The following is a 51,477-nucleotide window of genomic DNA, read 5'->3' on the forward strand; positions in this document are numbered from 1 at the left end:
GGCGCGGCGGCGCTCCGCGCATGACCTGCGGCACCCGCGGCCCCCACGGCGCCCGGCCGCGCTGCCGCGCCCGTATCGCGCGGCGCGGCAACCGTCATGGCGAGTTCGAAAAGACCGTCCCAGGCATCGGGCGGCAGCGCATTGCGCCATTCGCCGCGTGCCTGCGCGGAAAGCCCCTTCACCTGGCGGTCGAGGCGCGCCGCCAGCGTCAGCCCTCGCTCCAGCGTCGCTTCGGTGAGGCGCGCCAGCGCCGGGCCGATGAGCCGCTCGCGCGGCCCCCAGACGCGGTTCTCGCGCAACAGCACGGCAAGCGGCTTGCCCGCGCCGACGCCGCGCTTGACGCGCAGCAGCGTGCGGATTTCCTCGACCACGGCCCACAACACCAGCACCGAAGCCTCGCCCTCGCCGCGCAGCCCGTCGAGCATGCGCGCGAGCCGTCCGACATCGCCGGTCAGCATCGCTTCGTTGAGCTTGAAAACGTCGTAGCGGGCCACGTTGAGCACGGCATCGTGAATCTGCTCGAAGCTCAACACGCCCTGCGGATACAGCAGGCCGAGTTTCTGGATTTCCTGATGCGCCGCGAGCAGATTGCCTTCCACCCGCTCCGCCACGAACTGCAGCGCACGCCGGCCGTCTTCGCCGGGCGCCACGCGCTGCCCCTGCTGCGCGAGACGCTGGCCGATCCAGTTGGGCAGTTGCGCGCGCTCGACCGGATCGACCTTCAGCGCAACGCCGCTTTCCGCGAGCGCCGTGAACCAGGCCGACTTCTGCGTGGCCGCGTCGAGCCGCGGCAGCGTGACGAGCGTGAGCACGTCGGGGTTCGCCGCGGCGGCCGATCCGGCAAGCGTCTTGAGCGCCTCCGCGCCTTCCTTGCCGGGCTTGCCCGAGGGAATGCGCAGCTCGACCAGTTGGCGATCGCCGAAGAGCGACATCGACTGGCTCGCGCCGAGGAGCGAGCTCCAGTCGAAGCCCCGCTCCACCGTGAACACCGAGCGGTCGGTATAGCCTGCCGCGCGCGCAGCCGCACGAATGCGGTCGCACGCCTCCTGGGCGAGCAGATGCTCGTCGCCGTAGACGACGTAGAGGCCGGCAAGGCCCTTCGCGAGGTGCGGTTCGAGTGCGTCGAGTCGCAGTTGCATGGAGGAATGGCGCCCGTTCGGGAATGCTGCGGATCAGAGCGGCGGCGGCGGCAGCGGCGCGCGCGGCGCGACGCCCGGCACCACCTGGTCCGGCGTGGGATGCAGGGTCTTCACGACCGCCAGCCGGCGCGTGAGCTGATCGACTGCGTCGTTCTGCATGTCCGCGAACAGCAGGTCGGATTCGGTCACCTTCGCCGTGGAGTACTGGTCGCTATAGGTCATGGCGCGATTGAGCGCGATCGTGCTCGGGCGGATCAGCACCGAACCGTCCTGCGCAGTCAGCGTGTAGTTCAACGAGTAGTTGACCTGGTATTCCTCGACCACGCCCAGGTAATTGAGCGTGAGCGTGCTGAAGCCGCGCGCTTCCGAAACGTGCAGCACCGCGTCGGCATTGGACGGCGATTGAACGACAACCGAGTCGCTGCCGCCCTCGATCATGCGCGTGAGGCGCGCGGCAACAGGCGCCGCCGCGCCGACGATGGCAAGGCGCTTGAACGCGTAGTTCTGCTCGCCGCGCAGCTGGAATCCGCACGCGGAGAGCACCAGCGCACTGCCTGCCAGTAACAGAAACGATCTGCGAATCACATGAGCTCCCGGGTTCGCGACAGGTTCGTGGCGAGAGCGGGCCGCCGTGGAGGCCGCCCTCGCCGCATCGGATCACACCGCGTCAGACCACCACGTTCACGAGACGGCCCGGCACGACGATGATCTTCTTCGGCGCACGGCCTTCGGCAAACTTCGCGACCATCTCGTGCGCGAGCGCAGCCGCTTCGATCGCGGCCTTGTCCGCCTCCTTCGCGACCGTCACGGCGCCGCGCACCTTGCCGTTCACCTGCAGCACGAGTTCGATCTCGGCCTGCTCCAGCGCCTTTTCGTCGACCTTCGGCCAGGGCGCGTCGAGCAGCGTGCCGAATTCGTCCGCATAGCCGAGTTCCTGCCAGAGCTGGAACGTGAGGTGCGGCACCACCGGATACAGCGCGCGCAGCAGCACGCCAAAGGTTTCGCGCTGCACGCCTGCGCCGGCTCCCCTGGCGTTTTCGATCGCGTTGAGCATCTTCATGGCCGCCGAAACGACGGTGTTGTACTGCAGACGCTGATAGTCGAAGTCGGCCTGCTTGAGCACGCTATAGACTTCGCGGCGCAGCGCCTTTTCGACGTCCGTGAGCGTGGCCGCGTCAAACGAGGCGCGCGACTGGATCGCCCCGGCGTTCGCGTAGCCGAAGGCCCACACGCGGCGCAGGAAGCGGCTCGCGCCTTCCACGCCCGCGCCCGACCATTCGAGCTGCTGCTCGGGCGGCGCCGCGAACATCGTGAACAGACGCGCGGTGTCCGCGCCGTACTGATCGATCAGCACCTGCGGATCGACGCCGTTGTTCTTCGACTTCGACATCTTTTCGATGCCGCCCAGCACCACGGGCTGGCCGTCGCCATTGAGCGTGGCGCCGACCGGGCGGCCCTTGTCGTCGTGCGTGACGCTCACGTCGGCCGGGTTGTACCAGGTCTTCTTGCCCGACGCGTCTTCGCGATAGAACGTTTCGTTGAGCACCATGCCCTGGGTAAGCAGGTTCTTCGCCGGCTCGCCGAACTTCACGAGGCCGAGGTCGCGCGAGACCTTCGCCCAGAAGCGCGAATACAAGAGGTGAAGAATGGCGTGCTCGATACCGCCGATGTACTGGTCCATCGGCATCCAGTAGTCGGTGCGCGCGTCCACCATGGTCGCAGCGTCGGGCGCCGCGTAGCGGTAGAAGTACCACGACGAATCGACGAAGGTGTCCATCGTGTCGGTTTCGCGCTTCGCGTCGGCGCCGCATTTCGGGCACTTGCAGTTCAGGAACGCCTCGGACTTCGCGAGCGGGTTGCCCGTGCCGTCCGGCACGAGGTCTTCCGGCAGCACCACGGGCAGATCCTGCTCGGGCACCGGCACGTCGCCGCAGCTCGGGCAATGGATGATGGGGATCGGCGTGCCCCAGTAGCGCTGGCGCGAGATGCCCCAGTCGCGCAGGCGCCACGTGACCTGCTTGTCGCCGAAGCCGTGCGCCTTCAAGTCCGCCGCGACCGCGTCCACGGCCTGCTGGTAGTGCAGGCCGTCGAACTTGCCGCTATTGATGCAGACCGCGCGCTCCTTGTCGCCGTACCACTCCTGCCAGCCGTCGAGCGAGTAGGTCTCGCCTTCCACCGCGATCACCTGTTTGATCGGCAGGTCGTACTTCTTCGCGAACGCGAAGTCGCGCTCGTCGTGGCCCGGCACGCCCATCACGGCGCCTTCGCCGTAGCTCATGAGCACGTAGTTGCCGATCCACACCGGCACGGCTTCGTTCGTGATCGGGTGCGTCACGGTGAAGCCCGTGGCGACGCCCTTTTTCTCCATCGTCGCGACGTCGGCTTCGGCCACGCCGCCGCGCTTGCATTCGTCGATGAACGCCTGCAGTTCCGGCCGGCCCTCTGCGAGACGCGTGGCGAGCGGATGCTCGGCGGCGATCGCGGCGAAGGTCACGCCCATGATGGTATCGGCGCGCGTGGTGAACACGCGCAGCAGCTTCTGCTCGCCGTCGAGCTCATACGGGAAGCCGAAGTTCACGCCGAAGCTCTTGCCGATCCAGTTCTGCTGCATGATCTTCACGCGCTCGGGCCAGCCGAGGCCGCCGAGGTCGTTCAGCAGTTCGTCGGCGTACTGCGTGATGCGCAGGTAGTACATCGGGATTTCGCGCTTTTCCACGAGCGCGCCCGAGCGCCAGCCGCGGCCGTCGATCACCTGCTCGTTGGCGAGCACGGTCTGGTCGACGGGGTCCCAGTTCACCGTGCCGGTCTTCTTGTAGGCGATGCCCTTCTCCAGCATCTTCAGGAAGAACCACTGGTTCCACTTGTAGTAGTCGGGCTTGCAGGTGGCGATTTCGCGCGACCAGTCGATCGCGAGACCCATCGCCTTCATCTGGCCCTTCATGTACTCGATGTTGTCGTAGGTCCAGCGGGCCGGCGGCACGCCGTTGGCCATCGCGGCGTTTTCGGCGGGCATGCCGAACGCGTCCCAGCCCATCGGCATGAGCGTGTTGTAGCCGTTCATGCGCAAATAACGGTACATCACGTCGTTGATCGTGTAGTTCCGCACGTGGCCCATGTGCAGCTTGCCCGACGGGTACGGCAGCATCGAGACGCAATAGAACTTGGGCTTGTCGGCCTTCTCGGCCGTCCGGTAGGCGTCAGTGGCGCGCCATTCGCCTTGCGCGGCGGATTCGACGTCGGAGGGAACGTATTTTTCGAGCATGGTGTGGATGGGGAATCGCAAATTCGGGCGGATTCGGCGCCGGACGCACCGGACGGCGATTCGTGGAACCGGCTGGTGGCAGTGGCCTTTCTGGGCCCTTTTTACAGGGAAACGCTGATTATACCGTTGAGTACCGTTGAGTCGGCCGTGCTTTCCGCCTGGCGGGATTCGGGCGCGGCTCAAGGCGCCATGCGGCACGGCGCGGGGCCCGCGGCGCCGCTCAAGGCTTGCCCGCGGCGGGCGGCTCGGTCACGAAGCCGATGCGCTCGAGTCCCGCCTGCTGGGCCGCCCCCATGACCTGGGCGATCACCTCGTAGCGCGTTTCGCGCGCGGCGCGCAACTGCAGATCGGGCTGGGCGTCTTCGGCGGCTTTGCCGGCCGCCGCGAAGCGCGCGCGCATCTCGTCGAGCGAGATCGGCTGGGCGTTCCAGTAGAGCTTGCCGGCGGCGTCGATGGAAAGCGTGACGGTTTGCGGCGTCTGCCGCGCCGGCTCGGCGGCCACCTGCGGCAGATCGAGACGGATGGCGTGCGTGAAGAGCGGCGCGGTGATGATGAAGATGACGAGCAGCACCAGCATGACGTCGATGAGCGGCGTCATGTTGATCTCGGCCATGGGTGCCGAGTCGCGCTTCCTTTCGAGTCCGCCGAATGCCATCGGATGCTCCTTCGCGTGACTGCCGTGCCGCGTTCAGTCGGGGTCCGACTCGAGCGCGGCCTCGCGGCGCGGCGCGGCGCCGGCGGCCGGGCAGACGTAGGCGTGCAGATCGTGCGCGAAGCCGTCGAGGTCGTCGCCGAGCTGGCGCGCAAGCCGGCCGAGCACGTTGTAGGCGAGCACCGCCGGAATCGCCACGACGAGGCCGAAGGCCGTCATGATGAGCGCCTCGCCCACGGGGCCGGCCACGTTCTCGATCTGCGCCTGGCCGCTCGCCGCGATGCTGCCGAGCGCGTGATAGATGCCCCAGACGGTGCCGAGCAGCCCCACGAACGGCGCCGTGCTGCCCACCGAGGCAAGCAGCACCTGGCCGAATTCGAGGCGCCGCTGCGAGGCCTGAAGCGCGCCGCGCAGCGCGCGCAGCACGCGCTCGCCGCGCTCGACCTTCGCGAGCATCGCACCGGACGGATCGGCCTCGGCGGCCGCAAGCGCCGCTTCGGCGAGCGGCAGGAACACGCGCTCCCGGTCGGCGCGGCGCATGAGCGCCACGCCGTCGGCGAGCGTGCGGGCCTGCCAGAACTGCGCGAGCGCGCGCGGCCCCTGGCGCTTCGCCCGCGCGAGCACCCAGCTCTTGACGATCAGGAAGCACCAGCTCGCGATCGACATCGCCAGCAACACCCACGCAACCGCGTGCGTGACGGCGTCGCTCGATTGCAGATAGTGGATGACTCCGGTACCCGCTGCCATCGGACCTCGCTATCCGGTTTTCCGGCTGTTGTGCCTGAATGCCGCCCGAGCCGGCCTGAGCCCGCTCGGGCGCCGGGCTCAGCGCAGGCCGAGCACGTCCTGCATATCGTACAGCCCGCGCGGCTTGTCTTCGAGAAAGCGCGCGGCGCGCACGCTGCCTTGCGCGTAGGAGAGGCGGCTCGACGACTTGTGCGTGATCTCGATGCGCTCGCCCGTGCCGGCGAACAGAACCGTATGGTCGCCGACGATGTCGCCGCCGCGAATCGCCGAAAACCCGATCGTCGAGGGATCGCGCTCGCCCGTCACGCCGTGGCGGCCGTACACGGCGCAATCGTCGAGGCTGCGGCCGAGCGCGTGCGCCACGGCTTCGCCCATCGCGAGCGCCGTGCCCGAAGGCGCATCGACCTTGTGGCGATGGTGCGCCTCGATGATCTCGATGTCGTAGCCGGTTTCGAAGAAGCGCGCCGCGTATTCGAGCAGCTTGAGCGTGACATTCACGCCTACGCTCATGTTGGCCGCAAAAACGATGCCGATCTGCTCCGCGGCGGTGGCGAGCTGGGCCTTCTGCGGCGCGTCGAAGCCCGTCGTGCCGATCACCATCTTCACGCCGTGCCGCCGTGCCGCTTCCAGATGGACGAGCGTGGCTTCGGGGCGCGTGAAGTCGATGAGGCAATCGCTTTGCGCGAACACCGCTTCGATGTCGTCGGTGATCCGCACGCCCGCGTCCTTGCCGAGGAACGCGCCCGCGTCCTGCCCGACGGCCGCCGAGCCCTTGCGCACCAGCGCGCCGGACAGTGTCGCATCGGGCGAGTTCAGGACGGTTTCGATGAGCATGCGGCCCATGCGGCCCGACGCTCCGGCGATTGCGATTTTCATGGATCTTCCCGAAACGAAAGCGCGGCCCCGGCAAAACCGGCGCTGCGAAAAAAATACGGCGGCCCGAAGCCGCCGGCGAGGCGCGCAGCGGGAGCCGGACTTCAGGCGGCTCGCGCGTTGCGCGACAGGCTTAATCGATGGACAGCCGGATCAGCTGCCCATTCCCGCGGCACCCGAGGCGGGCACGGTCGGCGGCGCGGTGAGCGGCGAGTTCAGCGAGGGCGACGGCGGCGCCGCGTTGGTGTCGCCGGTGCCCTGCGCGCCCGGCGCCGGGCCGACCGGGTTCGACTGCACGCCCTGGATCTGCGGCGGCGGCGGACGGCGCAGCTGGACCTGCGACGGCATCGAGCCCACGTTCGGCGGCAGTGCCGTCGAAGGCGGCGTGTTGGCGCGCACCGAAGGCGTCACGCTGGACGGCATCTGCACGGCTTCCGTGGCGCGGTTGGCCGCCGCGGCGGCCTGCACGTTCGGATCCTGCGGGAGCGCGGCCGTGGCGGCGCCCAGTTCGGACGTGGGCGTGCGCGCCGTGTCGGGAACGGCCGGGCGGGTTGCCGTGGTGGCGGCGGTAGCTCCCGACGCTGCGGCAGCCGATGCTGCGGCAGTCGCAGAGGCGGCGGCGGCCGCCTCCGCAGCGGCCTTCTTCCTGCTGCCGCGGTCGCCGTCGATTTCGGCCAGCAGCTCGAGGTTCGACGGCAGATCTTCGCCGCCCGACCAGCTCGCCACGGTATCGCCCTCGAACAGCACGACGAAGTCGCGCTGCTGAACCACGGCCGTCGAGCCGCGCTTGAAGTAGAAAACGTAGTCCCAGCGGTTGGTGTGGAACATGTCGGCGAGGAGCGGCGTGCCGAGCAGCTGGCGCACCTCGGCGCGCGACATGCCCACACGCATCTGCGCCGCGGCTTCCTTCGAAACGAAGTTGCCCTGCACGATCGTGATCCGGTACGGCGTAATGCTTTGTGCGATGCGCTGCGTCAGGCTGTCGTAAGTCGAGCAGCCGGAAAGCCCCGAAAGTGCTGCTGCGGCCAGCAGGGTGCAAGCCAGGGCGCTCGAAAGACGGCCGCCCCGGCCGATCGTTTTGGATTCTGGAATCATTTCCCTCACCGTGCGGGCTAGTCTCGAAGCCGCGCTAGTTTTCCGTCGAAGTTCTGTCAAAGATGACCGGAACAGCAAACCGCATTAACATTAGAACCCAGCATTGTACTCCAGGGACTTATAGTCATGACCAATCCAGCCGATCTCAAGAACATCGGACTCAAGGCGACGCTGCCTCGCCTCAAGATCCTGGAGATTTTTCAGCACAGCCCAGTACGCCATCTCACGGCCGAAGACGTGTATCGCAACCTGCTGAACGAGGATCTCGATATCGGGCTCGCCACCGTGTATCGCGTGCTCACGCAGTTCGAGCAGGCGGGGCTCCTCACGCGCAGCAACTTCGAATCGGGCAAGGCGGTGTTCGAGCTGAACGAGGGCAGCCACCACGACCACCTGGTCTGCCTCGACTGCGGGCTCGTGGAGGAATTCTTCGACCCCGAAATCGAAAAACGCCAGCAGATGATCGCCAACGAGCGCGGCTTCAAGCTCCAGGAGCACGCTCTGGCGCTGTACGGCGCCTGCACGAAGGAAAACTGCCCGCACCGCAAGCACTGAGCGCGGCGCGGCTTTTCCCGCACGAAAAACGCAAGACGCCACGGCCATGCCGTGGCGTCTTGCTATGGGAAACCGCTGGACTAGCTGCGCGGGGCTTCGATCACCGCTTCGGCCATCGTTTCGGCCATCGTTTCGGCCATCGTTTCGGCCATCGTTTCGGCCATCGTTTCGGGCATCGTTTCGGGCATCTTTTCGGGCATAGCGTCGGCCACTGCATCGGCCGCCCCCGCGGGTTCGAGCCGCCAAAACTCATCCAGAGCGATCTCGTCGCAATTGTGACCGGCGCCGCCGCGGTCGATCACGACAAAGTCGCTCACCCCGCCAAAGGCGAGCAGCGGATGGTGCCAGACCCCGCGCGCGTAGTTCACCCCCTGCCCCGCCTCGGCCCAGAACGCCCGCAGGCGCGCCGGATCGAATTCGCCCGCGGGCGCGACCACTACGGCGTAGCCCGCGCCGGCCAGCGGCACGAACGCCTGGCTGCCCAGCGGATGGCGCTCCATCATGGCGATCTCCACCGGCCACGCGCGCGGCTGGGCGCGGAACACGTTCACGATGGGCCGGCCGCCCGACTCGCTCACGTCGATCGTGGCCAGGTCGTGATAGCGCTCGGTCGTGCCGCCGTTGATCGGATAGTGGCGCGCGCCGGCTGTCTCGATCACGTCGCCGAACGGTGCAAATGCCGCGCGCGTAAGCGGCTCAAGACACAGAATCTTCATCGCCGTCTCCTTTGTATCAGCGCGAAATCCATCCGGGATCAGTGCGCGTGCGCCGGGTTGCCGCCGGCGGCGAAGCCGTCGGCCTCCGCATCGCCTTCGCCCGCGGGCACGTAGCGGAAACCCTCGTCGAAGTCGAGCACGCGTTTCGCGCGGACCCGGTCGATGTCGTGCTCCCACACCGCCACCACCACGGTCGCGACGCAGTTGCCGATCAGATTGGTCAGCGCGCGGGCAATGCCGACGAACCAGTCCACCGGCAGGATCAGCACGAGACCCAGCACGGGGATGGCGGGAATGGCGGAAAGCGTCGCCGCGAGAATCACGATGGCCGAGCCGGGAATGCCGTGCGCGCCCTTCGAAGTCACCAGCGAGACGAGCACGACCACGATGAGGTCATGGAGCGACAGCGGCGTATTCGTGGCCTGGGCGATGAAGATCACCGCGAGCGTGAGGTAGATCGAGAAGCCGTCGAGGTTGAACGAATAGCCGGTGGGGATCACGAGGCCCACCGTGGAATCCTTCACGCCCATCCATTCGAGCTTGCGCATGACCTGGGGCAGCACCGCATCCGACGAAGCCGTGCCGAGCACGATGGAAAGCTCCTCGCGCAGATAGCGGATCAGCTTGAACACGTTGAAGCCCGCCAGCCGCATCACGATGCCGAGCACGACGGCAACGAACACGATACAGCTTGCATAGAACACCACCACCAGCAGGCCGAGCTGCTTGAGCGAGGCGACGCCGTAGGTGCCCGTGGTAAAAGCAATCGCGCCGAGCACGCCGAGCGGCGCCAGCTTGATGATGAAGCCCATCACGCGGAAGAACACCTGCGCGAGTTCGTCGATGAGGTTGTTTACGCGCTGCGCCTTCGGGCCGAGCAGCGAAAGCGCGCTGCCGAAGAGCACCGAGAACACGAGAATCTGCAGGATGTCGCCCTTCGCGAAGGCGTCGATCGCCGTGTCCGGAATGATCTTGAGCAGGAAGCCGGCGGTGTCCTTGAGGTTCTTCGCATGCTCCGTGTAGGTGGCGAGCGAGGCGGCATCGAGCGAGTGCAGGTTGACGTTCATGCCCGCGCCCGGACGCGTGGCGTAGGCGAGCACGGCGCCGATCACGAGCGCAACGGTCGTCATCGCTTCGAAGTAGACCACCGACTTCAGGCCGACGCGCCCCACCTTGCGCAGGTCGCCCGCGTGAGCCATGCCGCTCACCACCACGCAGAACACGATCGGCCCGATGACCATCTTGATGAGTTTCAGGAAGCCATCGCCAAGCGGCCGCAGCGCCTGCCCAAAATGGGGAAATATCGCGCCGACCGCGATACCGACCACCAGCGCGATCATCACGCGCCCGAACAACGAATTGAAGAACTTCGACACGTCTTTCTCCCGGTTGCAGGCTAACTGTTCATACTGGTCTGACCAGTGATGTTATGGTGGATAGTAGGAAGCCGATATACCGGCGTCAAGAAAGTCCAATTACTTGTTTACCCGCAGATCCGGCCCCATCGGACCAGTCGCCCGATGCATCCCCGCTGCCGCGGACTACAATACCGGTCAGACCACGGGAGCCAGCTCGCTCTCACGAGCCCTCATGAAGAACGTTCCGCACACCGTTACCGACGCCGCCGTTGCCACGATCCGCGAGCGGATCGAAGGCGGCCTGTACCCGGTCGGCAGCCTGCTGCCCGCCCAGCGCCAGCTATCCGAAGAACTGGCGATCAGCCGCGCGTCGCTGCGCGAGGCGCTCTCCACGCTCGAAGCGTTAGGCATGCTGACGATCCGCGCGGGCAAGGGCGTTTATGTGACGAGCGCCGAGGCGTCGAGCCCGCACCCGTGGCGCTTCGCCGACCAGTCCTCGCCGCCCGACACGTATCAGATGCGCTATGCGCTCGAAGGGTTCGCCGCGCGCATGGCGGCGCTCGCGATCGGCGACAGCGACATCGTGTGGCTCGAGCAGAATCTCGACACGCTGCACGAGGCTCTCGCCTGCGACGAACTGGACGAAGCCGCGCAACTCGACTTCGACTTCCACATGCGGATCGTGAACATTGCCGGCAACGCGGCCATCGAATCGATTCTGCGCAGCAGCGCCGACATCATGAAGGAGAGCCAGCGCATGCCGTTCTACCGGCGCGAACTGGTGCTCTCTACGCATCGCGAGCATGGGCTCATCGTCGCGGCGCTGAAGGCGCGCGACTGCGCGGCGGCTGGCGAGGCGATCGAACGGCATATTGCCAACGCGGCGCAGCGTGCGGGGGTGTATTTTCCTACGCCGCCGCTGGCCGGTTCGCGAAGTCTCCATCCTTGATGCAGCCTGGCGAAACACCCTCAAATTAGACGCTTTCATTAAAATTTAGTTATGCTATCAATTGATGAAGCGACCTGGGCGAATGGTGTTCAGCGCGCGCAGTTCCGATTGCATCCGGGAGGTATCACCTGGCTAGCAACACTTGCCCGTATCGTGAAGCTATGGCCGCGGTATCGCGCGAAGTAGACAGAAGCCCAGGCGACGGGCCAATACTGTTCAGCAAAGCCCTTTCCGAAGATATCGAACGGCATAGCAGGTGAGATGCCAACCCCAAAAACAAAAATGCCGCCCGGTGTTTAACCGAACGGCATTCACCCCGCCCCGCAGGGCGGTTTTTCCGAAACTGCGCGTGCTTACCTGGCGTTCGCGAGCGCGACAGCCGTGTCCAGCATGCGGTTCGAGAAGCCCCACTCGTTGTCGTACCAGCTCGACACCTTCACGAGACGGCCCGACACCTTCGTGAGCGTTGCGTCGAACGTCGACGAAGCCGGGTTGTGGTTGAAGTCCACCGAAACGAGCGGTGCCTCGTTGTAGCCGAGGATGCCCTTGAGCGCGCCTTCCGAAGCTTCCTTCATGATGGCGTTGACTTCTTCCACCGTCGTGTCGCGCCTGGCGATGAACGACAGATCGACGATCGAGACGTTGATGGTCGGGACGCGGATCGCGTAGCCGTCCAGCTTGCCGTTCAGTTCCGGCAGCACGAGGCCGACGGCCGAAGCCGCGCCCGTCTTCGTCGGGATCTGGCTGTGCGTGGCCGAGCGCGCGCGGCGCAGGTCTTCGTGGTACACGTCGGTCAGGACCTGGTCGTTCGTGTACGCGTGGATCGTGGTCATGAGACCCGTTTCCAGACCGATCTTGTCGTTCAGCGGCTTGACGAGCGGTGCGAGGCAGTTGGTCGTGCACGATGCGTTCGAGATGACCGTGTCCGACGCCTTCAGCACGTGGTGGTTCACGCCGTAGACGATCGTCGCGTCGACGTCCTTGCCGCCCGGCGCCGAGATGATGACCTTCTTCGCGCCGCCCTTGATGTGCGCGCTCGCCTTTTCCTTGGTCGTGAAGAAGCCCGTGCACTCCAGCACGACGTCGACGCCCAGCTCGCCCCACGGCAGTTCGGCCGGGTTGCGGTTGGCCAGCACGCGGATCTTGTCGCCGTTCACGACGAGGTAGTCGCCGTCCACCGAAACTTCGCCCGGGAACTTGCCGTGGGCCGTGTCGTATTGCGTCAGATGCGCGTTGGTCTTCGCGTCACCCAGGTCGTTGATCGCGACGATCTGGATGTCGTGCTTCTTGCCGTTCTCGTAGAAGGCGCGAAGCGTGTTGCGGCCGATACGGCCGTAGCCGTTGATTGCGACGCGAATGGTCATGGTTTATCTCCTGATGGCTGAAAAATCTGATACCGGTGCCGCCTGTGCCATGCCCGCCGGGGCAGCGGGCGGGCGCATGCGGCAGCGGGCCCGCGCATCGGTGCCTCTTCAGGCGGGCCCGCAAAGCCTGTTTAGTTGTCGAGCGCGGCCTTCGCCGTGGCGACAACGTGTTCGACCGTGAAGCCAAAGTGCTTGAACAGCACGCCGGCCGGGGCCGACTCGCCGAACGTGTCGATGCCCACCACGCCGCCTTCGAGGCCCACGTACTTGCGCCAGAAGTCGGTCTGCGCCGCTTCGATCGCCACGCGGCGCACGCCCTTCGGCAGCACGCGCTCGCGGTACTCGGCGTCCTGGCGGTCGAACACGTTGGTCGAGGGCATCGACACCACGCGCGCGCCAATGCCTTCGCGCTGCAGCGACTCGACGGCCTTCATCGCGAGTTCGACTTCCGAGCCCGTGGCGATCAGGATGATCTTGCGGCTCGGGATGTCGTCGTTCCAGTCCTTGAGGACGTAGCCGCCCTTCGCGATGTTCTCGATCTGCGCGTCGGTGCGCTCGTTGAACTGCAGGTTCTGGCGGCTGAACACCAGCGACGACGGGCCTTGATGCGCAATCGCCTCGGTCCAGGCCACCGCGGTTTCGACGGTGTCGGCCGGACGCCACAGCGTCATGTTCGGGATCAGGCGCAGGCTCGGAACCTGTTCGATCGACTGGTGCGTCGGGCCGTCTTCACCCAGACCGATCGAATCGTGCGTGAACACGAAGATCGACGGGCACTTCATCAGCGCGGCCACGCGCAGCGCGTTGCGGCTGTAGTCCGAGAACGTGAGGAAGGTGCCGCCGAACGGGCGATAGCCGCCGTGCAGCACGATCCCGTTGATGGCCGCGCTCATGCCGAACTCGCGCACGCCGTAGTTGATGTGGTTGCCCCACTGGATGCCCGTCTCGCCGGCCTTCGGTGCGCGCACCGGCTTCGAGGCCTTCCAGTTCGTGAGGTTCGAGCCGGTCAGGTCGGCCGAGCCGCCCAGCAGCTCGGGCAGCACTGCCGCGAGCCCTTCGATGGTCTGCTGCGAGGCCTTGCGGGTCGCAACGGTTTCCTTGCGCGCGTCGGCGCCGGCGATGATTTCCGCGGCTTTCTGCGCCCAGTCGGCCGGCAGCCTGTCGGCCATGCGGCGCTCGAATTCGGCGGCTTCCTGCGGGTACTTCGACTGGTACTGCGCGAACACTTCGTTCCAGGCGCCTTCGAATTTCGCGCCCGCGGCCTTCGCGTCCCAGTCGGCATAGACTTCCTGCGGCACGACGAACGGCTCCCACTTCCAGCCGGCCGCCGCGCGCCATTTGGCGATTTCCTCGCCGCCGAGCGCCGAGCCGTGCACGTCGTGGCTGCCCTGCTTCGTGGGCGCGCCCTTGCCGATCACGGTCTTGCAGCAGATCAGCGTGGGCTTGTCCGAAGCCTTCGCCTTCTGGATGGCCGCATCGACCGCGTCCACGTCGTGGCCGTCCACGTGCGGGATCACGTTCCAGCCGTAGGCTTCGAAGCGCTCCGGCGTGTTGTCGTGGAACCAGTTCACCACGTCGCCGTCGATCGAGATGCCGTTGTCGTCGTAGAACGCAATCAGCTTGTTCAGCTTGAGCGTGCCGGCGAGCGAGCAGGCTTCGTGCGAGATGCCCTCCATCAGGCAGCCGTCGCCGACGAACACGTAGGTGTGGTGATCGACGATCTTCGCGTCGGCCTTGTTGAATTCGGCCGCGAGCAGCGCTTCGGCCAGCGCCATGCCCACCGCGTTCGCGAGACCCTGGCCGAGCGGGCCCGTGGTCGTCTCGACGCCCGGCGTGATGCCGTATTCCGGGTGGCCCGGCGTCTTCGAATGCAACTGGCGGAAGTTCTTCAGCTCTTCGATCGGGAGGTCGTAGCCGGTCAGGTGCAGGAGCGAGTACAGCAGCATCGAGCCATGGCCGTTCGACAGCACGAAGCGGTCGCGGTCGTTCCAGTGCGGGTTCGCCGGGTTGTGGCGCAGATGCCGCGACCACAGGGCGACGGCGATCTCGGCCATGCCCATGGGCATGCCGGGGTGGCCGGAGTTCGCTTGCTGAACGGCGTCCATGGACAGCGCGCGGATCGCGTTGGCCATCAACGAGGTGGTTGCGGGGGAGGCGGAGGACGGGGTCGTCATGTCGAGTCCGGGGAACGAGTGCAAAAAGCGGCGTGGAGGCCCGTCAAACGGCGGGGCGCACACAGCAGCGCGGTGAATCCGGAGGCTCGGCAAAACGGCTGCTCCGGCGCACGGTGCGGCGCCAGGAGACGCGGTACGGCCAGAGCAAACGGAAGGGGCTGCAAAGCGCAATATTCTAGCAGATCGTGGGGATTATCCCTGGCTGTCAGAGCGGCGCGCGGGGGCCGCCGGACTTCGCGCGGCCCGGGGTCGCTTCGTGTGTCGCGTTGGGCGGAGCCCCGGATGTGGCCGGGCATGTGGCCCCGGATCGCCTCGTATAATGCGGCGATCGCCCGATTCCCCTCATTACACGCGCCGCCCCGCCCTCGCTCCGTGAACGTCCCGCTCCTCTTCCGCCCCGCCCCCGACGCCGTGTACGGCTTCCCCGGCGCGCGCCGCCTCGCCGGCGTCGATTCGGCGTGGCAGCGCATCGAGGTCTGGGACACGCCGCAACTCGGCTGCCTCTTCGCACTGGACGGCCGGCCGATGACGTCCGCAGGCGACGAATTCGTCTATCACGAGTGCATGACGCACCCGGCCGCGCTCACGCACCCGGCGCCGCGCGCGGCGCTCGTGCTGGGCGGCGGTGACGGCGGCGCCGCGCGGCAGTTGCTTCGCCACCCCGGGATCGAGCGCATCGTCGTGGCCGAACTGGACCCCGAAGTCGTGCGGCTGACCGGCGATTACCTGCCCGAGGTGCGCGGCGGCGCTTTCGACGACCCGCGCGTGGAACTGGTGATCGGCGATGCCGCGGCCTTCGTGGCGCGCACGCAGGAACGCTTCGATCTGGTCGTGTTCGATCTGACCCCGCCCGATTCGCCGGCCGCCGGCCTGTACACGCCGGCGTTCTACGGCGGGCTCAGGCGCGCGATGACCGACGATGCGCTCGTTTCGCTGCACCTCGGCTCGCCCTGGCACCACGCGGCGCGCATCGAAACCTTGCTGGAAAACCTGCGCGGATCGTTCGCGCACGTGCGGCCGCTCGCCGCCTACGTGCCCCTGTACGGCTCGCTGTGGCTCATGGCGGTCGCAAGCGACCGGCTGGACCCGGCGGCAATGGACGCCGCCGCGCTCCGCACCCGCATGGCCGCGCGCAGCATCGCAGGCTTGCGCTTTTACGACGCCGGTCTGCACGCGGCGCTCTTCGCCCTGCCGCTCGCGGTTCGCGATAAATTAGACCAGGTTCTGGACCGGTCCTTGACCGTCAGGCGGGGCGACGCGGCACAATGACCGGCTGGCGGCCACCGTCTTCGAAGCACAACACCGAAAACCTGGAGAAACCCGATGACCCCACCCCGCCCCGCCGGCGTGCCGTGGCTCACTCCGTATCTGACGGTGCACGACGCGCGCGCCGCCATGACGTTTTACGAAGCGGCTTTCGGTTTTGCCGTGCGCGACTGCGTGGAAGACGACGGGGCTGTGATGCACGTCGAAATGACCTGTCACGACCAGTTGATCGTGATGTTCGCGCCCGAGGGCGCGTTCGGCTCGACGGCGCTCACGCCGAAGAGCGCCGGGGCCGTCGCCCCGCAATCCTTTTACCTGTATGTCGACGACGTCGATGCGGTTTATGCGCGAGCCCTCGAAGCCGGCGGCAAATCGCTGAGCGAGCCGCAAGACCAGTTCTGGGGAGACCGTTTCGCGCAGGTCGAAGACCTGGACGGCTACCGCTGGGCACTGGCTCGCCACCTGTCATGATTGAATGGGAAACCGTCTTATGCCCCGTTTTTTTGTCGCGACTCCGCTGCAATCCGGCGACGTCGTCACGCTGCCCGACGAGGTCACGCGCCACGTTCAGGTGCTGCGCCTGCAACCTGGCGACAGGATCGCGCTCTTCAACGGCACCGGGGGCGAGTACAGCGCGGAAATCGTCGACATGGAGCGCCGCGACACCAAAGTGCGCGTCGATACGTTCGTCGATATCGATTGCGAGCCGCCGTACCGGCTCACGCTGGCCCAAGGCATTGCCGGCAACGACAAGATGGACTGGCTGATCGAAAAGGCCGTCGAACTGGGCGCGGCGAGCTTCGTGCCGCTCACCGCGTCGCGCAGCGTCGTGCGGCTCTCGGGCGAGCGCGCCGTGCGCCGCCAGGCGCACTGGCAACGCATCGTGCAGGCCTCGTGCGAACAGTGCGGGCGCAACCGCATGCCCGAAGTCGCGGCGCCGCGCGAGCTCGGCGCCTGGCTCGACTCGATGCCCGCGGCGCCCGCGCAAGGCGAGCTGCGCGTGCTGCTCTCGCCGCGCGCGAGCGTCCCGTTCTCGTCCTTGCCGGCCGACCCGCCGGGCGGCGAGATCACCGTGCTGGTGGGACCGGAAGGCGGATTGTCTTCGCAGGAGGAGGCCGCGGCGCTGGCGTGCGGCTTTGTCGCGCTGGGGCTCGGGCCGCGCGTGCTGCGCACCGAAACGGCCGGCATCGCCGTGCTCTCGGCGCTCGCCGCGCGCTGGGGCGGCTGGTAAAAATGACAAGGCCCGCCGATGGGCGGGCCTCTCAGGAATCTGTCGCGCGGATGCTACGGACAAGCCCGGTCGAGCACAACCGGACCACAACCCGCGTACGACATTCCAACGGACTGCTGACGACAAGCGTCAGGCGAACGAATAAAAAACGCGGAACGGCACCTTGCGCTCGGCCCAGTATTCGGAGGCCTCGCGGAACACGTCCAGCAGCGTCTCGCGGCCGTCCTTGTCGAACTTCTGGGCGATCGGCAGACCGTCCAGCACGACCACGAAGCCGGGCTGCTCGCCGGCCTTCTGCACCAGGTCGGTGAGGCAGTCGTACAGGCCGTCGTAGTTCTTGCCGAAATGCTTCGGAAACAGAAACGACGTGGAGATGGTTTCGAGCACCTCCTGCTTGCTCTGCGCCGTTGCGCAGTAGGCATAGAGGAAATGCTGCTGGAGGCGCTGCGCCTCGTCGTGCAGATCCTGCACGCGGAACGCACGGATCGACTGGACGATGTTCGGCGGAACGGTCGAGAACAGGCTCATGCCTCCCTCGTTTGAGAGTTGCGCGCCGCCCTCGCCGCGCGCGGTTTCAGGCTGCTCGTTATGCTTCATCTGCATGACGCGCTGGAACAGGTTGCCGTCCCCGGACGCGAACAGATCGCTCGCGACCCGCGGGTCGTGCGCGTAGATGTTATCGCTCATGCCGCTCTTCCCGGTGTCATTCAACAATTCGCTTAAAACTGGCGTAGTGGTCGTCGGAGTAGTAGCAGTTGTCCGTCTGCCGCAGCGGACCACCACAAACGATGCGTCTCGCGCCGCGGTTGCGGGCGCGGGGCGTGGGCACCGTGTACTCGTGGTAGTAGCCGCGCCGGTGCGGCGGCAGGACCCGCTCGAAGTTGCCGAACACCACGCCGTCCTTCTCGTACGGGTAAGGTCCGCCCGCGCCGATCAGGCTGAGCGTGCTGGCCGCTTCCGGCGGCAACTGGCCAACCGCGATCGTGCCGACGCCGGCTGCGGCGTAGTCGCTGGGTGTGCTTCGCGCCTGCGCGCAGTCGCTGGCTACCGTTGCAAACGTTGCCAGGGCACAGAGCGTTGCGACCGTCGCCACGCGGCGAATACTGTCAAAACAACGACTTAGGCGGGCAGGTTCAGCCACCCCATCGTGCCCCAGATTACGCAGCCCCATGCGCGCCATCGACTCGATTCCCGCTCGTTGGTTCCTGCGTTCGACGACCATGAAAGGTGTAAGGGTATCGCTAAAGCCCCCTGGAAGCAACGTTCGCCGGGCCGGAATATAGGGGTATTGACGGTGCGCGATGGCCGGATTGGTAAATTTTACAATGGTCAGGCACCGCGAAAATGGGCCCGCAACAACGGCGGCCGCGGGCTCCGCCAACCTCTCATTGCGGGGAAATGGCGGCCCGACCGGCGTGCCCATTGCGGGCACGCCTCTTTTTTCAGAGCGATCGAATGATTGCCGGGCCTGCGGCCCCTTCGGCGGCACGCAACCGTGCCGCCAGCTCGGCCACCGGCGCGCCGGCCCTTACCTTAGCGCGCCGCGTTCACGTCCGTGACCAGAAGCGCCGTCATGTTGACGATACGGCGCACCGTGGCCGAAGCCGTCAGCACGTGCACGGGCTTCGCCGCGCCCAGCAGGATCGGGCCGATGGCGATGTTGTTGCCCGCGGCCGTCTTCAGCAGGTTGTACGAAATATTCGCCGCATCGATGTTCGGCATGATGAGCAGGTTGGCGTCGCCCTCCAGCGTCGATTCCGGCAGGACCTCGCGGCGCAGGTTCGCGTCGAGCGCCACGTCGCCGTGCATTTCGCCGTCCACCTGCAGGTCGGGCGCGCGCTCCTTGAGGAGTTCCAGCAGGTCGCGCATCTTCTGCGCCGAAGGTGCGAGGCTCGAACCGAAGTTCGAATGCGAGCACAGCGCGACCTTCGGCTCGATGCCGAAACGGCGCACTTCTTCCGCCGCCATGATCGTGATTTCGGCCAGTTGCTCCGGCGTCGGGTCGATATTGACGTGGGTATCGACGATAAAGATCTGGCGGTTGGGCAGCACGAGCCCGTTCATCGCGGCATACACGCTGCAGCCTTCCCGCTTGCCGATGATCTGGTCGATGAAGTGCAGATGGCGGTGCGTCGTGCTGATCGTGCCGCAGATCATGCCGTCGGCCTCGCCCCGCTCCACCAGCATCGCGCCGATCAGCGTGGTGCGGCGGCGCATTTCGAGCTTCGCCATCTGATGCGTGATGCCCTTGCGCGCCATCAGCTTCGCGTAGCTTTGCCAGAAGTCGCGGTAGCGCTCGTCGTGGTCGGTGTTGACGACCGTGTAATCCTGCCCCGCCACGAGGCGCAGGCCGTAGCGCGCGATGCGCTGCTCGATCACCGCCGGGCGGCCGATCAGGATAGGCTTCGCAAGCTTTTCGTCGACGATGATCTGCACCGCGCGCAGGATGCGCTCCTCTTCGCCCTCGGCGAAGACGATGCGCTTCTTCTCCGGTTCGACGGCGCGCGCGATCTGGAAGATCGGCTTCATCGTCGTGCCGCTGTGGTAGACGAACTGCTGGAGGTGCTGAACGTAAGCGTCCATATCTTCGATCGGACGCGTGGCCACGCCCGAATCCATGGCTGCCTGCGCCACGGCCGGCGCGATCTTGACGATCAGGCGCGGATCGAAGGGCTTCGGAATCAGGTAGTCGGCGCCGAACTGCAGGTCGTGGATGCCGTATGCGGTCGCCACCACGTCGCTCTGCTCCTGGCGCGCCAGTCCCGCAATCGCATTCACGGCCGCGATTTCCATCTCGCGCGTGATGGTGGTGGCGCCCACGTCGAGCGCGCCGCGGAAGATGAACGGGAAGCACAGCACGTTGTTCACCTGGTTCGGGTAATCGGTGCGGCCGGTGGCGAGCACCGCGTCCGGGCGCACTTCCAGCGCGAGTTCGGGCAGGATTTCCGGCGTGGGATTGGCGAGCGCGAGGATGAGCGGCTTCGCGGCCATCTGCTTGACCATTTCCGGCTTGAGCACGCCGCCGGCGGAGAGGCCGAGGAAAATGTCCGCGCCTTCGATCACTTCGGCGAGCGTGCGCGCGTTGGTCTCGCGTGCGAAGCGCTCCTTGTCCGGGTCCATCAGTTCGGTGCGGCCCTTGTAGACCACGCCGGCCAGATCGGTGACGACGATGTTTTCGAGCGGCAGGCCGAGATCCACGAGCAGGTCCAGACAGGCGAGCGCCGCCGCGCCCGCCCCCGAGGCGACGAGCTTCACGTCCTTGATGTCCTTGCCCACGACCTTCAGACCATTGGTGAACGCTGCCGCCACCACGATGGCCGTGCCGTGCTGATCGTCGTGGAAGACCGGAATCTTCATGCGCTTGCGGGCTTCGCGTTCCACGATGAAGCACTCGGGCGCCTTGATGTCTTCCAGATTGATGCCGCCGAAGGTGGGTTCGAGCGCGGCGATCACATCGACGAGCTTGTGCGGGTCCGACTCGTTGAGTTCGATGTCGAACACGTCGATGCCCGCGAACTTCTTGAAGAGCACCGCCTTGCCCTCCATCACCGGCTTCGAGGCGAGCGGGCCGATGTTGCCGAGCCCCAGCACGGCCGTACCGTTCGAAACCACCCCCACGAGGTTGCTGCGCGCCGTGAAACGCGCCGCATTGAGCGGATTCTCGACAATCGCCTCGCACGCGAACGCCACGCCCGGCGAATACGCGAGCGAAAGATCGCGCTGGTTGATCATCTGCTTCGTGGGCGCGATGGCGATCTTCCCGGGGGTGGGAAACTCGTGATAGTCGAGTGCGGCTTCGCGGAGTTTGTTCGTGGCGGGATTCGACATGGGCGGGGAAGTGTGAAGTGCAGATTAGAATGGGGACTCCAAAGCATTGTAGCGCCATTCCGGGGCACGATTCCTTACAGTTCGGGCGCAGGTGCCACGACTGAAATGGCGCCAAAATAGTGCCGCACGCGGCGGTGTCCGCGGTGCCGGGGGTGTCGGTCATTTCGTGCCCATCGTGCTCGCCTGACGCCGCTGCGATCCGGGCCCCGGCCCGCTTCTTCCATCCCTCACCCTTTCGACATGCTTTCCGAGTTCTCCCTGATCGACCGGTATTTCGCCAGGCGCGCCCGCGCGAACACGCGCCGCGCCGCACTCGGCATCGGCGACGACTGCGCGCTCCTCGCGCCGCCGCCCGGCGAGATGCTCGCGATTTCCACCGACATGCTCGTGGAAGGCCGCCATTTTCTGCCCGATGTCGATCCTCACGCGCTCGGCCACAAGGCGCTGGCCGTGAACCTCTCCGACCTCGCCGCCATGGGCGCCGCGCCGCTCGGCTTCACTCTTGCATTCGCCTTGCCGAAGCCGCGCGAGGACTGGCTCGCCGCCTTCAGCGCCGGGCTCTTCGAACTGGCCGACCGCTACGGCTGCGAACTGATGGGCGGCGACACGACCGCGGGGCCGCTCAACCTGTGCCTCACGGTGTTCGGCTCGGTGCGGCAGGATCTCGCACTGCGCCGCGATGCGGCCCGGCCCGGCGACGACATCTGGGTATCCGGCACGCTCGGCGACGCCCGCGCGGGGCTTGGCGTGCTGCGCGGCGAGCCCGGCATGGCCCACGCGGATGCCGCCGACGCGGCCGTGTTCCGCGCGGCGCTCGAACGGCCCGAGCCGCGCGTCGCGCTCGGTCTCGCGCTGCGGGGCGTCGCGCGCGCGGCGCTCGACATCTCCGATGGCCTCGCCGGCGACCTCGCGCACATTCTCGAACGCTCGAACGTGAGCGCGCGCGTGGACGTGGATGCGATTCCGCGCTCCGCGGCGCTCGCGCGCCTGCCGCTCGCCGTGCAGCGGCAATGCACGCTGGCGGGCGGCGACGATTACGAACTGTGCTTCACCGCGCCGGCCGCGGCGCGCGACGCCGTGGAGGCAGCCGCGCAACAGGCCGGTGTGGGCGTTACGCGCATCGGTACAATAACTTCCCTCGACCCGGCCGATGTATCGCGCGCGGCAACGACGATCGCGTGGCACGACGGCACCGGCGCGCCGCTCAACCTGACGTTGCAAGGCTTCGACCACTTTCATGCAGACTGAACCCACGCCGACGCCCGCCGACGATCTCGCCGCGGCGGCGCACCCGGCTGCCGCCGCTTCGACACCCGGCCCGGCCGCTCCCAAAGGCCCGCGCCGGGCGGACGCGCCGTTCATGCTCACGCACCCGCTCCACATCGTCTCGCTCGGCTTTGGCTCGGGGCTCTCGCGCCTCGCGCCCGGCACGGCCGGCACCTTGTTCGCATGGGCCGCGTTCGAGGTGCTGAACCGCTACTTCACGGTGCTCGACTGGGGTCTTCTGATCGTCGCGGGCTACCTCGCCGGCATCTTCATCACGGATTACACGGCAAGGAAACTGCGCGCCGACGACCCCTCCTGCATCGTGTGGGACGAGATCGTCGCGTTCTGGCTCGTGCTGCTCATGATCACGCCCGTCGATTTCACGGGCAAGCTGTGGTCGTTCGTCGTCTTCCGGTTCTTCGACATGGTGAAGCCCCCGCCCATCCGCTACCTCGAACGCCGCTTCAAGGGCGGCTTCGGCATCATGCTCGACGACCTCGTGGCCGCGTTCTTCACGCTGCTCGTGATTGCGCTCTGGCGCATGTCGGTTTGACGGGACGGCTGCACCGCCCCGCTCCACGCTCACTGGATTACCTGCAATGCCTACCGATTCCGTCGTCCACCAACTCGCCATCCGCGCCGGCAACAAGCTGCGCGACGCCCGCCTGATGCTGACCACCGCCGAGTCCTGCACGGGCGGCATGGTCGCCACGGCGATCACCGACATCTCGGGCAGCAGCGGCTGGTTCGAACGCGGCTTCGTCACCTACTCGAACCAGGCGAAAAGCGAAATGATCGGCGTGCCGCCCGAGCTGATCGACAGGCACGGCGCCGTGAGCGAGCCCGTCGCGCGGGCGATGGCCGAAGGCGCGCTCGCCAACAGCCGGGCACAGGTTTCGCTATCGATCACGGGCGTGGCCGGGCCGGGCGGCGGCACGCCCGAAAAGCCCGTGGGCATGGTGTGCTTCGGCTGGAGCAACCGGCTGCACACGAGCGTCGAAACGCTGGTTTTCAAGGGCGATCGCGAGCAGATCCGCGTGCAGGCCGCAACGCACGCCCTGCGCGGGTTGCTCGCACTGATCGAAGAACAGGAACGCTGAACGCGGACGCGGCCTGCCGGGCGGCGCCCGCACACCGACTGAAGAGGCTGTCGCCATGGCAAACACGAACACCGCCGTCGAAGCGCTGATCCGCCGCTTCGGGCTCGAACCGCATCCCGAGGGCGGGTATTACAGCGAAACCTATCGCGCGGACAAGTTCGTGCTGCGCGAAGGCGCACCGGCCGCCGAGGGGACGCGCGCCGCCTCCACGGCGATCTACTTCCTGCTTTCGGACGGCGCCTATTCGGCCTGGCACCGCATCCGCTCCGACGAACTCTGGCACTTCTATGCAGGCTCGCCCATCGAGATCCATTCGATCGACGGGCGCGGCGTGCTCTTCACGCGCAAGCTCGGCCACGCGCTCGATCATCCCGGCACGGTCTTCCAGGCCGTGGTGCCGGCAGGGCACTGGTTCGCGGCGCGCTGCTGCGATCCGTCCACGTGGGCGCTCGTGGGCTGCACGGTGGCGCCGGGGTTCGAGTTCGGCGAATTCGAAATCGCGGATACGGAGAAGCTGGCCGCGCAGTTTCCGCTGCATCGCCCGATCATCGAACTGCTCGGCAAGCCCGCGGCGGTGACCAGGCGGGATTGATCAGCAGTCCATATGAAAAAACGGCGTGCCCGAAGACACGCCGTTCGTCGGATTAACGATACGCGTTGATCCTGTCGCGCGTCTCTCTGGCAGCCGTTGCAGCCGCCTGCGCGTAGTCCTCACCCTTGCCCGCGTAGAGGATGGCGCGCGAGGAATTGATGAGCATGCCCGTACCGTTAGCCGTGCGGCCCGCGCGCACGGTCGCCTCGACATCGCCGCCCTGCGCGCCGATGCCCGGAATCAGGAGCGGCATATCGCCCACGATGCCGCGCACGACCTCGATCTCCCTGGGGAACGTTGCCCCCACAACGAGGCCCAGGTCGCCGCTGGCGTTCCACTGGTTCGCCGCGAGGTCGGCCACGACCTGGTAGAGCGGCCTGCCGCCCGTGTCGAGAAACTGCAGATCGGACCCGCCGGGATTCGACGTGCGGCACAGCACGATCACGCCCTTGCCCTTGTGCGCGAGCCACGGCTCGATCGAATCGAAGCCCATATAGGGGTTCACCGTTACCGCGTCCGCCTTGAAGCGCTCGAATGCTTCGCGCGCGTACTGCTCGGCGGTGCTGCCGATGTCGCCGCGCTTGGCGTCGAGAATGACCGGCAGGCCAGGATGCTTTTCGTGCACGTGGGCAATCAGCGCTTCGAGCTGGTCTTCGGCGCGATGCGCGGCGAAGTACGCGATCTGCGGCTTGAACGAGCATGCGTAAGGCGCCGTGGCATCCACGATATCGCGGCAGAACTCGAAAATCGCGTCGCTGCGGCCGGCCAGTGCGGCGGGAAATTTCGTGGGCTCGGGATCGAGGCCGACGCACAGCAGCGAGCCGGAGCGCTGCCAGGCAGCATCGAGGCGTTGGGAGAAAGAGGTCATGGTGGAGGGTCGCGGCGAGCCGTTGAGGAGAAAACGGCGCGTATTTTACCCGGCTTGCTTGCGCGGCTTGCGGAACCGGGCGGCGCGCCGTCGCCGGACCGGCACCCGGCCACCGCTCTCCCGGGATGAATTCAGGCGCGCGCTTCGCGCGCCTGCCCCCAGGGAGGCCCTCAGCGCGCTTCCGCGCGCAGGCGCGCACCCTTGCCGTCGCGTGCGCCGGCGGCCTGGCCCCGGCCCCGGCCGCGCGGGGCCTTGCGGTGCGCACCGGCCGCCGCCCGCATGTCCATGCGCTCGACGCTGAAGCTGAACTCGCGCACGAGCCGCTCGCCGCGCGCGAGCACGGTCATGCCGTGTGCGCCGCCCCCGCCCGAAAGATTCACCGCGTTGATCGGATGATCGACGGGCTCGAAGCAGAAAAAGTCCTGGCCCGGCGGCGTGTAGAGCACGTAGTAGTCGGTGTTCGCACAGATCGACAGCGAGAGCCGCCGGCGCTCCCACACCACGGCCGCGCGCCCGCTCCAGCCGCTGAAGGCGTGGTTCACGAGGGTCTCGGGCAGCGGGTACGCCACGCCGAATTGCCACGCGGGCGGCGCCGGCACATGCCGCACCGGCAGCCAGTCCTGGCCCGAGAGCCACAGGCCGCTTGCCGGGGCCGAAAGCTCGGTGCTCGCGTCGCGCGCGAGGAAGGGGTGCACGCCCAGCCCGAACGGCAACGCGTCACGCCCGGTGTTCTCCACTTCGAGCTTCATGGTGAGCGTCGCGCCGTCGAGCGCATAGGTGATGGCCGCGCGATAGGCATAGGGCTCGCCCCGGCTGTGGTCGAGCACGAGCCGCACGTGCTCGCGGTCGGCCTGCTCCACCTGCCACGGCACGAGCCAGCCGTCGCCGTGAATCGGCAGCGGTTCGCCAGCGCGATTGCAGGGCACCTCGATATCGCGGCCGCCGAAGTGAAAGCGCCCGGCCGCGATGCGGTTCGACCACGGCAACAGCGGATAGCACGCGAGTTCGTTGGGGTCCATGCGGGCGCTCACGTGTTCGCAGCGGCGAAACACGGGTTCGAGAGCCCCTTCGCTGCGCCAGTCGAAGCGCGTGATGCCCGCGCCGAGCTGCGGTGCGACGTCGAGCCTCAGGTATGCATTGGCAAGCGTCACGCAATCCACTTCCCCGGTGCCGGCCGCGCCGATGGCAACGGCCGAAGTACTGGGCCCGGGCATGACAGGATGGGTGGCGGCCTCCAGCCGCGCACGGCGCGCAGCGGCCGGCGCGCCGGTGGAACGCAGAGATTGACGCAAGGCGGAATTCGGGACGCTCATTGGATGCTCCTCGAGAGGCATGGATTGTCGCCGCCGGCGAAGGCGGCTCACGGGCGGTCTGCCGATGCGCCGATCCAATCTCATGGCGCGGGCGACCGCTTCTTGTGTTCACCCTTCTTGTGCCCTTCTAGTGCTCTTTTTTACCGTCTTCTTACGCTCTTCTTGTGCTTGTTCTTTTACTCGTCCTGGCAAAGTCGGCTGCGGACCGGCCATCTCCTCCCACCGCTGCAACTGTTGCCGTACCGCAACGTCCATCCCTTGATCTGCACAGCCCACGAAGCGTGAACCCGCATGCGGCGGGGCGCAAACGATGCACCAGAAAGGCGCACCGCCGCCCCTTCAACCGCGCCGCCGGCTGCCCTGAAAGAGCGGCTCGGCAACGCCTGTGCGGCCGGCCGGCGCAGCGTAGACGCCGCCCGCATGCACGTCGCGCGCAAGCGCTTCGGCCGTGAGATCCGCGCGCGCGCTCGTGACGTAAAGCGTGTCCAGCAACGCACCGCCGAGCGTAACGCAGCTTGGCTGCGCTGTGGGAATCTTTACGCGCGCGGTTTCCCGGCCCCCGGCGTCGTAGCGCACCACGCGCTCGCCGCCCCATTGCGCGTTCCAGAGACCGCCATCGGCATCGACGGTCGAGCCGTCCGGCACGCCCGTTTCATCCGCAAGCGCGACGAACACGCGGTCGTTTGCAATCGTTCCATCGGCGCCGTACTCGCAGGCGCGGATCTGGCGCGTGGGGGAATCGCAGTAGTACATCGTCGCGCCGTCCGGGCTGAACGCGATGCTGTTCGAAATGGCCGGCGCCGGCAGCGGCAGGCGCTCCAGCGTCAAGTCGCGGTTGAGGCGGTAAAAGCCGCCTATCGTCTGGACCAGCGCCGCCTCGTCCTTGGTGCCGAACACGAAGCGCCCCTGGCGGTCGCAGCGGCCATCGTTCACACGCGTATTCAGGTCCGGCTCGATTGCGACGATCGTTTCCAGATCGCCCGTTGCCAGATCGAAGAACGCCAGCCGCGAGGCGAGCCCGAGCAGCAACGTGCCTTCGTCCTCGCACAGCGCAAAGCACCCCAGCCGCTCCGGCATCTCCCACGTGACGTGCGAACCGTCGCGCGGGTCGTAGCGTGACAGGCTGGCGCCTTCGATATCGGTCCAGTAAAGGCGGCCGCTTCGCGCGCACCAGGTCGCGCCTTCGCCCAGCAGGTTGCGGGCATCCACCAGCAGCGCCGCCGTGGCGGCGGCGTCTGCATTTGCATCTGCATCGGTCTTTGCGTTCATGCCCAGCCTCCGTCCACGACGATGTCCTGCGAGGTAATCATGCGGCTGTCGTCGGCGGCGAGGAAGAGCGCCATGCGCGCGAGATCCTCGGGCAGCAGTTCGGCGCCGATGCACTGGCCGCGCCTGATGGCCTCGCGGCCTTCGTCGTCAAGCCACAGGCGCCGCTGCTTGTCGGTCATCACCCAGCCGGGCGCAAGCGTGTTCACGCGGATGCCATAGGGCCCGAGTTCCTTCGCGAGGCCCCGCGTGAGGCCCTGCACCGCCGACTTGCTCATCACGTACACGGGATAGTCGCTGTTCTTCAGCATCCAGCTGATCGACCCCATGTTGATGATCGAGCCCGCGCGCGCGGCCTTCATGTCCTCGACCACCGCCTGGGTGGCGAACAACTGATGCCGCACGTTCACGGCGATGCCTTCGTCGAACGACTCGGGCGTAACGTCCGCGAGCGCATGGCGGCGGTCGTTCGCCGCGTTGTTCAGCAGCACTTCGATGGGGCCGAACGCCGCTTTCACGTCGGCAATCGCCGCGCGCAGCGCGCCGATATCGGTGAGATCGCAGGTGACGAAAAGCGGCTTGTGGCGCGAGTCGCCGAGCGAATCCGCCAGCGCGACGCCCGCGCTCGTATCGATGTCGAGAAAGCCCACGCGCGCGCCCTGCGCGGCGAAGTGCTCGACGAAGGCCGCGCCGATGCCGGTCGCGCCGCCCGTCACGAGGACGACGCGATCGACGAGGCTCGGGTAGCGCGCGTAAGGCTCGTGCGCGTGGCGCGCGACGGCATTGGCGGGAGACGACATCGTTCGGATTCCTTGAGAGTTAGTCGCGTGCGCCGCGGTTCTTCAACTGGTCGAGCAGCACCGCCGCGAGCAGGATCGCGCCGCGCACGAGGTACTGGTAGAACGCGTCGATGTTGAGCAGGTTCATCACGTTTTCGACCGTGCCCATGATCAGCACGCCGATCACCACGCCCGAGATCGTCGCGCGGCCGCCCAGCAGCGACACGCCGCCCAGCACGCAGGCCGAGATCACGTTCAGCTCGAAGCCTTCGGCCGCATTCGGCTGGCCCGAGGTGATGCGCGAGGCAAGAATCACGCCGGCGAGCGCGGTGACGGCGCCCTGGATCAGGAAGATCCAGACGCGCGTGCGCTCGACGTTGATGCCCGCGAGACGCGAGGCTTCCGGATTGCCGCCGATGGCGAGCGTATTGCGCCCATAAACCGTGTGATTGAGCATCACGCCGAACACGATGAAGCAGATGAGCGTGACCCAGATCGGCAGCGAAACGCCGAAGAAGGCCATCGTGCCGAGCGCGATGAACGCATCCGACGACACGCCCACCGCCTGGCCATGCGAGACGATGAAACCGAGACCGCGCACGATCTCCATGGTGGCGAGCGTGGTGATCAGCGCGTTGATGCGCAGGTAGGCAATCACCGCGCCGTTCACGAAGCCGATTGCAGCACCCGCCGCCACGGCGGCGATGATCGCCACGAACGTGCTGTTGGTCGCGTTGAGCACCATCGCGCACAGCACGCCCGCGAACGCCACCGTGGAGCCCACGGAGAGGTCGAAGTCGCGCGAGGCGAGACAGAACATCATCGTGCAGGCCACCATGCCGATCTGCGAGACCGACAACGCGAGGCCCAGCATGTTCTCGATCGAAAAGAAGTGATCGACGGTCAGCGACATCACGACGAACATGATCACGAAGATCACGATCAGGCTGTACTCGGTGATCTGCTGCCACCACTTCTGCTTGTCGCTCGCCTGCGGAATCAGCGCGTCGGCGACACTCTTCGCGGCCTCGGCCGCCAGGTTTTCTCTCGCTTGCATTTCAGTCACTCCTCCCCGTCCACTCATGCAGCCATGGCCTGCGCGCGCTTAGGCAGCGCGAGGTCCAGCACCGCGTGTTCGCTCGCCGCGCCGCGCGGCAACTCGCCCGAAATACGGCCTTCGCGCATCACCACGATGCGGTCCGACACGCCCAGCACCTCGGGCAATTCCGATGACACCATCACGATCGCGCAGCCGCGTGCCGCGAGCTGGTAGATCACGTTGTAGATTTCGTGCTTCGCCCCCACGTCGATGCCGCGCGTGGGTTCGTCCAGAATCACGACCTTCAGGTCCGGCTCCGCGAGCCAGCGCGAAAGAATCGCCTTCTGCTGGTTGCCGCCCGAGAGGAAGCGGATCTTCTGGCGGCGGCTCGGCGTCTTGATCTTCAGCAGCTTGATGAAGCGGTCCGCCGTTTCGGCTTCCTTCTTGCGGTCGAGGAACATGCCCGCGCGAAGAAAGTGCCGGCGGCAGCTGATGTTGATGTTCTCCGAAACCGAGGCCATCGCAACAATGCCCTGCTCCTTGCGGTCCTCGGGGCACAGCACGATGCCGTTGCGGATCGCGTCGCCCGCGCTCTTCACCTTGATGGTCTTGCCATCCAGCACGATCTCGCCGGCGCTGCGCTTGTGCGTGCCGTACACGAGCTGCATGAGCTCGCTGCGCCCGGCGCCCACCAGCCCAAAGAAGCCGACGATCTCGCCCGCCTTCACCTCGAAGCTCGCGGGCTCGGCAAGCGGATGGCCCTCCACGCCGCGCACCGCGAAGCGCACGTCGCCCAGTTCGCGCGGCGTGTAGTTGTAGATGTCGCTGATCTCGCGCCCCACCATTTCGGCGACGATGGTTTCGCGCTTCACGCCGTCGAGCGTTTCGTGCGAGGCCACCTTGCGGCCGTCGCGGAAGATCGTGCAGGCATCGCACAGCTCGTAGATCTCGTCCATGCGGTGCGAGATGTAGATGAGCGCGCGGTTGTCGGCACGCAGTTCGCGCACGAGCTTGAAGAGCACTTCGGTCTCGCGGTGCGAGAGCGAGCTCGTGGGCTCGTCGAGCGCGATCACGCGCGCATTGCGCAAGAGCGCCTTGCAGATTTCCACCATCTGGCGCTGCGCGATGGACAGCTTGCGCAGCTTCGCGGCCGGGTCGAGGTCCACGCCCATCGCCGCGAGCCGTTCGCGCACGAAGCGGCGCGCCTCGCTGCGCTTGACCCAGCCGAGCGCATTCGGCAGCGCGCCCAGCAGCAGGTTTTCGGCCACGGTCAGATCGGGCACGTACTGCAGTTCCTGGTGGATCACGGCAATGCCCGCGCCAATCGACGCGGCGGCATCGGCAAAGCGTACTTCGTTGCCGTCCACGAGAATGCGGCCCGAGTCCGGCTGGTACTCGCCGCCCAGAATCTTGAGCAGGGTGGACTTGCCGGCGCCGTTTTCGCCCATCAGGCCGTGCACCTGGCCCGCGTGCACGTCGAACGCCACGCCATCGAGCGCACGCACGCCCGGAAACACCTTGCCGATATTGTCAAAACGCAGCGTCGCTGACACTTCGGTTTCCTCTCAATCGATACACCCCAGGCACCTGTTCTGCCGTGCCGCACTGCCGGTGCGCCTCACATACGACACCGGCAGCCGACGGCAGGAAATGGCCGGCCCGAACACCCGCGAACGTCTGTCCGGACCGGGGTTCAAGCGCTTACTTCGACGCGAGACCCATCTGCTCGCGCACCTGGTTCACGTTGTCGCGCGTGGCCAGCATGCCCGTCGTCAGCGTGAGAAGCGGCGGCTCCTTGCCTTGCGTGATCCACGCGTACATCAGGTTCGAGGTTTCCTCGCCGTGGCGCTTCGGGCTGATGATCACGGTGCCGTAGAAGCCCGTGGGCTGCGGCTTCTTGAACTCGTTGAGCGCCGAGTCCGAACCGCCGATGCCGATGCCGATCATGTTGTCGGCCTTGAAGCCGCGGCCTTCCGCTGCGCGCACGGCGCCCAGCACGGCTTCGTCGTTCAGGCCGTAGGCCACCCAGTGCTTGAACTGCGGGTTCTTCGTGAGCGCGATGTTCGCGGCGTTGAAGGCGTTTTCCGTGTCGGTCTTCGCCTGCGGCGCCTCGATCACGTTCGCCTTCGGGAAGCCGGCGGCCACCAGCGCGTCGGTCGCGCCGGTCGTGCGGTCATGCGCCGTAGGCAGTTGTTCGTAGGTCACGTCGATGGCGCCCACGTCCTTCATGTCCCAACCGCGCTTCTTGATTTCGGCGGCAATGCCGTCACCCACCTGCTTGCCGATGTTGTAGGCCGAAATGCCCATGTGCGGCACCGACGCGATCGGCTTGCCCGCGCCGTCGACGAGACGGTCGTCCACCGTCATCATCTTCAGGTTGTCGGCCTTGGCCTTGGCGACGATGCCCGGCCCGAGCTTGACGTCAGGCGTGCAGATGATGAAGCCCTGGGCCTTTTGCGCGGCCAGGTTGTCGATTGCGCTCATCACCTTCTCGCCCGAGGGCGCGCCGATCTTCACGAGCGTGAAGCCGTCCTGCTTGGCCGCCATTTCGGCGAACTTCCATTCGTCCTGGAACCACGGCTCCTCGGGTTGCTTCACGAGAAAGCCGATCTTGACCTGATCGGCGGCCTGCGCGATGGGCGCCTCTACGAGCGACGCGCTCGCGGCAACCGCGGCAGCCATCAGCGTCAAAAAGATACGTCGTTGCATGGTGTCAGTCTCCTGTCTTCTTCATTCACTGGAAGGGTAGGCCGCCTCTTCTTCTCCCCGCCGATGCGCGCGGCCAGCGCTTCGGCGGATTCCTGCGTATTCGTGCTGACTGCTGCGTATTGCTATGGACTCCTTTACGACTTTCCGGACTCCCTCAATCGTGGTAGAGCGCCGTGCGCCCCCCGTCGATCGTAATGCAGCTTGCGTTGATGAACGGTGCTTCGTCCGAGGCGAGAAACACCGCCGTCATCGCCACCTCCTCCGGGCGGCCAATGCGCTTCATCGGCGAAAGCGCCAGCGTCTCGAGGCGCGCCGCTTTCGGGTCGGGCTGCGAATCCCACCAGTCGCGCGTGAGCTGCGTTTCGATGTAGCCCGGCGCGATGGCGTTCACCCGTACGTTCCGCGGCGCGTATTCGATGCCGAGCGCGCGCGTGAGGCCCAGCACGCCATGCTTGGCCACCGGGTAGGGAAAGCAGCCCGGAATGATCTGGAACGCGTGCGTGGACGCAATGTTCACGATGCTGCCCGCGCCGCGCTCGACCATGCCCGGCAGCACCGCGCGGCAGCCGTTCCACACGCCGTCCAGATCGACGGCGAAGCAGCGGCGCCAGTCGTCGTCGGTCATCGTGAGCGGGTCGGCAAACACGTTGATGCCGGCGTTGTTCACGAGCACGTCCACCGGGCCAAATGCGCGCGCGGCCTCGTCCACGGCTGCGCGCACCGAGGCGGCCTGGGTCACGTCGGTCGGCACGGCCAGCACCTTCGCTGCGTCATGCTGCGCGGCGATTTCGCGTGCCGTTGCCTGCGCCGTCGCGCCTTCGAGTTCCGCGAGCACCACCGCCGCGCCTTCCGCCACGAACGCACGCGCGATCGCCGCGCCGATGCCGCGGCCGGCGCCGGTCACGAGTGCGACCTTGCCCGCCAGACGGTTCATGCCCCGGCTCCCGCGTTCGCGTTCTTTGCGCTCTTTACACTCGCCAATGCGTCTTGCGTCGCGCGCCAGCCTGCGATGAATGCCTCCGCATGCGCACGCGTGGCGGCCACGTCCTGGCCCGGCTTGTAGAGCGCGGAGCCAAGTCCGAAGCCGCTCGCGCCCGCGGCAAGCTGCGGCCCCATGTTCTCGGGCGTCACGCCCCCCACCGGCAGGAGCGGCACCACAGCCGGAATCACCGCGCGCCATGCCTTCGTCACGGCCGGTCCCAGTTGCTCGGCCGGAAACATCTTCAACGCGTCGGCGCCATGCGTGAGCGCGGCGAAAGCTTCGGTCGGCGTGGCGACGCCCGGCACGCACGCCATGCCTTGCAGCTTCGCGGCGAGTATCACGTCGGTGTCGGCGTGCGGCATCACGATCAGTTCGCCGCCCGCGCTCTTTACGTCGCGCACGCGCGCTGTGGTGAGGACCGTGCCGGCGCCCACCATCGCATCGGCGGGAAGCGCCGCGCGCAGCGCCGCAATGCTGTCGAGCGGAGCCGGCGAATTGAGCGGCACTTCGATCAGGCGAAAGCCCGCGTCATAGAGCGCGCGGCCGTGATCGGCGGCTTCGGCGGGCGTGATGCCGCGCACGATGGCGACCATCCGGCAAGCGGCGAACGCCGCCACGAACCCCGGATGCGGCGTGTAGGGAGCGGGCAGATTCAGTTCGGATTCCATATCGTATTCCGGGATTCGGTTGCTCGGTTCATGTCGCTTCACTTCGGCTCAGGTCGGCTCAGGTCGGCTCAAGCGCGCGCTCATTGGGCGACGGGCGGCACGGGTGCTTTCGGCACGACGAGGCCCGCCTTCACCGCGATGTGCCACAGTCCGTGCTCGGTCGCCCGATGCGCGAGCCGCGCGCCCTTGCAGCCGAACTGCTCCAGCGCGAGCCGATAGCGCTCGCAGAGCGCATCGGTGCCAATCAACTGCGGCGCGCACGCGGCCAGCGACACATCGCGTCGCGCGAGGGAGGCCTCCAGCCCCAGCAATTCATGACCGATCACGAGGCCCGAGAGATAGTCGGGCTGCTCGTCGGCGGCGAGCTGGCCCGTCAGGCCCAGCGTGCGGGCGCTGAATGCTGTCGCCAGCAGACCCGCGCTGCCGTGCTCGCGCGCCACGTTCACGCCGCGCACGAACGCGGGCGTATCCGGATCGACGGGGTGCTTCATCGTGCGGCCCAGAATCGTATGGGCCGTAAGCGCCGCGTACACCTCGCCCGTCATGAAGGTGTAGAAGCGCGCGATGCGCCCGCCCTCCACCACCACCCATTTCGCGTGCGTGCCAGGCAGGCCGATCAGCGCCGTCTGGGCGTCTTCCGGCGCCCCGGCACTGCGCAGCGCACCAAAAACCTGGGTTTCCTCGCCGCGCATCACGTTCGGAAGCGCCCCCTGTTCCAGCACGCCCGGCACGACCGCGAGCTCGACGCCGCCCGCCGTGCGCACCCGCACAATGCCCGCCACCAACGCATCGGCGCTCGCCGGCGTTTCGACATAGGGCGCCTGCACCCAGCCCTGCGCGCTGCCCACCATGCCCGCCGCCAGCACGGGCAGCGAGGGAGCCGCGGCGAGCCAGATGCCGCACGCTTCGTCGAACGCGGCATCGAACCCGCCGGCTTCCGCGGGAACCGGCAGGTTCATGATCCCGGCCGTGGAAACGCGCGTGGCCAGCACCTCGCCCGCTGCATCGAACAGATAGGCGCGCAGCGACGTCGTGCCCCAGTCGAGGGCGATCAGCGCGGCGCGCGCGGCCATGTCCGGCGCGCCCTGAGCGAGCGTTGCGCCTTTCTCCTGTGCCTTCATCGGCGAATCCTGCGCGTGGCCGGTTGCGGAGCGCGCCAGCCGAGCTCCTGGGAAATCGCGCGCGCTTCGCGCTGCACGACGGGAATCAGCTCGTCCATGCGTTCGAGCGGCATGTACGGAATCGTGCTCGCCACCGAAAGCGCCGCGACGATCGCCCCCGACGCGTCGCGCACCGGCGCCGCCACGCAGCGGATGGAAATTTCGTTCTCCTCCAGATCGAAGGTGTAGCCGCCTGCCGAATAGGTCGCCATGCGCCTCATGAAGGTATCCGGGTCGAGACTGTGGTCGGGGCGAAAGCTCACGCCCGCGAGCGTGCGGCGCGAAGCGTCGAACAAGGCGCGCCACGAGGGCGGCTCGAGGTCAAGCATCATGGCCTTGCCGATGCCCGTCGAAGCGAGCGGCATGCGGTGCCCCACGCGCGAGCGCATTTCGAGGCCGCGCTGGCCGGGAATCTTGTCGATATAGAGCACGTCGTCGCCGTCGCGCACGCCCAGGTGAATCGTGTCGAGCGTGGCCTCGGCGAGCGCCTGCAGGTGCGTGCGGGCAACGGCCGTGAGCGGCATCTGCTCGAGCGCGATGGTGCCGAGTTCGATCAGCTTCGGGCCGAGCAGGTAGCCGCCCTGGACCTGGCGCAGGTAGCGCGCCTGCACGAGGCTGGAAACGAGACGGTGGGTCGTGCTGCGCGTGGTGCCGAGCACCGCGCCGAACGAGCGCAGGTCGCGCACGCCGGCCGCGGCGGCTTCGAGGATGGCGAGACCGCGCAGCAGGGTTTGCGTGCCAGCCTGCGTGGAGCCGTCGAGGAGCGTCCCCGGCAGGCCGATCTCGTCGTTGCCGGCGCGCGGCTTTTGCGCGGCGGCCTTGACATTCTCGGGACCGGCGTCGGCGGTATCGGCGGTATCGGCATCCGCGTCGGGCAGGCTCGCGGCGAGTGAGTTGGACATCGCTTTGGTCATGGCGGGGCGATGAAGGAGCGAAAAGGTCGGATTCGGGAAACGGACCGCGCGTCGTCAGACGCCGCGGGAGCCCTGGCACAAGGCGCAACGGGGCGCGAAAGCGCGGCGGATCGGCCTGGGCGGCGCAGCGCCCAACGCTGGCAGGTTCATGGCGATGTCTCCGAATCTTGTGTGGCTTGCCGCGGGCGGCAGGCTCGTCTTTGTCGATAGCCGGGGCGCGGCGATGAAGACGCTTTCCGGTTGGTCTGGATTGTAGGTCTGTTTTTTCGAGATCTCCAATATGTGAATGTAGTGCTCATATATTGGGAATGCCGTGTCTGGCTGACCACGAGCGCCTGCGCCCCGGTTCCCGCCAAACAAAAAGGCGGTCCCCTTTCGGGAACCGCCTTCGCGTACCGCCTCGCGCCGCCCCCATCCCGGGGACCATGCGCTTACCTCCCTGCGGGCGCCTTGTAAGCCACGCAGTCCACCTCGACCTTGCAGTCCACCACCATGCTCGACTGCACGCAGGCGCGCGCCGGCGGATGTTCGCCGAAGTATTCGCGGAAGACCTTGTTGAACGACTGGAAATCGCGCGCATCGTCCAGCCACACGCCGCAGCGCACCACGTGCTCCGCGCCATAACCGGCTTCCTTCAGGATAGCGAACAGATTCTGGATGGCCTTGTGCGACTGCTCGACGATGCCGCCGTTGATCACCTCGCCGCCTTCCATCGGCGTCTGGCCGGAGACATACAGCCAGCCGTCCGCTTCCACGGCACGCGCGAACGGCAGATGCTGTCCGCCCTGGCCCTTGCCGCCTTCCGCTCCAATTCGTTTCATCGTTTTGCTCCTTGCAGATCGTTCGGCGCGCAGTACGCGACTGGCACGCCGAGGGTCAAAATTCGGGTTTGATTCAGAATGCTGAGGCTTCGGCGGCGGCTTCCGCGTCCGCCGCCGCGTTGCGCGCGCCGCGCGCCACGAAGTGGCCCGCGCGCTCGCCGGTGGGCGTGCCGTCGCGATACGACAGCACGCCGTTCACCCACACCGCATCGATGCCGTCCGCCACCTGCTGCGGCTTGTCGAACGTCGCGGTGTCGCGCACCGTGGCCGGATCGAACAGCACGAGGTCGGCGTGCCAGCCCACGTGCACCTCGCCGCGCTGCGCGAGGCCGAAGCGGCGCGCGGAAAGGCTCGTCATCTTGCGCACCGCCTCTTCGAGCGGGATCAGCGCCGCGTCGCGCGCGTAGTGCCCGAGCACGCGCGGAAACGCGCCCCACAGGCGCGGATGCGGCAGCGGGTCGTTCGGCAGACCGTCCGATCCCACCATCGTCGCCGGGTGCGAGAGGATGCGGCGCACGTCGTCCTCGGACATGTTGTGATACACCGCGCCCGCCGGCTGCAGGCGCTTGCCCGCCTCCTGCTGCGAGACGCCCCACTCCGCGGCGATGTCCTTGATGAGCTTGCCCGCCTGCTCCGGATGCGGCGTGGACCAGGTGATCGTGATGTCGATGTCGCCCGTTACCTGCTTGAGGTCGAGGGTCGAAGAACTGCGGCTGTACGGGTAGCAGTCGCAGCCGACCGGCTGATACTTGCGCGCGCCCTCGAGCGACGCCAGCACTTCGGTGCTGCGCCCCCAATTCGAAGGGCCCGCGCATTTGAGGTGCGAGATGATCACCGGCACGCGCGCGTGGCGACCGATGTGATACGCCTCGTTCATGGCGTCGAGAATCGCATCGAACTCGGTGCGCATGTGCGTCGTGTAGAGCGCGCCGGCCGCCGCGAGCGGCTCGGCCAGCGTGGCGACCTCTTCGGTCGAGGCATCGTAGGCGGAGCCGTAGGCGAGGCCCGTCGACAACCCCAGCGCGCCATGTGCGAGCGCCTCTTCGAGCTGCTCGCGCATGCCCGCGACTTCGCCCGCCGTGGCGGCCCGCTTGAGGTTGTCCATGTGGTTGTTGCGCAGCGCCGTATGGCCGATCAGCGCGCCGACGTTTACGGCCGGCTGCGCCGCATTCACCGCATCGACATAGGCGGCGAAGGTGGGATAGCGGAACGCGTCGCGCTCGCCCAGCAGGTTCATCGGGTCGGGCGGGTCGCCCTTGAGCGTCACCGGCGAAGCGCTGATGCCGCAGTTGCCGACGATCACCGTCGTCACGCCCTGGCTGATCTTCGGCAGCATTTGCGGCGAGCGGATCACGTGCGTGTCGTCGTGGGTGTGGACGTCGATGAAGCCCGGCGCGAGCGCGCGCCCGTTCGCCTCGATCACCTCCTCGGCCAGCCAGTTCGAGAGATTGCCGATCGCCGCGATGCGGCCGTCGCGCACGGCCACGTCGCGTTCGACGGGCGGCGCGCCGGTGCCGTCGTAAAGCATGGCGCCGACAATCAGCGTATCTGCGGCTTCAGGGTGCGAATGCATGAATGTCTCCTCTGGAACTCAATCGCCGAGCGGCTGGCGCTCGCCGCCGCCGCGGTGCGCGTCGAGCGTATGTTTCATGCGGCGCAGCAGCTCGCGGGTTGCCTCGGGCTGCGTCAGCGCCAGTTCGGTCACGAGCACGTCGAGCGCCATCATCATGGCGTAGCGCGACGACGACGGCTTGTAGATGAAATCGGTTTCGCTCGCGACGATCGGCACGAGCCAGTCGGCGAGCGCGGCAAGCGGCGAGGCGGGCGCCGTGAGCGCGATCACCTTCGCGCCGTAGTCGCGCGCCACCCGGCAACTGTCGAGCAGCTCGGGCACGCGCCCCGTCACGGAAAGCGCGACCACCACGCACTCGGGCGACATCGTGCTCGCCACCATGCGCTGCAGCAAACTGTCCTGATACGACGCGACCGGCCGGCCGAGCCGCACGAGGCGAAAGCGCATTTCGTCGGCCAGCGCCGTGGAGCCGCCGCCCATGCCGAACACGTAGATCATGCGGGCGCCCGCGAGCGCGGCAGCGGCCTCGGCAAGCGGCGCCTGGCGCAGCAATTCGTGATTGCGCGCGAGCGCCTCCTCGATTTCGTCGTAGACGCGCGTGGCAAGCGAGTGCGGCGCGGCTTCCGGGCTGCGCTTTGCTGCACTGCGCTTGCCGGCGCCGCGCGCGCGGCCCGCCGCGCCGCCGCGCAGGAAGCGCTCGCCCACCGCCGCGGCCTGCGCGATGCGCAGCTTCAGTTCGCGCACATCGGCGCAGCCTACGGCCTTGGCAAAACGCGTGACGGATGCCACGCTCACGCCGGCGCGCTGCGCGAGTTCGCCGATGCTCGCGCGCGCGGCGCCCGCGAGATCGTCGAGAATCAGCGCGGCGACTTCGCGCTCGGCCGGGCGCAGCGCAGGCACACAGCCCGCAATGCGTGCCACGATATCGAATCGGCCGGCAAATGCACCGGGTTCGGCGGCTGAGTTCATGGGGACGGACGAAAGACGATCACCGGGCCGGCCGCCAATCCGGAGGAAACACGGCCGGGCTTTGTTAGTAAATAACAATTCACGCGGAGATGGTACTTTGTGTACTATCTCCCGGTCAATGCCAAACCATCAGCCAGAAGCGCAATGGAGCGAATGGAAATGAAAGTTACAAACTATCAGGGGGCGACGATCGACCCGTACAGCAAGGGTCTTGGCAACGTGCCCGGCACGAGCGTGCAGCTCATCGACGCCGGACGGTTCGAATGGAATCTGCTGAACGAAGACGTGAGCCTGCCCGCCGCCGTGCTCTACGAAGACCGTGTCGAGCACAACCTGAAATGGATGCAGGATTTCGTCGCCCGCTATGGCGTGAAGCTCGCGCCGCACGGCAAGACCACCATGGCGCCGCAACTCTTTCGCCGCCAGATCGAAACGGGCGCCTGGGGCATCACGCTCGCGACCGCGCACCAGACGCGCGCCGCGTACCGTGGCGGCATCTTGCGCGTGCTGATGGCCAATCAGTTGGTGGGCCGCCAGAACATGACGATGATCGCCGAACTGCTCTCCGATCCCGACTTCGAGTTCTTCTGCCTCGTCGATTCGGTGGCAGGCGTCGAACAACTGGGCGAGTTCTTCGGCTCGGCCCGGCGCACGCTGAACGTGCTGCTCGAACTGGGCGTGCCGCGCGGGCGCACCGGCGTGCGCGATGCCGAAACGCGCCGCGCCGTGGTCGAGGCGATCGGCCGCTATCCCGACTCGCTCAAGCTCGCGGGCGTCGAGATTTATGAAGGTATCCTGAAGGAAGAAAGCGAAGTGCGCACCTTCCTGCGCGATGCCATCAACGTGACGAAGGAACTCGCCGCGCAAGGCCGCTTCGCGCGCACGCCCGCGCTGCTTTCGGGCGCGGGTTCGGCCTGGTACGACGTGGTGGCGGAAGAGTTCGCGCCATCCTCCGAAGCCGGCGTGATCGATGTCGTGCTGCGCCCGGGCTGCTACGTGACGCACGACGTGGGCGTCTACAAGCAGGCGCAGTCGCAGATCCTCACGCGCAATCCGGTGGCGCGCGAAATGGGCGTAGCGCTGTTGCCCGCGCTGCAGCTTTGGGCCTACGTGCAGTCGATTCCGGAGCCGGGCCGCGCGATCGTCGGTTTCGGCAAGCGCGATGCGGCCTTCGACGCCGGCTTCCCCGAGCCCTCGCGCCACTACCGCCCCTCGCGCGACGGCAAGGCCGGCGCGGCACCGCGCGAGATCGCGGCGAGCGAAGGCTGGGAAGTGTTCCAGATGATGGATCAGCACGCCTACCTGCAGATTCCCGCAGGCGCCGATATCCAGGTGGGCGACATGATCGGCTTCGACATCTCGCACCCTTGCCTTACGTTCGACAAGTGGCGCCAGGTGCTGCTGGTCGATCCGTCGTATCGCGTGAAGGAAGTGATCGAGACGTTCTTCTGATTCTTCCGTTCGCCCCGAGGCGCCGCCCGATGCGGCGCTCCGCGCCGGTTGCCGGAACCGCCCGCTCAGGCGCGGCCGCTCGCCTGGCGCTCCTGGCGCTCCTGACTTTGGGCCGGCGCGGCGCAAGACTCGCCGATGCGCTCCTCCATCATGCGCAGCGCGCCTGAGAGCGCGGTGAGCGCCTCGTCGGGCAGCGACATCGTGATGTCCAGAAACGCGTTGCGGCGCGGCAGGCTCGCTTCGGTGGCCGCGCGGCCGCTTTCGGTCAACCGCACGTTCGTGATGCGGTTGTCGCGCTGGTCCGCGCTGCGCGCGATCCAGCCGAGCGATTCCAGCGCCTTCAGTTGCCGCGTGAGCGCGCCCGGGTCCACGCGCAGGCGCTCGACGAGGCGCTTTTGCGACGACTCGCCCGCCTGGTCGTAGAGCGCGAGCAGGATGCGCCAGCGCGGCATCGGCATGCCCACCTGGGCCTCGAACGCCGCCATGAAGGTGCGGTAGGTCCGGCCGAACTGCTGGACGATGGCGATGCGGTCCTGAGTATCCATAGCGTGTTTCGAGTGAGAGCAGTCGAGTGCGAGCCGGCCGTCAGTCCGCGTGGACAATGGGTTCGACCTTGCGGTGCAGCTTGATGGGCGGCACCCGGCGAGTCTGCCAGATCGACACCAGTGCAATCGCCGCCGCCACCGCAATGCCCAGGTGAATCGCGCCCACGAGCGCCTCGCGCGCCGCCTCCAGCAGCGCCGCGCCGTTGTGCCCCGCATGCGCGAGGTCGCCGAGCAGCGCGGCCTGCGCGTCGCGGTTGATGAGGATCTGCGGATCGGCCAGTTGCGGCAGCCAGCGGGTGGCGTGATCGGCGTCGAGCGCGCTGCGCACGCCGCGCCCGTACAGGTACGTGACGAGCGTGCCGGTGAGCGCCGTGCCCATCATCCCGCCGATCATCCGCAGCGATTGCAGCAGCGCCGTCGCGATGCCCAGGTGCTCGCGGCCCGCCGTCTGCTGCGCGAACACGGTGAGGTTGGGCATCACGAAGCCGAGCCCGAGGCCGCCCAGGATCATCAGCGTCAGCAGGAGCGAGCGGGGCGTGCTGCGCGTTGCGATCACCACGGCGAAACACGCGGCCGCGATCATCGCGAAGCCGATATAGAGCATGAGATTGGGATTGCGGATGCGCGAAACGATGCGGCCATTCGCAATGCTGCCGATCGTGATGAACACCACCAGCGGCGTGATGACGACGCCCGCCTCCTTCGGCGACATGCCGAAGCCGCCCTGGAACAGCAGCGGCGCGTAGAAGAGCAGCGAAAACATCGTGAACCCGCCGAGCACGGCCAGCGTGAAGAGCGCGTTCAGACTCGGGTTGCGGAACATATCGACGGGCAGGATCGCCTGCTCGCAGCGCCGCTCCCACTGCCACAGCGCCCACGCGGCCGCGACGGCCGCAGCGAGCAGCCCCAGCGCGGAGAACGTCAGGCCGTGCCGCGGCAGCAATTCGACGAAAAGCTGCAGGCAGCCGAGCGCGACGGCGATGAGAAGCGCGCCGGGCCAGTCGAGGCGCATGCGCGTCTCGTGGACGACGTGGCGCAAATGCGGCAGATAGCGCCAGACGAAGAAGAGCGAGAGGAGCCCGACCGGCAGGTTCACGTAAAAGACGGAGCGCCAGCCGCAATACTGCGTGAGAAAGCCGCCCAGCGAAGGCCCCACCGCGTTGGCAATGCCGAATGCGGAACTCATGAGCACCTGCCAGCGCAGCCGCACGACGGAATCGGGAAAGAGGTCGGGGATGCAGGCAAACGCGGTCCCCACCAGCATGCCGCCGCCGATGCCCTGCAGGCCGCGCGCGATCACGAGGAACAACATGCTGTTGGCCGCGCCGCACAGAACGGAGGCGCCCGTGAAGACGACGATCGAGGCGATCACGAACGGCTTGCGCCCGTAGTAGTCGCCGAGCCGGCCAAAGATGGGCACGGTGATGACCGAGGTGAGCAGATACGACGTGGCGACCCACGCGTAAAGCTCGAAGCCGTGCAGTTCGGCGACGATGGTGGGCAGCGCGGTGCCGACAACGGTCTGATCGAGCGCGACCAGCATGGTCACGAAGGAAACGCCGAGCATCGCGAGCAGCGACTCCCGGAACGGCAGAACCTGCCCGCTTGAATGGTGGGCGGCAGTATGAACGGCCATTTTTTGATCCAGCAACAGTTGACTCGTCAAAGAATTAACATCATAGCATGGCGCAATCCTCTACACTGGGCGCTCAGGGCAGCCAGCGCGCCGGCCGCCCGGTCCGAAACCCACGCATCGCCACCGGGAGATTTATGGGGACACAGCCCGACACCACCGGCATCCCGGGCATGGCCGGGACCCTTTCCGAAGCCGATCTGGCCGCGCTGCGGCACGCGAAGCACGAGCTAGAAAGCCCGCCGCTCGGCATGAAGCTGGCCGCCATCGTCGGCGCCCCCGTGGAGAAGATGATCGAGCGGCTGCCCGCGCTCGCCAGCGACAAGGTGAACGAGGCCACCCAGGCGGCCCTGCGCAAATGCCTGCAGATCGCGCTGAAAACGCTCGGCAAAGGCGGCCATGGCGCCGCCGGAGAAGCCGGGGCGTCGGTAGCCAGGCCGAACAATCTGCTGCACAAGTTCGCCGTTGCGACCACGGGCGCCGCCGGCGGCGCGTTCGGCTTCTTCGCGCTGCCCGTGGAACTGCCGGTGACGACCACGCTGATGTTCCGCTCGATCTGCGACGTCGCGCGCAGCGAGGGCGAGGATCTCGCGCACCCGGACACGCAACTGCAATGCCTGACCGTCTTCGGCATGGGCGGCCGCTCGACGGCCGACGACGAAGCCGACTTCGGCTATTTCATCGTGCGCGGCGCGCTCGCGCAGGCGGTGTCGAAGGCGTCGTCGGAAATGGCGACGAAGGGCTTCGCCGCGCACGGATCGGCGGCGCTGCTCAAGCTCATGCAAACCATCGCTGCGCGCTTCTCGGTACAGGTGAGCAAACAGGTGGCCGCCAAATCGATTCCGGCGATTGGCGCCGTGCTGGGCGCGATGGTCAACACCGTGTTCATCGACCACTTCCAGCACGTCGCCCACGGCCACTTCACCGTGCGCCGGCTCGAACGCCGCTACGGCGAGGCTGCCGTGCACGCGGCCTACGATGCGATCGACGTCTCGCTCGACTGAGGGCCGGGCCGCGATCCGGCGACGCTTGCCGCGCCGGTGACGCGGCGCACGAAGCGCGCGGTCTGGTCGAGTGCGCGCCGGGCCTCCGGCATGAACGGCGCGAAGATGGGCCAGACGTGCGGCAGACCGGGGCCGATCTCGCACTCCACGCTCACGCCGGCGGCACGGGCCTGCCCGGCCACGCGCAGCGTGTCGTCGAGCAGCGTTTCCGTGCTGCCCGCCAGTATGAACAGCGGCGGCAGACCGCGCAGATCGGCATACACCGGCGACGCATAGGGATGCGTCGCGCTCTGCGTGCCGAGATAAAGCGGCGCGACGCGGGCAAACACTTCGCCGCAGAACATGGGATCGCGTCCGTCGTTGGTCCGGATCGAGGCGCCTGTCGATGCCAGGTCGGTCCACGGCGAATAGAGCACGGCGCCGGCGGGCAACGCGTCGCCCGCGTCGCGCAGCGCGACGAGCGCGGCGAGCGCGAGACCGCCGCCCGCCGAATCGCCGGCGATCACGATCGATGCCGGGCGGTGTCCGCTCGCCACTAGCTGGCGATACGCGGCCAGCGCGTCGTCGAGCGCCGCCGGAAACGGATGCTCGGGCGCAAGACGGTAGTCGAGCGAAAACACGTCGGCCCCGGCCCGGTGGGCGAGGCCGAACGTGATCGCGCGATGCGTTTGCGGCGAGCAGAAGTAGTAGCCGCCGCCGTGCAGGTAGAGGATCGTGCGGGCTTCATCGCGGACTTCACTGCGCGGTTCACCGGGCGCTTGCGCCCTGCGTACGAGCCATTCGCCGCGCAAAGGCGCATCGCCGGCGGCGTAGCGCTCGCGCAGATCGAAACCGGCGGGTGGGCGCGGCGACCACACCCGCTGCGCCGTGCGCGCCCGCACGCCCGCGACATCGACCGGTGCGCGCGTGGCGGGCAGAAAGTAGCGCCGCAAATACCAGCAGATCAGCCTGTTTTGCCAGCTCATCGGCCCGCCCTCTCACGCGCCAGGGGCAAGACGCCCGTGCAGCCCCATCAGTTGGCCGGCAACACCTGGCCGCGAATTTCGCCGGACGGATTCTGCTCCGTATGAATATTGAAGTACCACTGGCCGGCCATGAGATCGGCGGCCTGCTTGTCGTCGAGCGTGGCCGCCCCCTTGATCGGGCTCGCCAGATCGGACTTGCCGATCGGCACCTGCACCTTCGCGTTCTGCCCGACAGGCGCGGGGCCGTGGAAGTGAGCGGCTGTCACGGGGCTCGACAGGTCGGCGTAAGTGATGGTCCACCGCAGCGACTTGGTGGACGTGTCGTAGGTGGCGTCGAGCTCGCCATGGCCGTGGCTCACGCGCGGCGGGACTTCGCTGGACGGCTGGAGATTGGCCTTGAGCGCGACGGTGTCGGCGAAAGCGGCACTCGAAGCGAGAACACACAGGGCGAGAGCGAACTGCAGCGGACGAAGGGCAATCATGAGAATTCTCCGTTGTTGTGGTGCGCTGCATCGTCTGGCCGACGCGGCGCACCCACATGCTAGAGCAAATCCCCGGTTGGCGTCCGATGCCTTCCGTGACGGGAAGCCTGTCGAAAGGCAAAGCGGGAGCGGCGCGCTTCGAGATAGTCAAAGCGCATCTTCCGCATTGATTACCGACACTTCCCGTAATAGTTAATTGATGGTTTTTGTCTCGATTTTTTTCGAGACAGTGACTAACCTACGAAGTGCGAGAAGTGACTCTTCATCGAAGGGTCTCCAAGCTTGAACGCGGCTTCGGCCGCGTTTTTTTTTCGCCTGCTTCCGGCAGCCGGAACGCCGATCATGGCAGCGAATTCACTGCGCAGGCAAGCATTGCGATGGGCTTTTCGATATCGGCCTGGAATCGTGCCGCCGTGTGACGGTTCATGTGACGGCGCCAGGTCTCCTGCAGGCCGAGCCCTCGCTTCGCCAGCCGAGACCCGGCACCCGGATCGGCACGACGCAAGGGGCAGGTGCCGCGCGGCACAGTAACGCGTCCGCCTCCAATTGCCCAGATCGTCTATTTAATAAGTTATGCCATTCAATTACAAGCTCGCCTGATTTCATCCCGTTGCCTTCGGGCGGCTCCGTAATCGCGGACTTTCGGAACCGCCCCCTCCCGACAACAAGCGCCTATACCGCCGCCCGCGAAGGCGCCCTCCGTTCCTGTGCAGCCGTCGTGCGCGGAACCGGCGAAGCACACGCACCAGGAAAGACCCGCCACGCCAGGGCGGCACATGCGGCGGCCGCGACCCACACCGCGGGCCACGCGAACGCGGACAGCAGCAGGGGAATCGCAGAAGGCGCCACCCAGAAGGCGATGAACGCCCCCGTGTTGCCCATTGCGAGCGCCGTGCCAACGCGCCCGTTGCCGGCCAGCGTCGCGAGCTCGGTAAATGCGACACCGTGCCAGGCCGACGCGCTAACGCCGCCCAGGACCAGCAGCACGGTCAGCGGCACGATGAATGCCGCCGCATCGCGCGCGCCGTGCCCCGTCCATGCCGTGAGCGCGGCCAGCAGCGCGAACAGTACGACGGTGATCGCCGCACAGGCGCGCAGGTAGGCGTGACGGTTGCCGTGACGGTCGGTCCAGCGGCCGCTCCACACGCGCATGACCGCAGCGCCGCCCTGCACCGTTGCGAGGGTCGCGCTGACCGCCACCGTGCCCGCGTGCCCCACGTCGTGCAAGAAGATGCTCGCAAACGAGAGCACGGCCACCTGCGGCATGCACAGCGCCGCCATGCCCAGCACCACGCGCCACACGGGCATGCTGCGCAACGGGGAAACGGCACGCGCTGCCGCCATCGTCGGATTCGCCGGATTCACCGGATTCGGCGCCCCGTCTGCATGGTCCGCCGCTTCGGGCTCATGCAGCCAGATAATGGTAAGGAATGCAGACAACAGACACATGGCCGCCAGGACGGCGTACACCCACGCGAACCCCGCGTGCATCGCCACGACCGGAAGCAGCAGCGCGCCGATGCCCGCGCCCGTCGGCACCGCGGTCTGGCGAATGCTCATGGCAAGGCCGCGCTCGCCGGCACTGAACCACACCATCACCGCCCGCCCGCTCGAACCGTTGACGCTGCCGCCCAGCAGTCCGATGGCGAGCAAGCCTGCCGCCAGCGTCGCGACGGCGGGCACCCGCGCGCCCTCGGGCGATCCCCAGCAGGCCATCGCGAGCAACGCCGCCGCGGTCGCACCGAGGCCCGTGAGCAGCACGCGCCGGTCGCCCCAGCGGTCGGTGAGCAGCCCCCACGGCAATTCGCTCAACACGATGCCAAGGCCCAGCATGCCGAGCACGAAACCCAGTTCGCCGTTGCCGATCCGGTAATCCGAACGCAACAGCACCGCCGTCGCGGGAATGCCGGCGAATGCCGCGGCAAAGCTGGCATTGGCGGCAACGCCGACACCCAGTACCTTCCAGCGGTGGCCAGCACCGCGAACCGTAATGCGCTTCATGACAGCCTCCAGAAAAAGATTGACTGAAGGCATCGTACGAGCGCAGCATCTATCGGAAAAGCAGGAAATTCCAATCAATCAAATCGGAAATTCCGAATCATGAATGCACGTGGTTTCGATCTGGCGCAGCTTCGGACCTTCATCGCCGTCACGGAAGCGGGCAGCGTGTCGGGCGGGGCGGAGCGCGTGTTCCTCTCGCAGTCGTCGGTGAGCGAGCAGTTGAAGAAGCTCGAAGAGCGCATCGGGCAGCCGCTCTTCACGCGCAGCAAGCAAGGCGTCGCGGCCACCCCGGCCGGCGCGAAGCTGCTCGAGCACGCGCGCCGCATCGTCGCCCTCTGCGACGCCGCCTACGACGACATGCTCGGGCGCTCGCTCGACGGCGAACTGCGCCTCGCCATCACCGACTACTACCGGCCGCACGACGTGGCGGAGATCCTGCGGCGCTTCGCGAGCCAGCATCCGCGGCTGCGCCTGCACGTGACGGTCTTGCCGAGCGCCGTGATCGACGGCAGCATCGACGACAACGCCTACGACATCGGCCTGTCGCTGCGCATCGTGGACGATTCCGCGAAGCGCCACGCCACGGGCGCCGACGCCGGCGGCATGACGGGACGCAGCACGGTGGTGCGCCGCGAGAAGCTCGTCTGGGTGGGCGCCACGCAGACGCTGCGCGAAGACGGACCGCCCGCGCCGCCGTTTCCGCTCGTGCTGCTGCCCTCCACGTGCCAGTTGCAGCGCTATGTCGTGAAGCTGCTGGACGCGAAGCGGATTCCCTACCTGATCTCGCACTCGGCTTCGGGCGTGGCCGGGCTGCAACTTGCGCTGAAGGCGGGGCTCGGGATTTCGTGTCTGAACGAATCGTCGCTGGGGGCGGGGCTGCTCCCATGCCCGGCCTCGCTCGGGCTGCCCGCACTGCCCGCCGCCGAATTCCATCTGCTGCCCGCGCGGCCCGGCGAAGCCGAGCACGTCACCAACGCACGCGCGGCGCTTGCCGATCTGCTCGGCTGAGCGCCGCGGGGACCGGGACGCGGATAAGCGGGCGCCGGTCCCGGCGCCCTCGCCCGGTCAGTTCCTATCAGTTGCCGGTAAGCTCCGCGAAGCGCTGCAGATCGACGTTGCCGCCCGAGATGACGATCCCCACGCGCTTGCCGCGCACGTCCAGCTTTTGCGAGAGCACGGCGGCGGCTGCGAGGCAACCGGTGGGTTCGACCACGATCTTCATGCGGCTCGCGAAGAACTTCATCGCTTCGACGAGTTCGGCGTCGCTCACCGTAACGATCTCGCGCACGCGCTCGCGGATCACCGCGAAGGTGTCGTTGCCCAGGTGCTGCGTTTGTGCGCCGTCGGCGAGCGTTTTCGGCGTTTCGATATGCACGATCGCGCCCGTCCGCAGACTGCGCTGACCGTCGTTGCCCGCCTCGGGCTCCACGCCGATCACCGTGCAGGCCGGCGCGAGCGCGTGCGCCGCGGTCGCGCAGCCGGAGAGCAGGCCGCCGCCGCCCAGCGGCACGAACAGCATGTCGAGCGCCCCCGCTTCCTCGAAGAGTTCCTTGGCTGCGGTGCCCTGCCCGGCCATCACGTGCGGATGATCGTAGGGCGGAATGAGCGTGAGCCCGCGCTCCGCCGCGAGACGCTTGCCCAGCGCTTCGCGGTCTTCCGTGTAGCGGTCGTAGAAGATCACCTCGCCGCCGTAGCCGCGCGTCGCCTCGACCTTGATGGCCGGCGCGTCGTTCGGCATCACGATCACGGCCTTCACGCCCAGCAGCTTCGCCGAAAGCGCAATGGCCTGCGCGTGGTTGCCCGACGAGAACGTGATCACGCCGCCCGCCCTCTGCTCGGGCGTGAACTGCGCGATGGCGTTGTAGGCGCCGCGGAACTTGAACGCGCCCATGCGCTGGAAGCTCTCGCACTTGAAGAAAAGCTCGGCGCCCGTGCGTTCGTTGGCCGTGGTGGAGGTCAGCACCGGCGTGCGATGGGCGATGCCGCGAATGCGCTCGTGCGCGGCGACGACGTCTTCGAAGGAAATCGGCAGGGTACTCATGATCGGTCTTCCGTGGGCAGGTAGGTGTAGACGGTCGAACGCGCGACGCCCAGCGTGCGCGCCACTTCGGCCAGCGCGTGGCGCAGGTTGAGATGGCCGCTTTCGGCAAGCTCGCGCACCGCTTCGCGGCGCTGCGCGAGCGTCATGCCGATGGGCGTGGTGTTGCGCGCGGCGGCAAAGCGTTCGAGCGCGCTGCGCACATCCTCGCTCGCGCGCGGGCCGAGCGATTCGGCCACCGGCGCCGCCGCGCCGGTGCGCATGAGCTGGCCGAGGCCCGCCGTCACGGCGCCGAGCAGCGAGACATCCATGTTCAGGCAGATCGCCGCGACGTACTCGCCCGCGGTGTTCTTCAGGCCGATCGAGGTGCTCTTCACCGGACGGCCATCTGGAAACGTGTTGGGATAATTCGGCACGACCTCGGGAAAGCCTGGGTCGGTAATGCGCGCGAGGCCCAGTTCGGTGGCGGCGTCGCCGACCTGCCGACCGGACAGGTTGTTCGCGATCGCGACGACGGAATGCTCCGGCTTGGCGAGATCGTGCAGCACTACCTCGACGAGCGGCGCGAGCGTCTGGCCAAGCGCCTCGACGATCTTGCGCCCCTCGCGCAGGAGGAGCTGGTTTTCGCGGGCGGACGGATGAGGGTGGGCGGGTTTGGCCATGAGTGACATTTTGACGGTTTACGACAAAATGTCAATTTCTGGAGGGCGGGCCCTCTACTCACAACGTGCCAATAGCAACCGGCGCAACCGACGCAACCGACTTCTCACTAGTGGGAGGCAGCAGGCGTTATTTACAGCGCCGGGTCCCGCTCCCACCATCCTCGCTTCATCGCTGCCTCCAGCATCCCCAGGGTCAGGGAGTGCCCACCGAGCGATTCGCGCGCCTTTGCACTGAACGGTGACTTGAGCGCAGCCAGCAATACCTCGCGCTTGCGCATGTTCGCTGACGGTACATAGCAGGCAACGTCGAAGTCCCGCAGATCTACGTGGAAACGCTCGCCCCATGCCCGCATGGCCGTCACGATTTTGGGCGGCTCCCAATCGAGGTCATGGTAGAGATCCATATCCCGGGTTAGTTGTTCGTCTATGTTGAACGCTCCGGGAGCGCGTACTTCACGTATAAACCGCTGGAGTTGAAGCCACGCATCGTCCATTACAGTCGGTCCTCCTGCTTCCACACGTCGGTTGTATTTCACGACTGTTTTGTATCCGGTTATTCCCACGTCGGCAGCGGTATCCGTTCTCCTGAGACTAACCCCGTGTCGGATGGCCCCAAAATTTAACGCGACATCCGCGGTTCCGCCTATCACGCAGATACAAAAGAAGAAGGCCGGATAAACCGAACGTAACCATTTGATTACGTTTAGTTTTCCGGCCCGGATTTAACAGCCGATCAGCAGGTTCTGGTTAGAACGGAATATCGTCATCCATCTCGTCGAAACCGCCGCCAGCCGGCGCGTTCGAACGGCCGCCACCACTGCCGCCGCCGCTCGCGCGCGGCGCACCGCCACCGCCACCGCCACCCGCCGCACGGCCGCCGCCGCGCTGCTCGGCCGGTTGACGGCTGTAGCCGCCGTCGTCGCCCATGTCGCCGCCGCCCATCGAGGCGCCGCCGCTGCGGCCGCCCAGCATCTGCATCTGGTCAGCGACGATTTCCGTCGAATAACGGTCCGTGCCGTCCTGCGCCTGCCACTTGCGCGTGCGGATACGGCCTTCGATATACACCGACGAGCCCTTCTTGAGGTACTCCGAGACGATCTCGGCAAGGCGGCCGAAGAACGACACGCGGTGCCACTCGGTCATTTCCTTGAAGTCGCCCGACGCTTTGTCCTTGTAGCGGTCGGTCGTGGCGAGGCGGATGTTGGCCACCGCGTCGCCGCTCGGCAGATAACGCACTTCCGGATCGGCGCCGAGATTGCCGACGAGAATCACCTTGTTCACGGATGCCATACAAATCTCCTGTGTATTCCGTTGCGAGGAGCGGCCGCGCGGCGCGCGTGCGGGCCGTTCGTCGCCGCGCGCGGACCGCCTCCGCGAAAACTGTTCGACCGATATCAGGCGCGCTTGACGGGCGCCTTCATACTGGCCGCGATTATAAGCCAGCAAAACACCAGCCCAGAGCATGCA

The 51,477-nt window shown here is 67.1% G+C and carries 47 protein-coding genes and 2 pseudogenes; 12 read left to right on the plus strand and 37 right to left on the minus strand.

The features are described from left to right. From holA to bamE, 7 genes are all read right to left on the minus strand, one after another. The coding region (gene holA / locus BFE01S_RS41285; RefSeq protein WP_042339606.1) for a DNA polymerase III subunit delta at positions 1–1,139 on the minus strand (1,139 nt) is incomplete at its 3' end. 33 nt (positions 1,140–1,172) lie between these two features. Next, a complete protein-coding gene (locus BFE01S_RS33730; protein ID WP_028229289.1) occupies positions 1,173–1,724 on the minus strand; it encodes an LPS-assembly lipoprotein LptE in 552 nt (183 codons plus the stop codon). A gap of 82 nt (positions 1,725–1,806) precedes the next feature. Beyond that, positions 1,807–4,401: a leucine--tRNA ligase gene (gene leuS / locus BFE01S_RS33735; RefSeq protein ID WP_028229290.1), complete on the minus strand. Its 2,595-nt coding sequence runs from the start codon at positions 4,399–4,401 to the stop codon at positions 1,807–1,809. 220 nt (positions 4,402–4,621) lie between these two features. Then, entirely contained in the window at positions 4,622–5,056 is a 435-nt protein-coding gene (locus tag BFE01S_RS33740; RefSeq protein WP_028229291.1) for an ExbD/TolR family protein, read from the minus strand. 33 nt (positions 5,057–5,089) lie between these two features. Continuing rightward, complete coding sequence (locus BFE01S_RS33745) at positions 5,090–5,800, minus strand: MotA/TolQ/ExbB proton channel family protein (protein ID WP_028229292.1); 711 nt, start codon at positions 5,798–5,800, stop codon at positions 5,090–5,092. Positions 5,801–5,878: 78 nt separating this feature from the next. Continuing rightward, positions 5,879–6,676, minus strand: coding sequence for a 4-hydroxy-tetrahydrodipicolinate reductase (gene dapB / locus BFE01S_RS33750; protein ID WP_028229293.1), 798 nt, complete (start codon positions 6,674–6,676; stop codon positions 5,879–5,881). A 150-nt stretch (positions 6,677–6,826) separates the two neighbouring features. Further along, a complete protein-coding gene (gene bamE / locus BFE01S_RS33755) occupies positions 6,827–7,768 on the minus strand; it encodes an outer membrane protein assembly factor BamE (protein ID WP_028229294.1) in 942 nt (313 codons plus the stop codon). A 126-nt stretch (positions 7,769–7,894) separates the two neighbouring features. On the opposite strand from bamE, the gene fur reads away from it, so the two are divergent. After that, on the plus strand, positions 7,895–8,323 hold the full coding sequence (gene fur, locus BFE01S_RS33760; RefSeq protein WP_028229295.1) for a ferric iron uptake transcriptional regulator: 429 nt from the start codon (positions 7,895–7,897) through the stop codon (positions 8,321–8,323). Between the two features lie 209 nt (positions 8,324–8,532). Here the strand turns inward: fur and BFE01S_RS41290 are convergent. Beyond that, positions 8,533–9,039 (minus strand): annotated as a pseudogene (locus BFE01S_RS41290) (ureidoglycolate lyase); the annotation flags it as partial. 38 nt (positions 9,040–9,077) lie between these two features. After that, entirely contained in the window at positions 9,078–10,415 is a 1,338-nt protein-coding gene (locus tag BFE01S_RS33770; RefSeq protein ID WP_028229296.1) for a C4-dicarboxylate transporter DctA, read from the minus strand. A 214-nt stretch (positions 10,416–10,629) separates the two neighbouring features. On the opposite strand from BFE01S_RS33770, the gene BFE01S_RS33775 reads away from it, so the two are divergent. After that, a complete protein-coding gene (locus BFE01S_RS33775) occupies positions 10,630–11,346 on the plus strand; it encodes a FadR/GntR family transcriptional regulator (RefSeq protein ID WP_028229297.1) in 717 nt (238 codons plus the stop codon). Positions 11,347–11,699: 353 nt separating this feature from the next. On the opposite strand, the gene gap is transcribed toward BFE01S_RS33775, so the two are convergent. Together gap and tkt are read right to left on the minus strand one after the other, a co-directional pair. Continuing rightward, positions 11,700–12,710 carry a type I glyceraldehyde-3-phosphate dehydrogenase gene (gene gap / locus BFE01S_RS33780; RefSeq protein WP_028229298.1) on the minus strand — a complete coding sequence of 337 codons (1,011 nt, stop codon included), beginning with the start codon at positions 12,708–12,710 and terminating at the stop codon, positions 11,700–11,702. A gap of 131 nt (positions 12,711–12,841) precedes the next feature. Then, positions 12,842–14,884 carry a transketolase gene (gene tkt, locus BFE01S_RS33785; protein WP_042339610.1) on the minus strand — a complete coding sequence of 681 codons (2,043 nt, stop codon included), beginning with the start codon at positions 14,882–14,884 and terminating at the stop codon, positions 12,842–12,844. Positions 14,885–15,256: 372 nt separating this feature from the next. Between tkt and speE the strand changes: the two genes are divergently transcribed. The 3 genes from speE to BFE01S_RS33800 are packed head-to-tail and all read left to right on the plus strand — an operon-like array spanning position 15,257 to position 17,381. Further along, the gene (gene speE / locus BFE01S_RS41295) at positions 15,257–16,153 is read left to right on the plus strand and encodes a polyamine aminopropyltransferase (RefSeq protein ID WP_042339611.1); all 897 of its coding nucleotides are present in this window, start codon (positions 15,257–15,259) and stop codon (positions 16,151–16,153) included. A 54-nt stretch (positions 16,154–16,207) separates the two neighbouring features. Continuing rightward, positions 16,208–16,621 (plus strand): VOC family protein, encoded by a 414-nt coding sequence (locus tag BFE01S_RS33795; RefSeq protein WP_028229300.1) that lies wholly within the window; start codon positions 16,208–16,210, stop codon positions 16,619–16,621. Between the two features lie 19 nt (positions 16,622–16,640). After that, the gene (locus tag BFE01S_RS33800; RefSeq protein WP_028229301.1) at positions 16,641–17,381 is read left to right on the plus strand and encodes a 16S rRNA (uracil(1498)-N(3))-methyltransferase; all 741 of its coding nucleotides are present in this window, start codon (positions 16,641–16,643) and stop codon (positions 17,379–17,381) included. 129 nt (positions 17,382–17,510) lie between these two features. Here the strand turns inward: BFE01S_RS33800 and BFE01S_RS33805 are convergent, their stop codons facing one another. The 3 genes and pseudogenes from BFE01S_RS33805 to BFE01S_RS33815 all read right to left on the minus strand — a co-directional run bounded on the left by BFE01S_RS33805 (position 17,511) and on the right by BFE01S_RS33815 (position 21,209). Then, a complete protein-coding gene (locus BFE01S_RS33805; RefSeq protein ID WP_028229302.1) occupies positions 17,511–18,068 on the minus strand; it encodes a barstar family protein in 558 nt (185 codons plus the stop codon). Positions 18,069–18,084: 16 nt separating this feature from the next. Further along, positions 18,085–18,381: pseudogene (locus tag BFE01S_RS46440) on the minus strand (ribonuclease); the annotation flags it as partial. 533 nt (positions 18,382–18,914) lie between these two features. Then, positions 18,915–21,209, minus strand: a complete 2,295-nt coding sequence (locus tag BFE01S_RS33815) for an NADP-dependent malic enzyme (protein ID WP_028229304.1) — start codon at positions 21,207–21,209, stop codon at positions 18,915–18,917. A gap of 240 nt (positions 21,210–21,449) precedes the next feature. Between BFE01S_RS33815 and thiL the strand changes: the two genes are divergently transcribed. Genes thiL through BFE01S_RS33835 form a run of 4 tightly spaced genes read left to right on the plus strand, consistent with a single transcriptional unit; the run spans position 21,450 to position 24,167 of the window. Continuing rightward, entirely contained in the window at positions 21,450–22,457 is a 1,008-nt protein-coding gene (thiL, locus tag BFE01S_RS33820; protein WP_028229305.1) for a thiamine-phosphate kinase, read from the plus strand. Next, positions 22,447–23,028, plus strand: coding sequence for a phosphatidylglycerophosphatase A family protein (locus tag BFE01S_RS41300; RefSeq protein WP_028229306.1), 582 nt, complete (start codon positions 22,447–22,449; stop codon positions 23,026–23,028). The genes thiL and BFE01S_RS41300 overlap by 11 nt, the downstream gene beginning before the upstream one ends. 46 nt (positions 23,029–23,074) lie before the next feature. Next, on the plus strand, positions 23,075–23,575 hold the full coding sequence (locus BFE01S_RS33830) for a CinA family protein (RefSeq protein WP_028229307.1): 501 nt from the start codon (positions 23,075–23,077) through the stop codon (positions 23,573–23,575). 55 nt (positions 23,576–23,630) lie between these two features. After that, positions 23,631–24,167 (plus strand): cupin domain-containing protein, encoded by a 537-nt coding sequence (locus tag BFE01S_RS33835; protein WP_028229308.1) that lies wholly within the window; start codon positions 23,631–23,633, stop codon positions 24,165–24,167. Positions 24,168–24,219: 52 nt separating this feature from the next. Here the strand turns inward: BFE01S_RS33835 and pyrF are convergent, their stop codons facing one another. The 14 genes from pyrF to BFE01S_RS33905 form a co-directional block, all read right to left on the minus strand. After that, positions 24,220–25,035, minus strand: coding sequence for an orotidine-5'-phosphate decarboxylase (gene pyrF, locus BFE01S_RS33840; RefSeq protein ID WP_028229309.1), 816 nt, complete (start codon positions 25,033–25,035; stop codon positions 24,220–24,222). A 170-nt stretch (positions 25,036–25,205) separates the two neighbouring features. Further along, positions 25,206–26,348 carry an aldose 1-epimerase gene (locus tag BFE01S_RS41305; RefSeq protein ID WP_042339616.1) on the minus strand — a complete coding sequence of 381 codons (1,143 nt, stop codon included), beginning with the start codon at positions 26,346–26,348 and terminating at the stop codon, positions 25,206–25,208. A 339-nt stretch (positions 26,349–26,687) separates the two neighbouring features. Beyond that, a complete protein-coding gene (locus BFE01S_RS33850; protein WP_042339618.1) occupies positions 26,688–27,617 on the minus strand; it encodes an SMP-30/gluconolactonase/LRE family protein in 930 nt (309 codons plus the stop codon). Next, positions 27,614–28,414, minus strand: coding sequence for an SDR family NAD(P)-dependent oxidoreductase (locus tag BFE01S_RS33855; protein WP_028229311.1), 801 nt, complete (start codon positions 28,412–28,414; stop codon positions 27,614–27,616). The genes BFE01S_RS33850 and BFE01S_RS33855 overlap by 4 nt, the downstream gene beginning before the upstream one ends. A gap of 19 nt (positions 28,415–28,433) precedes the next feature. Then, positions 28,434–29,450, minus strand: coding sequence for an L-arabinose ABC transporter permease AraH (gene araH, locus BFE01S_RS33860; protein WP_028229312.1), 1,017 nt, complete (start codon positions 29,448–29,450; stop codon positions 28,434–28,436). 23 nt (positions 29,451–29,473) lie between these two features. Beyond that, entirely contained in the window at positions 29,474–30,985 is a 1,512-nt protein-coding gene (gene araG, locus BFE01S_RS33865) for an L-arabinose ABC transporter ATP-binding protein AraG (RefSeq protein WP_028229313.1), read from the minus strand. 148 nt (positions 30,986–31,133) lie between these two features. Beyond that, positions 31,134–32,141, minus strand: coding sequence for an arabinose ABC transporter substrate-binding protein (locus BFE01S_RS33870; RefSeq protein ID WP_028229314.1), 1,008 nt, complete (start codon positions 32,139–32,141; stop codon positions 31,134–31,136). Positions 32,142–32,295: 154 nt separating this feature from the next. Further along, complete coding sequence (locus tag BFE01S_RS33875) at positions 32,296–33,075, minus strand: SDR family oxidoreductase (protein ID WP_028229315.1); 780 nt, start codon at positions 33,073–33,075, stop codon at positions 32,296–32,298. Further along, a complete protein-coding gene (locus BFE01S_RS41310; RefSeq protein ID WP_042339622.1) occupies positions 33,072–33,791 on the minus strand; it encodes a 2-dehydro-3-deoxy-6-phosphogalactonate aldolase in 720 nt (239 codons plus the stop codon). Before BFE01S_RS41310 ends, BFE01S_RS33875 begins: the two co-directional genes overlap by 4 nt. 80 nt (positions 33,792–33,871) lie before the next feature. Further along, positions 33,872–34,912 (minus strand): 2-dehydro-3-deoxygalactonokinase, encoded by a 1,041-nt coding sequence (locus BFE01S_RS33885; RefSeq protein ID WP_028229316.1) that lies wholly within the window; start codon positions 34,910–34,912, stop codon positions 33,872–33,874. Then, positions 34,909–35,865 (minus strand): IclR family transcriptional regulator, encoded by a 957-nt coding sequence (locus BFE01S_RS33890; protein WP_028229317.1) that lies wholly within the window; start codon positions 35,863–35,865, stop codon positions 34,909–34,911. The genes BFE01S_RS33885 and BFE01S_RS33890 overlap by 4 nt, the downstream gene beginning before the upstream one ends. A gap of 431 nt (positions 35,866–36,296) precedes the next feature. After that, entirely contained in the window at positions 36,297–36,686 is a 390-nt protein-coding gene (locus BFE01S_RS33895; RefSeq protein ID WP_028229318.1) for a RidA family protein, read from the minus strand. A 73-nt stretch (positions 36,687–36,759) separates the two neighbouring features. Further along, positions 36,760–38,259, minus strand: coding sequence for an N-acyl-D-amino-acid deacylase family protein (locus BFE01S_RS33900; protein ID WP_028229319.1), 1,500 nt, complete (start codon positions 38,257–38,259; stop codon positions 36,760–36,762). Between the two features lie 18 nt (positions 38,260–38,277). After that, positions 38,278–39,228, minus strand: a complete 951-nt coding sequence (locus tag BFE01S_RS33905; protein WP_028229320.1) for a MurR/RpiR family transcriptional regulator — start codon at positions 39,226–39,228, stop codon at positions 38,278–38,280. 159 nt (positions 39,229–39,387) lie between these two features. On the opposite strand from BFE01S_RS33905, the gene BFE01S_RS33910 reads away from it, so the two are divergent. Continuing rightward, on the plus strand, positions 39,388–40,680 hold the full coding sequence (locus BFE01S_RS33910) for an amino acid deaminase (RefSeq protein ID WP_028229321.1): 1,293 nt from the start codon (positions 39,388–39,390) through the stop codon (positions 40,678–40,680). A 65-nt stretch (positions 40,681–40,745) separates the two neighbouring features. Here BFE01S_RS33910 and BFE01S_RS33915 read toward each other — a convergent pair whose 3' ends face one another. Beyond that, positions 40,746–41,225 (minus strand): MarR family winged helix-turn-helix transcriptional regulator, encoded by a 480-nt coding sequence (locus BFE01S_RS33915; protein ID WP_028229322.1) that lies wholly within the window; start codon positions 41,223–41,225, stop codon positions 40,746–40,748. A 40-nt stretch (positions 41,226–41,265) separates the two neighbouring features. After that, the gene (locus tag BFE01S_RS33920; protein WP_028229323.1) at positions 41,266–42,861 is read right to left on the minus strand and encodes an MFS transporter; all 1,596 of its coding nucleotides are present in this window, start codon (positions 42,859–42,861) and stop codon (positions 41,266–41,268) included. A 134-nt stretch (positions 42,862–42,995) separates the two neighbouring features. On the opposite strand from BFE01S_RS33920, the gene BFE01S_RS33925 reads away from it, so the two are divergent. Continuing rightward, positions 42,996–43,862: an EcsC family protein gene (locus tag BFE01S_RS33925; protein ID WP_245621265.1), complete on the plus strand. Its 867-nt coding sequence runs from the start codon at positions 42,996–42,998 to the stop codon at positions 43,860–43,862. On the opposite strand, the gene BFE01S_RS33930 is transcribed toward BFE01S_RS33925, so the two are convergent. The 3 genes from BFE01S_RS33930 to BFE01S_RS33945 form a co-directional block, all read right to left on the minus strand. After that, a complete protein-coding gene (locus tag BFE01S_RS33930; RefSeq protein ID WP_028229325.1) occupies positions 43,832–44,827 on the minus strand; it encodes an alpha/beta hydrolase in 996 nt (331 codons plus the stop codon). The genes BFE01S_RS33925 and BFE01S_RS33930 overlap by 31 nt on opposite strands. Before the next feature lie 47 nt (positions 44,828–44,874). Continuing rightward, positions 44,875–45,309 carry a CHRD domain-containing protein gene (locus BFE01S_RS33935; protein WP_028229326.1) on the minus strand — a complete coding sequence of 145 codons (435 nt, stop codon included), beginning with the start codon at positions 45,307–45,309 and terminating at the stop codon, positions 44,875–44,877. A gap of 672 nt (positions 45,310–45,981) precedes the next feature. Continuing rightward, complete coding sequence (locus BFE01S_RS33945; RefSeq protein WP_028229327.1) at positions 45,982–47,310, minus strand: MFS transporter; 1,329 nt, start codon at positions 47,308–47,310, stop codon at positions 45,982–45,984. A gap of 99 nt (positions 47,311–47,409) precedes the next feature. Here BFE01S_RS33945 and BFE01S_RS33950 point away from each other — a divergent pair, with 99 nt between their 5' ends. After that, positions 47,410–48,318, plus strand: coding sequence for a LysR family transcriptional regulator (locus BFE01S_RS33950; protein WP_028229328.1), 909 nt, complete (start codon positions 47,410–47,412; stop codon positions 48,316–48,318). Between the two features lie 67 nt (positions 48,319–48,385). Here the strand turns inward: BFE01S_RS33950 and BFE01S_RS33955 are convergent, their stop codons facing one another. From BFE01S_RS33955 to BFE01S_RS33970, 4 genes are all read right to left on the minus strand, one after another. Continuing rightward, positions 48,386–49,351 carry a threo-3-hydroxy-L-aspartate ammonia-lyase gene (locus BFE01S_RS33955; protein ID WP_028229329.1) on the minus strand — a complete coding sequence of 322 codons (966 nt, stop codon included), beginning with the start codon at positions 49,349–49,351 and terminating at the stop codon, positions 48,386–48,388. Next, positions 49,348–50,010, minus strand: coding sequence for a helix-turn-helix transcriptional regulator (locus tag BFE01S_RS33960; RefSeq protein WP_042339630.1), 663 nt, complete (start codon positions 50,008–50,010; stop codon positions 49,348–49,350). The genes BFE01S_RS33955 and BFE01S_RS33960 overlap by 4 nt, the downstream gene beginning before the upstream one ends. Positions 50,011–50,141: 131 nt before the next feature. Next, complete coding sequence (locus tag BFE01S_RS41315) at positions 50,142–50,504, minus strand: DUF1493 family protein (RefSeq protein ID WP_042339633.1); 363 nt, start codon at positions 50,502–50,504, stop codon at positions 50,142–50,144. Between the two features lie 253 nt (positions 50,505–50,757). Then, positions 50,758–51,300 (minus strand): single-stranded DNA-binding protein, encoded by a 543-nt coding sequence (locus tag BFE01S_RS33970; protein WP_028229331.1) that lies wholly within the window; start codon positions 51,298–51,300, stop codon positions 50,758–50,760. Positions 51,301–51,477: the final 177 nt, after the last annotated feature.

Origin of the sequence: Paraburkholderia ferrariae NBRC 106233 (assembly GCF_000685035.1) — a bacterium.
GTDB lineage: Bacteria > Pseudomonadota > Gammaproteobacteria > Burkholderiales > Burkholderiaceae > Paraburkholderia > Paraburkholderia ferrariae.

Excerpts from the sequence above, each read along its gene's own strand:
- leuS (WP_028229290.1), bottom strand. The coding sequence starts at position 4,401 with ATGCTCGAAAAATACGTTCCCTCCGACGTCGAATCCGCCGCGCAAGGC.
- BFE01S_RS33740 (WP_028229291.1), bottom strand. The coding sequence starts at position 5,056 with ATGGCATTCGGCGGACTCGAAAGGAAGCGCGACTCGGCACCCATGGCC.
- BFE01S_RS33745 (WP_028229292.1), bottom strand. The coding sequence starts at position 5,800 with ATGGCAGCGGGTACCGGAGTCATCCACTATCTGCAATCGAGCGACGCC.
- dapB (WP_028229293.1), bottom strand. The coding sequence starts at position 6,676 with ATGAAAATCGCAATCGCCGGAGCGTCGGGCCGCATGGGCCGCATGCTC.
- bamE (WP_028229294.1), bottom strand. The coding sequence starts at position 7,768 with ATGATTCCAGAATCCAAAACGATCGGCCGGGGCGGCCGTCTTTCGAGC.
- fur (WP_028229295.1), top strand. The coding sequence starts at position 7,895 with ATGACCAATCCAGCCGATCTCAAGAACATCGGACTCAAGGCGACGCTG.
- BFE01S_RS33775 (WP_028229297.1), top strand. The coding sequence starts at position 10,630 with ATGAAGAACGTTCCGCACACCGTTACCGACGCCGCCGTTGCCACGATC.
- gap (WP_028229298.1), bottom strand. The coding sequence starts at position 12,710 with ATGACCATTCGCGTCGCAATCAACGGCTACGGCCGTATCGGCCGCAAC.
- tkt (WP_042339610.1), bottom strand. The coding sequence starts at position 14,884 with ATGACGACCCCGTCCTCCGCCTCCCCCGCAACCACCTCGTTGATGGCC.
- BFE01S_RS33795 (WP_028229300.1), top strand. The coding sequence starts at position 16,208 with ATGACCCCACCCCGCCCCGCCGGCGTGCCGTGGCTCACTCCGTATCTG.
- BFE01S_RS33800 (WP_028229301.1), top strand. The coding sequence starts at position 16,641 with ATGCCCCGTTTTTTTGTCGCGACTCCGCTGCAATCCGGCGACGTCGTC.
- BFE01S_RS33805 (WP_028229302.1), bottom strand. The coding sequence starts at position 18,068 with ATGAGCGATAACATCTACGCGCACGACCCGCGGGTCGCGAGCGATCTG.
- BFE01S_RS33815 (WP_028229304.1), bottom strand. The coding sequence starts at position 21,209 with ATGTCGAATCCCGCCACGAACAAACTCCGCGAAGCCGCACTCGACTAT.
- thiL (WP_028229305.1), top strand. The coding sequence starts at position 21,450 with ATGCTTTCCGAGTTCTCCCTGATCGACCGGTATTTCGCCAGGCGCGCC.
- BFE01S_RS41300 (WP_028229306.1), top strand. The coding sequence starts at position 22,447 with ATGCAGACTGAACCCACGCCGACGCCCGCCGACGATCTCGCCGCGGCG.
- BFE01S_RS33830 (WP_028229307.1), top strand. The coding sequence starts at position 23,075 with ATGCCTACCGATTCCGTCGTCCACCAACTCGCCATCCGCGCCGGCAAC.
- BFE01S_RS33835 (WP_028229308.1), top strand. The coding sequence starts at position 23,631 with ATGGCAAACACGAACACCGCCGTCGAAGCGCTGATCCGCCGCTTCGGG.
- pyrF (WP_028229309.1), bottom strand. The coding sequence starts at position 25,035 with ATGACCTCTTTCTCCCAACGCCTCGATGCTGCCTGGCAGCGCTCCGGC.
- BFE01S_RS41305 (WP_042339616.1), bottom strand. The coding sequence starts at position 26,348 with ATGAGCGTCCCGAATTCCGCCTTGCGTCAATCTCTGCGTTCCACCGGC.
- BFE01S_RS33850 (WP_042339618.1), bottom strand. The coding sequence starts at position 27,617 with ATGAACGCAAAGACCGATGCAGATGCAAATGCAGACGCCGCCGCCACG.
- BFE01S_RS33855 (WP_028229311.1), bottom strand. The coding sequence starts at position 28,414 with ATGTCGTCTCCCGCCAATGCCGTCGCGCGCCACGCGCACGAGCCTTAC.
- araH (WP_028229312.1), bottom strand. The coding sequence starts at position 29,450 with ATGCAAGCGAGAGAAAACCTGGCGGCCGAGGCCGCGAAGAGTGTCGCC.
- BFE01S_RS33870 (WP_028229314.1), bottom strand. The coding sequence starts at position 32,141 with ATGCAACGACGTATCTTTTTGACGCTGATGGCTGCCGCGGTTGCCGCG.
- BFE01S_RS33875 (WP_028229315.1), bottom strand. The coding sequence starts at position 33,075 with ATGAACCGTCTGGCGGGCAAGGTCGCACTCGTGACCGGCGCCGGCCGC.
- BFE01S_RS41310 (WP_042339622.1), bottom strand. The coding sequence starts at position 33,791 with ATGGAATCCGAACTGAATCTGCCCGCTCCCTACACGCCGCATCCGGGG.
- BFE01S_RS33885 (WP_028229316.1), bottom strand. The coding sequence starts at position 34,912 with ATGAAGGCACAGGAGAAAGGCGCAACGCTCGCTCAGGGCGCGCCGGAC.
- BFE01S_RS33890 (WP_028229317.1), bottom strand. The coding sequence starts at position 35,865 with ATGACCAAAGCGATGTCCAACTCACTCGCCGCGAGCCTGCCCGACGCG.
- BFE01S_RS33895 (WP_028229318.1), bottom strand. The coding sequence starts at position 36,686 with ATGAAACGAATTGGAGCGGAAGGCGGCAAGGGCCAGGGCGGACAGCAT.
- BFE01S_RS33900 (WP_028229319.1), bottom strand. The coding sequence starts at position 38,259 with ATGCATTCGCACCCTGAAGCCGCAGATACGCTGATTGTCGGCGCCATG.
- BFE01S_RS33905 (WP_028229320.1), bottom strand. The coding sequence starts at position 39,228 with ATGAACTCAGCCGCCGAACCCGGTGCATTTGCCGGCCGATTCGATATC.
- BFE01S_RS33910 (WP_028229321.1), top strand. The coding sequence starts at position 39,388 with ATGAAAGTTACAAACTATCAGGGGGCGACGATCGACCCGTACAGCAAG.
- BFE01S_RS33915 (WP_028229322.1), bottom strand. The coding sequence starts at position 41,225 with ATGGATACTCAGGACCGCATCGCCATCGTCCAGCAGTTCGGCCGGACC.
- BFE01S_RS33920 (WP_028229323.1), bottom strand. The coding sequence starts at position 42,861 with ATGGCCGTTCATACTGCCGCCCACCATTCAAGCGGGCAGGTTCTGCCG.
- BFE01S_RS33925 (WP_245621265.1), top strand. The coding sequence starts at position 42,996 with ATGGGGACACAGCCCGACACCACCGGCATCCCGGGCATGGCCGGGACC.
- BFE01S_RS33930 (WP_028229325.1), bottom strand. The coding sequence starts at position 44,827 with ATGAGCTGGCAAAACAGGCTGATCTGCTGGTATTTGCGGCGCTACTTT.
- BFE01S_RS33935 (WP_028229326.1), bottom strand. The coding sequence starts at position 45,309 with ATGATTGCCCTTCGTCCGCTGCAGTTCGCTCTCGCCCTGTGTGTTCTC.
- BFE01S_RS33945 (WP_028229327.1), bottom strand. The coding sequence starts at position 47,310 with ATGAAGCGCATTACGGTTCGCGGTGCTGGCCACCGCTGGAAGGTACTG.
- BFE01S_RS33950 (WP_028229328.1), top strand. The coding sequence starts at position 47,410 with ATGAATGCACGTGGTTTCGATCTGGCGCAGCTTCGGACCTTCATCGCC.
- BFE01S_RS33955 (WP_028229329.1), bottom strand. The coding sequence starts at position 49,351 with ATGAGTACCCTGCCGATTTCCTTCGAAGACGTCGTCGCCGCGCACGAG.
- BFE01S_RS33960 (WP_042339630.1), bottom strand. The coding sequence starts at position 50,010 with ATGGCCAAACCCGCCCACCCTCATCCGTCCGCCCGCGAAAACCAGCTC.
- BFE01S_RS41315 (WP_042339633.1), bottom strand. The coding sequence starts at position 50,504 with ATGGACGATGCGTGGCTTCAACTCCAGCGGTTTATACGTGAAGTACGC.
- BFE01S_RS33970 (WP_028229331.1), bottom strand. The coding sequence starts at position 51,300 with ATGGCATCCGTGAACAAGGTGATTCTCGTCGGCAATCTCGGCGCCGAT.